Origin of the sequence: Exiguobacterium sp. TNDT2 (assembly GCF_003331145.1) — a bacterium.
GTDB lineage: Bacteria > Bacillota > Bacilli > Exiguobacteriales > Exiguobacteriaceae > Exiguobacterium.
Genome location: NZ_QLVE01000009.1, coordinates 1 through 56,993 on the forward strand (window position 1 = coordinate 1; position 56,993 = coordinate 56,993).

Below are 56,993 nucleotides of genomic sequence, written 5' to 3' on the forward strand. Positions count from 1 at the left end.
GTTCATACCCGTGAGGTCGTGGGTTCGACTCCCTCCGCCGCTACCAATTAGGACCCTTAGCTCAGCTGGTTAGAGCAGACGGCTCATAACCGTCCGGTCGTAGGTTCAAGTCCTACAGGGTCCATTTGTGAACAGCTTTCAGATGAAAGCTGTTTTTTGTTTTCATTTTTAGTTTTCAAATCCGGAGTCATGGGTAAATATCCGTTAGCATTTTGTTTTTCGAAAAATATGAAATGAGGCGAAGCGAGATGGAACGAAATCATACGATGATGCAATTTTTTGAATGGCATGTCCCGGCTGACCAGAAGCATTGGAAGCGATTAAAAGAACGGGCTTCCGAGTTGAAAGAAGCTGGAATCACCGCACTCTGGTTGCCCCCGGTCACGAAAGGACAGAGCGACGAGGATACGGGGTATGGCGTGTATGACTTGTATGATTTAGGCGAGTTTGATCAAAAAGGGACGGTCGCGACCAAATACGGGACGAAACAAGAATTGCTCGAGGCGACGAAACACGCGCAAGAGCTCGGAATGCAGGTTTATATGGACGTCGTATTGAACCATAAAGCCGGTGCCGATGCGACCGAGAAGTTCGACGTGCTCGAAGTGGACCCGGAAGACCGTACGAACGTACTATCGGAAGAGCCGTTCGAAATCGAGGGATGGACAAAATTCGATTTTGAAGGACGTAAAGATAAATATTCTTCATTTAAATGGAACTTCCATCATTTCAACGGGACGGATTATGACGCTGCGAACGACAAGAGCGGCATCTTCTTCATTCTAGGCGAGAACAAAAAATGGAACGATAATGTCGACGACGAGTTCGGTGTCTATGACTATTTGATGTTCGCCAACATCGACTATCATCACCCGGAAGTACAGGAAGAAGTGCTCAGCTGGGGCAAATGGTTCATCGAAGAGACGAAGTGTGACGGGTTCCGACTCGATGCGATTAAACACATCAACTATGATTTCGTAAAAGAGTTCAGTCAGACGATGAAAGCCGAAAAAGGCGAGAACTTCTACTTGGTCGGTGAGTTTTGGAAGTCAGAACTCGATGCGTGCCGTGAGTTCCTAGACAACATTGACTATCAAGTCGATTTGTTCGACGTACCGCTCCACTATAATTTGCAGCGGGCCTCGACTGAAGGGGAGTCGTTCGATATGCGGACGATCTTTGACGATACGCTCGTCCAATCCCACCCGCTTCACTCCGTGACGTTCGTCGATAACCATGATTCACAACCGGAAGAAGCGCTCGAGTCATGGGTCGAGGATTGGTTCAAACAAATCGCCTACGGCTTAATCTTGCTTCGCCAAGACGGATACCCATGTGTGTTTTATGGTGACTATTACGGCATCAACGGACCGCACCCGGCCGAAGGCAAAAAGCCGGCAATCGACCCGCTCCTCTACGCCCGTCGTGAAAAAGCGTACGGTCAACAAGACGACTATTTCGATGACGAGCATGTCATCGGTTGGGTCCGTCACGGCAGCGAAGACATCGAGCGTTCAGGTTGTGCCGTCATCATCTCGAACAGTGAAGCAGCTAAGAAAACAATGTTCGTCGGCGAACAACGAGCCGGTGAGAAATGGGTCGACTTGACGCAGAACGTCGATGAAATCGTTGAGATTGACGAAGGCGGAAACGGGGTATTTAAAGTGGCGGCCGGGTCAATTTCGGTTTGGGCGTTGCCGGAACAAGACGTCGAGTGAGGCATTACAATTGAGTCAGCCGTCACAAATCTGTTACATTAAAAACGAACGTTGTTCAAACCAATTTTAAGGGGGATTTTAGTTATGGCTAAATTTGAATTACCACAGCTTGATTATGCATACGATGCACTCGAACCACACATTGACGCACGCACGATGGAAATCCACCACACGAAACACCACAACACTTACGTCACGAACGTGAACAATGCACTCGAAGGAAAAGACGTGGACTACTCTTCACTTGAAGACTTGCTCCAAAAAATCGATTCGCTTCCTGCTGACATTCAGACAGCGGTTCGTAACAACGGTGGCGGTCACTGGAACCACTCCTTCTTCTGGAAATTGTTGAAGAAGAACGAGAACGGAGCACCGACAGGCGAACTCGCTTCTGCCATCGACGAAGCGTTCGGTAGCTTTGACGCTTTCAAAGATGAGTTCACGAAAGCAGCGACAACTCGCTTCGGCTCTGGTTGGGCTTGGCTCGTCGTGAAAAACGGCAAACTCGAAGTCACATCGACTCCAAACCAAGATTCACCGATCATGGAAGGCGTTCAGCCAATCCTCGGTCTCGATGTTTGGGAGCATGCGTACTACTTGAACTACCAAAACCGTCGTCCGGATTACATTCAAGCGTTCTTCCATGTCATCGACTGGGATTACGTCGCGAAGCTCTACGCAGACGCAAAATAATGACACTGTCCCGGGATTCGATTGAATCTCGGGATTTTTTCTACATTTCATTATTTTGTAAACAAATTATGATATAGTGAAAATCGAGTCGAAAAATAGAAATAACACTGACATATACGTTACCTATACTTATAGAAGGAATTGAATCAGAAAGGAGATAACTGAATTGGCCAGAAACCGTGTGAAAGTGCCGAAGAAACGGCGCAACCACCTTCCGTTGCGATTGAACTTATTGTTCTTTATCGTCTTCATCTTATTCGCGACACTCATTTTCCGTTTAGGCGTCGTCCAAATCGTCAACGGTGAGTTGATTGCCCGTGAAGTTCAGAAGACCGAATCAAGCAAAATCAAGTACGAGGTACCGCGCGGTAAAATCTATGACCGCAACGGCCAAGTGCTCGCCGACACCATCTCGAACTACTCGGTCATGTATCGCCGGTCGCAAGTGACGAAGACGGAAGAGCGGCTCGAAGTCGCCATCAAGCTCGCGGAAATCGTCGACGTACCGGAGAAGGACCGTAAAGTGACGGAGCGGGACCGCAAGGATTATTGGATTGCCATCGATCCGGAGCGCTCGCAAGAACGGGTCCAAAACCTGTTGGCTGATTTATCGGAAGAAGAACGGGCCGCCTTGTCGAACCAAGACGTCGACCAGTTGTTGCTCGATTCCATCACGGACGCGGAAATCACGTTTGATGATGCGACCGAAGAAATCATCGCTATCAAACATAACATGGAGTCAGGCTATGCGCTCGACCCACAAGTCATTAAAATCGGGGCGTCTCCAAAAGAAATGGCACTGATTGAAGAAAACTTGGAACTGCTCCCTGGCGTCAGTGTCGAACCATATTATCAGCGGGATTATCCGTTCGGTGAGACGTTCCAAAGCTTCCTCGGAAGTTATCGTCAAATCCCAGCCGAGCAGCGCGCTTCGTATCAAGCAAAAGGGTACGGCTTGAATGATCGGGTCGGAACGTCTTATCTCGAACAACAGTATGAGGACGTGCTACGCGGGACCCCGGCCTATGACGTCTTCACGACGTATAAAGGGGAACCTGTCGGAGAACCGACTCGCGTCAGCGGGAACCCAGGGAAAGATATCATCTTGTCGACGGACATCGAATTCCAAAAAGAAATCGATGAGATTTTGAAGAAAGCGATTCGAGCCGGCCGCTCGGGCAGCCCGCACTTTGACCGTGCCTTCGCCGTCGTCATGAACCCGCAAACGGGTGAATTGCTCGCCCTCTCGGGACAAGAACTCGACTATGAAACGAACGAATTCAAAGACGTCTCGACCGGGACGGTCCTGCGGGCGAGTCAAATCGGCTCGACAATCAAGGGAGCGACGGTCGCGTTCGGACTTGAAGAAGAAGTCATCCAACCGGGTGAATATATTTATGACACGCCGATTCGTATCGGTTCGTCACTCAAGTCGTCGTACCGGAACATGGGGAACATCAACGACCTTGATGCCCTCGCGTTATCATCGAACATTTATATGTTCCAAATTGCCCTGCGGCTCGCCGATTACTACTCGACCGGCCAAATCGTCGGAGAGAACGTGACCGAGGCATTCAATACGATGGAACATTACTATAAGCAGTTCGGACTCGGGATTGAGACAGGGATCGACCTCCCATATGAATCAATCGGATTCCGTAGCGTACCGGACCGTGTTACGCTCCTCATGGATATGTCGATCGGTCAGTTCATCTCATACACGCCGATTCAATTGGCGCAGTATACGTCGACGCTTGCGAACGGCGGATACCGGATTCAACCGCATCTCTTGAAAGAAATCATCGAACCTGGCTCGCTCGACGAAGCGAACAAGCAAGTCGTCAGCACGTTCCAACCGAACGCGCTCAATAAAGTCGATATTCGTGATGAATTTCTTCAACGGGCGCGCCAAGGATTCCGGCAAGGGGTCGAGAGCGGAACGTCTCGTATCTTGCAACAGACAGGAATCACGGCGGCCGGTAAGACCGGTACCGCTCAAGCGATCGCGGAAGGGCCAGATGGTCAAGCGAAGCGAAACGCGAACGGTGAACCGATTAAGACACTCAACTCGAACCACGTCGGCTGGGCGCCATATGATGACCCGGAAATCGCTTGGGCCATCATCATGCCAGGCCTCGAGGCGGAAGGGATCAACACCCGTGTCGCGCACGACATCATGAAGGCGTATTTTGACTTAGAAGACGTCCAAGCACAGATTCAATAAAGAAGTCACTTCGGTGGCTTCTTTTTTTCGTCTTTACAATTCTTTTACGTTCCGTTTATTTCTCGTTAATAGTAGTTTATTAGGATGTTAATTGTAGGACAGAACAACGAAGCCACAACACAAATCAAAGCAAACTCAAGGAGGACGTCAGAAATGTCTTGGATGAAAAAATCAGCTTTAGTCGCTTCAATTACTTCGGTGGCCATCATCGGTGCCGCGTGTGGGAACAATGAAGAAGGTGGCGCAGCCGACGGTGAAGGACTTTCAGGTAAAGTCGTCATGGATGGTTCGTCTACCGTATTCCCAATCATGGAAGCTGTAGCTGAAGAGTATTCAGCAGAACAGCCAGAAGTCGAAGTGACGGTTGGTGTCTCAGGTACGGGCGGCGGATTCAAACGCTTCGTGACAGGCGAAACAGACTTCTCAAACGCATCACGTGAAATCAAAGAAGAAGAAGCGGCTGAAGCTGAGAAGAACGGTGTCGAGTACACGCAACTCGCAGTAGCACTTGACGGTCTCTCGCTCGTCGTCAACCCAGAGAACGATTGGGCACAAGACATTACGATTGAAGAGCTCAATAAAATGTGGACTGACCCGAACGTGAAAACATGGAAAGATGTTCGTGCGGACTGGCCGGAAGAAGAAATCTCATTCTTCTCACCTGGTAAAGATTCAGGAACGTACGACTTCTTCAACGAAGCAGTACTTGACGATACAGATATCCGTGAAGACACACAGTTGTCAGAAGATGATAACGTCCTCGTAACTGGTGTTGCTGGTACAAAAGGCGCGATTGGGTTCTTCGGTTACGCGTACTATATCGAAAACAAAGATACGCTCCGCGCATTGAACGTCGAAGGCATCGAGCCGACGACGGAAACAATCAACGATCTTTCATACCCGCTCTCACGTGAAATTTACACGTACGTGAACAACGCGTCATTAAAAGATAAGCCGCAAGTCGCTGACTACACACGCTTCTTGAATGAAAATGCAGCAGCCCTTTCAGAAGAAGTTGGTTATGTCGGAATGGAACAAGCACGATATGATGAAAACGCTAAAGTGATTGACGAAATCGCTGGCGAGTAAATAGCGCAGGAGGCAGAAGGTGAGAGTCGCTCTCACCTTCTCGCCGTGCTTTCTAGTATGAAGAGGTAGGGAGCGATACACGAGATGAATCAACCAAACAACGGGTTTTCGATTCGAGAGATGATTGAAGCCAACAAGCAAAAAAAATATAGTTCAACGAACGTGTTTGATAAAGTCATGCCGTTCTTATTATTCTTGAGCGCATTCGTTTCGGTCGTCACCACGGTCGGGATCGCGTTCACACTCGGTTTTGAACTGTTCAAGTTTTTCGAGCGCGTACCAGTCGCTGAGTTTTTAGGCTCGACCGAATGGTATCCGCTTAGCGCCGATCAACGTTTCGGTGTCTGGGCACTCGTCATGGGGACGTTGCAAATCACCGTCATTGCCATGATTGTCGCCGTTCCACTCGGATTGGCATCAGCGATTTATTTGAGCGAGTATGCGTCTGAACGCGCTCGTACGATTTTGAAGCCAATCCTGGAAGTACTCGCAGGCGTACCGACGATCGTTTTCGGTTTCTTCGCCCTATCGTTCGTCACACCGATCTTGCAGGCATTGATTCCGGGACTTCAAATCTATAACGCCCTCAGCCCAGGAATCGTTGTCGGGATTATGATCATCCCGATGATTGCTTCTATTTCGGAAGACTCGATGAGCGCCGTGCCGAAAAAAATTCGTGACGGGGCCCTTGGTCTCGGTGCGACACGTCTAGAAGTCGCCATCAAAGTCGTCATGCCGGCCGCGCTCTCAGGGATTATCGCGTCGATCGTCCTCGGGATGAGCCGGGCCATTGGGGAAACGATGATCGTGACGATTGCCGGCGGGTCACAACCGAACTTCGAGTTCAACCCGCTCAACGCGATTCAAACGATGACGGCGTATATTGTTCAGATCGCCAAAGGCGATGCCGGGTACGGGACAATCGAATATTACAGTATCTATGCGGTCGGTGCGCTATTGTTCGTATTCACTCTCGTGATGAACCTATTCGCCAACTGGGTGACGCGCCGCTTCAGAGAGGAGTACTAATATGGCTTTACCGAACAGTGAGTTCAAGAATACGAAGAACTTGATGGATCGTGATTCCGTTTCACAACGAATCAAACGCCGTCTTCAATTAAACGAGATTTTTAAATATATCTTTTTGGCAGGGCTCGTCTTTGCCCTGCTCGTCTTATCGACGTTGATTTATGACGTCATCTCAAAAGGGGGCGGATGGGTCAATCTCGATTTCTTGCGGAACTTCCCGTCACGCCGTCCTGAACAAGCCGGTTTGTATCCTGCCTTAATTGGAACATTCTGGTTGATGCTTCTGATCGTCCCGATGGTGTTCATCGTCGGTGTCGGTGCAGCGATTTATATTGAAGAGTATGCGCCGAAAAACCGTATCACGTCATTTATCGAAGTGAACATTTCGAACTTGGCCGGTGTCCCGTCAATCGTATTCGGATTGCTCGGATTGACGATCTTTGTACGAGTCATGGAACTCGGTAACTCGATCATGGCCGGTGCCCTGACACTCGGACTGATGAGTTTGCCAATCGTCATCGTCGCGTCACAAGAAGCATTACGGTCTGTCAAGATGGAGTTGCGCCACGCGTCGCTCGCGCTTGGTGCCTCGAAATGGCAGACGACCTTCAACGTCGTCTTGCCGTCCGCGATTCCAGGAATTATTACAGGAATCATCTTGGCCGTATCTCGTGCGATCGGAGAGACAGCCCCACTGATTATGGTCGGGGCCGCGACGTTCATTTCCACGACGCCAAGCAGCGTGTTCTCAGACTTCACGGCGCTCCCGATTCAAATCTATAACTGGACGAGCCGTCCGCAAGCAGAATTCCAAAACTTGGCCGCAGCCGGTATCATCGTTTTGATGACGATGTTGATTATCATGAACTCGGCAGCCATCTATATCCGTAACAAATACACGAATCGACATTAAGTCGTAGCAGTAAACGAGGAGGACTCTCGAGATGATGAAACAAAAAGAACTCAAAGGAGATCATGAAGTGAATACAACGACGACCCAACCGAATGATACCGTGATGCAAAAAGACAGCGCCTATGTCGTGAACAACTTGAACTTATGGTATGGCGACGATCAGGCGTTGATCGACGTCAACCTCGACATCAAGAAAAACGAAGTGACGGCTATCATCGGTCCGTCAGGTTGCGGGAAGTCGACGTTCATCAAAACGTTGAATCGGATGGTCGAACTTGTACCATCAGTTCGTACAAACGGTGAAATCTTGTATCATGGACGCAACATCTTCAATCGCGACTATCGGGTCGAAGATCTCCGCACGTCGGTCGGTATGGTGTTCCAGCAGCCGAACCCGTTCCCGAAATCGGTGTATGACAACGTCGCTTACGGCCCGCGTACACACGGGATCAAAAATAAGAAAGTGCTCGATGAGATCGTCGAACGCTCACTCCGTGGCGCCGCGATTTGGGATGAAGTGAAAGATCGTTTGAACGAGAATGCCTACGGCCTCTCAGGCGGTCAACAGCAACGCCTCTGTATCGCTCGGACACTCGCCATCGAGCCGGACGTCATTCTCATGGATGAGCCGACATCAGCGCTCGACCCGATCTCGACACTTAAAGTCGAGGAGCTCGTTCAAGAGTTGAAAGAGCAGTACTCGATCATCATCGTCACACATAACATGCAACAAGCGGCTCGTGTATCGGATAAGACGGCGTTCTTCTTAAACGGAGAAGTCGTTGAATTCGATGCGACCGATAAAATCTTCTCGAATCCAACTGATAAACGGACTGAAGATTATATTTCTGGCCGGTTCGGTTAAAAAGGGGAGACAATGATGGCACAAAATCGCACATTCTTTGATATGAAGTTGAACGAATTAGAAGATAAGGTTGTCCGCTTGGCGAACTTGACGATGCGTCAAACAGCAACGGCAATCGAGGTTCTTGAAAAACGGGATCTCGAACTTGCTCAGACCGTCATCCTTAACGACAATGAACTTGACAACCTCGAGCTCGAAATCAATGATGAGGCAATCCTTTTAATTGCAAAACAACAACCAGTCGCGACCGACCTTCGTCGTTTGATCGTGACGATGAAGTCGGCGACGGACCTTGAGCGCATCGCGGACTATGCGACGAACATCGCTAAAGCCGTCGGCCGTATCGAACACGTCCCGTATGTGCTAGACATCCAACCGCTTAAACAGATGGCTGAGCAGTTAATCGACATGCTTGAACTTGCGACACGTGCATACCGAAAAGGCGAGGTCAGTCGAGTCCGTGAGTTAAATGAGATGGACAAAGTCATCGATGACTTGAACTTGCGGGCAATCAAGCAATATATGGGCTCTGTTCCGGCGATGACTGTCGGGACGAACGATGTGTATGAGTTTGCGAACATCGCTCGCTACTTAGAACGGATGGGTGATCACGTGACCAACTTCGGAGAACACCTCATTTTTCTCGAAAAAGGGAAACATTATGATTTAAATCAGTAACAAGAGTGGTAAAGAACAACAGACCAGTTGTTCTTTACTTTTTTTGTGCAGGAATTCACGGATAAGGAGCGAATAGTAGAACATATGGATTTTTTTTAGGAAGGGAGCCACATATATATGGAAGAGAAAATCGTTTCCTTGAAACAACAAGGACTGACGTTAAAACAGATTGCAGAACAATTAGATATGCCAATCGGGAAAGTTCAATACGCTTGGCGGAAATGGCGTTCCCGACAAGGTGAACCGGTTAAACCGATAGCCGTCAAAACCCGAAAGACCGAGGGGGAACAATCAATGGGATCAAAACCGAAACAAGTACCCGCCTCGTCTGTGAAGCAGGTCGCTTCGACACTGCAACACGAGGAGCCTGACCAATCACCGCTTCTTGACAAAGGTCCAGAAGGGTTCTGGCAGCTCCCTGACCGCTATAATCAAGATTTGATGCATGCGGTCGTCCAATCACCGAACGCCGTCTACGTCTTCTGGGAAGTGTCGGACAGCGTCAAAGAGACGCTTTCGATGCAATTCATGCGCCCATGGGAAGACTTGCCGAAGGCGTTCCGCATCCTCGACATCACGTTGCTCGACTACGCGAGCGGGCATGCGAACCGGTCGTATACGTTCGAATTGCCGGAGATGACGAACAGTTGGTTCGTCCGACCGCTCGATCCGAATACGACGTATGTGTTCGAGTTTGGGATTCGGACGATGGAAGGAGAGTTTCTTCCTCTACTCGCCTCAGCCCCGATTGACACACCACGGGCAGAGCCAGCCGGCCACGGGCGCTTCGCCGAACCGGTGCGACGTTGGCAATACGGGGAAGTCGAGTCTCCTGAACTACTTGACACGTTACCGAAATATTCCGCATACCGATTCGTGCGCTGAGGAGGATTTTTAGATGAAACCAGGTTATTTTTCACTCGTCCTTCATGCCCATCTTCCATACGTACGCCATGAAGAGAAACATCGCTTAGAAGAGAGATGGGTGTATGAAGCCATCTCCGAGACATATATCCCGATTCTGTGGCAAGTCGACCGTCTGCGAAAGCCGCTTCATTGGACGGTCAGCATTTCGCCGCCTGTCGTTGAGATGCTCGCTGACCCGCTCGTCCAGGACCGCTATTTAGAACACTTAGATGAGATGCTCGAGTTGATTCAAATCGAGCTGTCAGAGGAGCGGAGCGAGCAAGAAGTCGATGCACTCTATTTTTACCGTCAGCGTTACAATGATTTGAAAAACACGTTCCTTCATTGGGAGAAGAACTTGAACCACGCCTTCCGTACATATCGGGAGCAGGGCTTCATCGATATGGTCACGTGTACGGCGACGCACGGCTTCAACCCTCATTTGTTCACCGAGCAGGCGGCCCGCGCTGAAATCCGGACGGGACTGAACTGTTTCGAACGTCATTACGGGTTCCGTCCGACCGGGATTTGGTTGCCCGAGTGCGCCTACACGCCAGGTGTCGACCGCATTTTGTATGAAGAAGGCATCCGCTATACATTTGTCGACGAACACGCTTTGCTCGATGCCGACCCGACACCGGATAAAGGCATCGGCGCCCCGGTCTACTCGCCGCATGGCGTCGCCTTGTTCCCGCGTGACCAAATCATCTCTGGGAAAATTTGGAGCTCGATGATCGGGTATCCGGGCCATCCGGACTATCGCGAATTTTATCGCGACCTTGCCTACGACCGTGACTGGGAATATATCCAGGCGTTCATGCATCCGGAAGGAATTCGCTTCGATACGGGCTTGAAGATGCATCGTATCACTGGTGACACGGATCAAAAAGATTTTTATGTCCGTGCTTGGGCCGAGCATCAAATCGACAACCATGCCCTTGATTTCGCACAGACGCTCGAAGGACACCTCGAGGCCCATGGTGGGCAGACGTTCCCGCCGTTCCTGGTCACTGCGCCGTTCGATGCCGAACTGTTCGGGCATTGGTGGTTTGAAGGACCTGAGTTCCTCGGAAAAGTCGCCGAGCGGCTCGAGGAGTTTGGCATCGAGACAATCACCCCGGCCTTGTTTCTCGAACGCCATTTCCAAGACCTCGAGACGGTCCATGTCTCGATGAACACATGGGGACGGAAAGGCTATGGCGACGTCTGGATTAACGAACGCAACGAATGGATGCTTCGTCACTTGCACATGATGGAGACACAACTCGTCAAAGATGTGGCCGATTATCGTCACAAGTCGCCACTCGTCGACCGGGCGCTCATCCAACTTGTTCGCCATTATGTGCTCGCCGTATCGAGTGACTGGGCGTTTATCCTCGACGGCCAGACGACGGCCCAATATGCGGCGGAACGGTTCCGCGAACATACACGCCTGTTTGCCGAGCTCGAGACGGCCCTTTACCAAGACAAGCTATCGGACGAGTTGCTCGCAGATCATTATCGCGCGTATCCGTTCCTTGATGATGTGGATATTGATATCGACACGTTCTTGTCGCCACACGATTATTATGTGACTACAGAGCGGGTCCAAGAGGACGAGGCCATTCTCGTCTTGACACCAGAATATACAGGCAACGTCGTCGGAGACCTCGGGCGCCGCGTCATCGACGAAGTCGAAGCAAGAGCGGCGGACGGAGAGACGGTGTACGTCTTGACACCGTTCAAGGAAGGGTTGCCAGAATATGAACGCCACAACCGAATTCACGTCTACCGCGTCCGTTTGACGAGCCCTTTCTTGGAGCACGTGATGAACCAAGTCGCGGCTCAAAACGTGGCCTATGTCAAACTCGTACATGAACTCGTATCGAAAGTAACGTTCAAAGCGATCCATCAATTCGATTGGATGACGATCACAGCGGCACGTTCACTTGCGAAAGCACTACAAGTTCCGTTATACTCGACTATGTTGTCGTTTGAAACGACCCGCAATCCGCATGGACATGGCGGACTGTTCGACGCAATCCATCGAATCGAGAGCAGTATCCTCGCTGAAGCCGATACAGTCTTCATTAGCGAACAACTGTCGGCCGAGGAAGTCGGGATGCGCTATCCGCTTGGCGATAATGTGAAAACCTGCCTGCCGCTCGACGCTTCGCCTTACGGACAGGAACGTTTGAAAAAGAACACGAAATAACCTTGCTTTTTTAAATAAAACTTGGTAGGATAATTGAGTATGCTTAGACTGTAAAGCAAAAGCACTTGATACAACACTAGTAAGATGGGAGTGAAAGAAATGCGCGTTAAAATCACACTAGCTTGCACAGAGACAGGCGATCGCACGTACATCACGAAGAAAAACAAACGTAACAACCCAGAGCGCCTCGAATTGCGTAAATACAACCCACGTCTCCGTCGTCACACGCTTTACCGCGAAGTGAAGTAATGAGACTGGCCGTCACTCATGTGGCGGCCTTTTTTTTCGATAGGAGGAATAAACGATGATAGCTAAACAAGAACTCCGTAAAGAGGTTCATGCGAACATTCGCGCGCTCGCCGATCGTGGCGCTCGCGACGAAACGATCATCCATACCGTACTGTCGCTCCCAATTTGGCAACAAGCGCATACAGTCGCACTCACATTGTCGCTCGACCTTGAAGTGAGTACACGCCCGCTCATCGAGGCGGCTTTAGAAGCAGGAAAATCGGTGCTCGTGCCGAAAGTAACGAAACAAGGGCTTACATTCCACCAAATCAAGACGTTCAGTGACCTTGAGCCGGGGGTGATGGGCATACTTGAGCCGATGACCATGGAATCGGACCTCGGCATCGACGTATGCATTGTCCCGGGACGTGTCTTTAACCGGTCCGGGTATCGGATCGGCTGGGGCGGGGGCTATTATGATCGCTTTTTAGCAACGTATGAAGGTGTCACCATCTCGCTGGCCTATGACGTCCAACTGCTCGATGACATTCCGGTCGAACCACACGACATTCCTGTCGAATTTATCGTAACGGAAAGGGAAACGATTCTATGCTCGCCATCTTTCTCGTAACTTGCTTGGTCGCTTTTGCCGGCTATCGTCTGCGCTCATTGACCATTTCCGGTGCCATCTTGACGGTCGTGACGGGAACGGTGATCGGATACGGCTTTGGTTGGTTCGGGCTCTATTTGCTCGGTGTCTTCTTTTCGACGTCATCGCTCGCCTCGAAATACCGTTCTCGTGACAAAGAACCCGTCGATGAGATCGTTGAGAAATCGGGACCTCGTGACTTCGTCCAAGTGCTCGCAAACGGTGGCGTCGGGATGGCGACGGCGCTCGGTATGATTCTCGCGCCGAACGATGCCTGGTTGTTCGCCTACATCGCTTCGATTGCGGCGGCGACGAGCGACACGTGGGGCTCCGAGTTCGGAGTGCTTGCCAAACAAAAACCGCGATCCATTTTGACGTTCCGCGAAGTGGAACCGGGGACGAGCGGCGGGGTGTCACCGTTCGGGACGTTCATGTCGGTCGCGGGGGCAACGGTTATTATAATCGCCTCACTGCCGTTTATCGATATCAGCTTGGCGTTCGCGGGATTGTTGATTGCACTCGGTCTCGCCGGGAGCGTCGTCGACACACTTCTCGGAGCAACGGTCCAACGCAAGTTTCGGTGTTGCGTATGCGGCAAGTTGACCGAGAAGCGCGCCCATCATGACGAGCCGACGACCTACGTTTCAGGCTGGCGCTTTCTCGGCAACGATGCCGTCAACTTTCTGGCGATCGCCTCAGCGGCGGCGATTAGTTTCCTCCTGTTGCAATGAGGGTAGTACAGTCAGTGAAGATGTTTCAAATGAATGTGAATTTTGTCACAATATTGCCAAAGTGAAAACGTTTTCCGTTGTAGTGAGTATTTGTGAACAATGTTACAATCTTTATGTAACAGACAAAACAAAAACATGAAACAGATTGTTCGAAGGGTGGAGAATCAATATGGAAACATTAAATCATGCTAAAGTAACACGCGTCGCGCTCGTCGGTGCCGGAGCGGTCGGTGCCAGCTTTGCATACCAATTGACGACAGCTAGCCTCTGTGAGGAACTTGTTATCATCGATATCAACAAATCAAAAGCTGAAGGGGAAGCGATGGACTTGAATCACGGTGTCTCGTTCGCCTCTTCACCGATGCGCGTCTGGGCAGGGGACTACACAGACTGTGGTGCAGCAGATATCGTCGTCATCACTGCCGGTGCTCCGCAAAAACCGGGTGAAACGCGTCTTGACCTCGTCGAGAAGAACGCTAAAATCATGAAATCGATGATTGGGGACATCATGGCGTCTGGTTTTGACGGCATCATCATCATCGCATCGAACCCGGTCGACATCATGACCCATTTGGCATGGAAATACTCGGGTCTTCCGAAACACCGTGTTTTCGGTTCGGGGACGGTACTCGATACGTCACGTCTTCGTTACATGCTCGGAGATTACTTCAACGTCGATCCACGTAACTGCCACGCCTACATCATGGGCGAGCACGGCGACACAGAGTTCGCGGCATGGAGCAACGCCCGTATTTACGGAAAATCGGTCGAACAGCTGCTTGAAGAAAATGACGAGTACACGTGGGAAGACCTCGAAGATATTTACGTCAACGTCCGTGACGCGGCCTACCATATCATCGAACGCAAAGGGGCGACGTACTACGCCATCGGTCTCGGCCTGCTCCGTCTCGTCAAAGCGGTGCTTCGCAACGAGAACACTTTGTTGACGGTCGGTGCGCATCTTGATGGTGAATACGGCCTGAACGATATCCACATCGGCGTACCGGCGATCATCAACCGCCAAGGGGTTCGTCAAGTCGTGGAAATCGAATTGTCGGAAGAAGAAAAACGAAAGATGCATCATTCGGCAGAAGTGTTGTTGAAAACGATGGAACCTGTCTTATAAGAACGAAACTTTTGTTCGTCCATGACCGTAGCCGGCTCACGCCGCTACGGTTTTTTTGTCGTCAGCTCTTCTTGACACGTCGCACAGAGGCTTCTTTTTGTCGTCAGCCATTATTTCCTCTAAAATAAAAGTAAACAAGGAGGTGACCATCAATGACAGAGCCAGCTTGCTTTTGGGAAGACGTATATCGCGCGGTCGAATCGGGAGGGCGCATCGAGGGCATCTTAGAACCGTCACGCGCGCTCTTGTTGTTCGATACGAAAGCCGGTGACGTCTATCACCTCTATATACGAACGGATAAAGCCTGGGCGAACCATGTCGCCATGGATATCGAGGCGGTCATGAATTCATTTCGGTTGGCCCGCATCGGTCGTGAAAAGCTAAACGTCCACATTTACGGCGACCCGCTCGTCGATGAAGAGCGGCTGTCGTCGCTCACGTTCCCGATTGCGGCGAAAGTGAAGCTCGGTATGAGACCGTGTGGACAAACAGAAGAATCGTACCGCCCACGCGCCGTCGCGCTCGACCAAGAACGGAAGAACGAATTGAAGCAACGGTTCTCGTTTGGGAAACCCCAACTCGTCTATGGCCTCATGTTCGTGACGTTCCTCGTCATGTGGTTCGCCGAATCGATCGGTTCGACGCTCGATCCGAACACGCTCATTCGCTTCGGGGCGAAAGTGAATCCACTCATCGATGAAGGAGAATGGTGGCGTCTTATCACACCGATGTTCCTTCATATCGGTTGGTTCCATTTCGCGATCAACATGTTCGCGCTCTGGTCACTCGGCCCACTCGTGGAACGGATGTATGGATCGACGCGTTTTGCCATCATTTATCTATTGGCTGGTGTCATCGCCACGGTCGCTTCGTATGCGTTCAGCGAAGCTATCTCGGCCGGAGCATCGGGGGCATTGTTCGGTCTTGTCGGTGCGCTTCTCTATTTCGGCCTTCGTGACCGTTCCTTATTTATGAAGACGCTCGGTCCTCCGCTGTTTCTTATGTTAGGATTAAACGTAGGACTCGCTTTTGTCCTTGGCGCTAGTTTAGACCATTCCGCACACGCGGGTGGACTCGTCGGGGGCTTTCTGATGGCGGGAGTGGTCGGGTTACCGGATGAACACGTGAAGAAGCGTCGCCTGCTATTTGCGGGGCTCGTGCTCGTGGCGTCCGGCGCATTATTTTGGCTCGGCTACAATCGATGACAAAGGAGCAACACTATGATTGAAACGTTGAAGCAACTGGTTGAAATTCCAAGTCCGTCCGGGATGACGGACGAGGCGATCGGATTCGTCGAACAAGAACTGACGTCGCTCGGGATCCCTACGAAACGCTTGAAGAAAGGGGCGCTTCTAGCGACGTTTGAGGGGAAGTCGTCTGACGCGCGTCTGTTAACGGCTCACGTCGACACGCTCGGGGCGATGGTGAAAGAGATTTTGCCGAGCGGACGCTTGCGATTAACGCAAGTCGGAGGCTACGCCTGGACCGCGATCGAAGGAGAGAATTGTTTGGTCCATGCCGAGGTCGGGGAACCGATTGAAGGGACGATTTTAATCCATCAATCGAGCGTCCACGTATATAAAGACACGAACAGCGCCGAACGGGCGGCATCAAACATCGAGGTACGACTGGATGCTGACGTGCACTCGGCTGAAGACGTGCGTGCCCTTGGCATCGAGGTCGGAGACTTTGTCTCGTTCGATCCACGCTTTCGCCAGACGGGCGCGGGCTATATCAAATCACGCCACCTCGACGACAAAGCTTCGGTCGCCATTTTGCTCGACTTGGCGAAAGACCTCGTCGGCGCCGATTTGCCACATCCGGTTCATTACTTGATCTCCAACTATGAAGAGGTCGGTTTCGGCGGCAACGCCGGAATCCCGGAGGCGGTGACCGAATATATCGCCGTCGACATGGGGGCGCTCGGGGACGGCCAACATTCGGACGAGTACACGGTATCGATTTGTGCCAAAGACTCGTCTGGCCCATACGACCTCGGACTACGCCGTCAGTTTACTGCGTTGTGCCGGGAACATGGTATCGCTCATAAGGTCGACATTTATCCGTATTATGGATCCGACGCCTCGGCAGCAGTCGGAGCCGGCTACGACGTGCGCCACGCGCTCATCGGGCCAGGTATCGAGTCGAGCCATAGTTATGAACGGACACATATTAAATCGCTGGTAGCGACCCGAGAACTGCTTTATCGTTACGTGCTCACGGTGATGGAGGATGAACGATGAAAAACTTTTATGACGTTCAGCAATTTTTGAAGTCATTTGGTACGATTATTTATATTGGGGAACGTGATGCCGAAATCGGGCTCATGATGATGGAACTCGATGAGTTGCATGCAGGCGGAATGATTGAACAACGGGAATATGATACGGCCAAAATCATTTTGACACATGAATTGAAAAATTCAAGAGATTGACAGAAAAACCCTTAGTGCAAAGGGTTGCACTAAGGGTTTAATAGTGTAAACTATGGGATGGAAGCGATTTAATCGAGACGAGGAGTGGATTGAATGAAGTGGTTATTAGGGATTGACATCGGTGGAACAACGGTAAAAATGGCCGTCCTCGATATGAACGGGATCATTTCTGATAAGTGGGAGATTACGACGGACATCCGTGAGAATGGGGTACATATTCCTACCGATATCGCGGCTTCATTTGACGCTTACTTAGAAAAATCGGGTAAAGCGAAAGAAGAGTTTGCTGGTGCCGGTATTGGCGCGCCGGGTTTCATCAACTTTTCAGAAGGTGTCGTCGAATACTCGCCGAACATTGGTTGGAAAAACTTCGCACTTGTCAGTGAGTTCGAAAAAGCCGTCGGGTTGCCAGCCGTTTTAGAAAATGACGCGAACGCTGCCGCACTCGGTGAAATGTGGAAAGGTGCCGGTGAAGGGGCTTCAGAACTCCTCGCCATCACGCTCGGAACGGGTGTCGGCGGAGGTGTCATTACGAACGGGAACATTGTCCACGGGGTAGCTGGGATGGCTGGAGAAATTGGTCATATCACTGTTGAGCGTGACGAGTCGAAAGCCGTCATGTGCGGTTGCGGGCGTAAAGGTTGTATCGAGACAATCGCCTCGGCGACCGGAGTGGCCCGCCTTGCTCTTCAAAAACGCAAAAATCGAACAACAACGTTGAACGACTTGAAAGAAGTGACGGCACGCGATGTGTTTGAAGCGTTTAAGGCGAAAGATGTGGTTGCGACAGAGGTCGTGAACGAAATGACTGAATATCTTGGATTGACGATTTCGAATATCGCCAACACATTGAATCCAAAGATGATTGTCATCGGAGGCGGCGTCTCGAAAGCGCGTGAAGCTCTCCTAGAGCCGCTCGACGAACAGTTCAAACGGTTCGCTCTCGAACGGGTCTACGCGTCAACCACGTTCAAAATCGCTGAACTCGAGAACGATGCAGGTGTCATCGGATGTGCTTGGCTCGCTCGCAAACATTTCTTGCCGACACGTTTATAAGGATTGTCTACGCACGCCTGTGTTTTGATACAGGCGTGCTTTTTCTTTGGAACGGGTATGGAATAATGTAAAGTTTGTAATGACAGAGTTGATTTTTTGTTAAAAAAGGGGTAAGATTTGGACTTGATACTGACCTATAATCTTACGTGAAATGTATAACAAGCTTATTGAATTAATAAATAATATGGCGGACGCAGTGTGTAAAATATTGTGTCCCATGAATAGAGGAGGAGACCGTCAGATGAAGTCTTTACAGGGCTTTTCGAAGCTTACTAACCGACTGAATGACACGGTCCGCGCTTCGTTTCAAGAATATCGGTTATTTTGGATTTTTACGTTATTACTCTGGACGAAGACGTACGTAGTTTACCAATTTTTCTTTAACATCCCGATTGAAAACACGGCTCAGGCCTTCATTTTGCTGATTAGCCCGATCAGCTCGACCTTATTCCTATTTGCTTTCAGTTTCTTCTTCAAAGGAAATAAGCAGAAATGGGTCTTGTACATGCTTTATGCCGCGGCGTCATTCATCTTGTTCGCAGATGCCGTCTATTACCGAGAGTTTACCGACTATTTGACGATGCCGGTCATTTTGCAGCCGTCGAACATGGAGACATTATCGACGTCGTTCACGTCGCTGTTGGAATGGAAAGATGTGATTATTCTTGGAGATGTTCTCGTCTTGCCATTCATCTTATGGCGGATCAACGCGACAGCAACGGCAGCTTCACATCGCAGAGCGCTCGTGACGTTCGTGACGGCGGTCGTCGTCTTCTTGTTCAACTTGTCGCTCGCCGAAACGGAACGTCCTGAACTGTTGACGCGGTCGTTCGACCGGGAGCTGTTGGTCAAGAATATCGGAACGTTCAACTTTCACGTCTATGACGCGATGCTTCAAACGAAGACATCGGCTCAGAAGGCGATGGCAGATGAATCAGAACTGTCTAAGATTGAACAGTACACCCGCCAACACTACGCGGCACCGCATCCGGATTATTTCGGAAAATATAAAGGTAAAAATGTCATCGTTGTCTCGTTCGAGTCAGCCCAAAATTTCACTCATAACATGAAAGCCTCAAACGGCGAGTACATTACGCCGAACTTAAACAAATTAATCGAAGGATCACATTACTGGCCGAACTATTACCATACGGTCGGACAAGGGAAGACGTCCGATGCCGAGTTCGCACTTGATCACTCGCTCTATGGGCTTCCGCGCGGCGCCGTTTACTTCACGAACGCCGACAACGAGTTCCAAGCGCTTCCTGAATTGATTAAGGAAGACAATTATTATTCGGCCGTATTTCATGCCAATAATAAATCGTTCTGGAACCGAGATTTGATGTATCAAAACATTGGTGTCGATCAATTCTTCGACGAGAAGAGCTATGATCTCGGGAACCCTGAGAACATGACGGAGTGGGGGTTGCTCGACGATAGCTTCTTCGAACAGTCGATTCCGATGCTTGAGGAATTACCAGAACCGTTCTATGCAAAGTTCATCACGCTGACGAATCACTTCCCGTATACGATGCCGAGTGAAGAGTATGAGCTCGTACCGAAGTTCGAGACGAGTTCGACGACGCTTAACAATTTCCCTCAGGCGCTTGCTTATCAAGACTACGCGCTCGGGTTGTTCATCGATGAGTTAAAGGCGAACGGCATGTGGGACGACACAATCTTCGTCGTCTACGGTGACCATTACGGCATCTCGACGAACCATAACGACGCCATGGCCGAACTTCTTGGAAAAGACGAATTGACGCCATTTGACGTGGCTAAACTTCAGCAAGTCCCATTCGCGGTCCACTTGCCAGGACAAGTCAAGGGCGAAGTGCACGAGACGATCGGCAGTCACGTTGACATGAAACCGACGATTCTTCACTTGCTTGGAATCGACACGTCGGACACGATCGGATTCGGTAGTGACTTGTTATCTGAAGATCGTACAAGTCGTGCCATCTTCCGTGACGGCACTGTCATCACTGACGAGTATGTCTGGACGCAGTCGACTTGCTATGAGGCCTCGAGTGGTGAAGTCGTGGAGGACGTCTCACTCTGTGGACCGGATAGTGAAGAAGCAGAGAAGATTCTCCAAATGAATGATGACTTGATTTACTCGGATTTGCTTCGTTTTAAAGAACAGTCCGACGAGTAAGCAACAGCGCCGCCCTGCTCAGCTGGGACGGCGCTGTTTGTTATACCAAAAAAGACGACCGAGGTCGTCTTCAGGCTGGGATTCATTAGCTCGGTATTCCGCCGTAAATCAAAGTCGCGACACCGAAGAATCCAAATACAAGGACAGTAATAGCGGCGAAAGCAAGTGGGAAGAATTGGCGTTTCTTAAACGAACGAGCCATTCCCCAAATTGCAACGAGTGCTACGATGAGCGACATCCAACCAAATGGTTCATACAAATGCATGACGAGTTCCCCCTTTATTGTACGTCATGAAATTCATAAAAATTTCACTGAAATATCATTATTATTTTATCCGATAATACAGACGGTGTCGAGCAAAGAAAGCCTCGGCTACAATTTTGCCACAATATCGATTAGAATGATGAAGGAGGTGTTTCATATGAACATAGTAAGAATTACGTCGGGTCTAGCCCAAGAGAACGGTTATGTGCTTGAAAAAGAAGGGACCGTCATCATTGTTGACCCAGGGACGGACGACCCGAAATTTTTTGAAGCGGTCGAACGTTTCGGCGGCTTGAGCGCCATTTTATTGACGCATGCTCATTTTGACCATATTGGGGGAATTGATGCCCTGCGTGACCGTTACAATGTTCCTGTTTACGTTCATGAAGCGGAACGGACATGGCTGATGGACGGTGAGAAAAACGGGGCGTCGAAGTTTCATCTGCCACATCCAGCAATGCGGCCGGCTGAACGGGTCTATCAAGGCAAAACGCTTCAAATTGGCACGTTCACCATTGAGCTTCATCACACACCAGGCCATTCACCGGGCAGTGTGACGCTTTATTTTCCAATCGAGCGCATCGCATTCTGTGGAGACTTGATTTTTAAACAGTCGGTAGGACGAACTGATTTATACGGTGGTGACCAAGCAACTTTGCTCGGGTCAATTGACCGTATGCGCCAACTATTGCCAGGCGAGACAATCCTCTATTCGGGCCATGGGCCAAAGACGACACTCGAGGCTGAGATACGGACGAATCCGTTTTTTAGCAGATAAGCAAAAAAAGATTGTCTCACGAGGAGACAATCTTTTTTACATTTGGAAGTTACTCCAATACGTGAAGACGACGAAAAAGACAGTCAAGTAAGCGCCGAACACGTATACATACGTTTTTTCAGTAAGTTTTAAGTAGCCGAGTGCAACGAAGAAAATAGTTTGAGCTAAAAAGACAAGACCCATTACGACGAAGTCACCACTATGTTCGCTACTGCTTTGATCTCCACCGAGTGCGCCTACGAAAGCAAGCGCCGCGATCAACCCAGTCCAAAAGCCTAGGACACGGAACATTCTCGCCATGTTAATCCCCCCATACGTGCATTATTCCATTCTCATTCACTATTTTACCAACACATTCAGAAAAATGCTATGAAAACGTGTGAATTGAGCAAAATAATCGTGAAAAATATGTGAAATAATCGGGTTGGACAAAGTTGTACAAAAAAATAAAAAAACTTGTACAAACTATGTACAACACATCGACGAAGTTGTATAATCAACTTACACACATTGAACGATTTGATTTTCAATCTTAAAAGGAGGTATTAACATGGCTAATGAACTGATGTTTTATACGTACCCGAGTTGTACATCATGTCGTAAAACGAAAGCGTTTTTACAAGAGCAACATCTCGAGGTGAGCGAGCGTCATATCTTCCGCAATGCCCCTAGCGTAGACGAATTAAAGACTCTCTTGGCGCTCAGTGAAAATGGGGTTGATTCGCTTCTCGCCACAAGAAGCCAAGCCTTCAAACAGTTAGACATTGACGTGGATGACTTAAAGCTGAGTGAATTGCTCAAATTGATGAGCGACAATCCCAAACTATTGAAACGCCCGATTTTGACGGACGGCAACGAAGTCATTGTTGGCTACGATAAAGCGACAATCGAAGCGTATGCCCGCAGGTACGAATCAACAACTTCAAACGTTTCATGAGACAAGTCCACTTTTCAATGAGTGGGCTTTTTTTTATGCTTTCAATTGAGGTGGTGAAAGTGAAACGAATGATTGAGCATGTCGTGGGAAAGGCAAAAGATTTGAACGCAAGCGATGTTCACTTTATGCCTGTTGAAGACGAGGTGATGATTCAGGTTCGTCATGGTATGCGCCTGCGGCAACTTGAATCGATGTCACGGTTTGACTATGAACGGTTGACGCTACATATGAGATATTGGTGCTCGTTGACGGAGACGGATCATCGTGTGCCCCAGTCCGGCATGTATATCAGCGCCAATGATGCGATTCGGGTTACGTTTTTACCGTCTTTCGACCATACGCTCATGTCATGGCGTCTCCCGAATGCCTCGTTACAATTATCCGAACTGCTGAATGACGTGGATGTCGGTCACTTTTTAAACATAACCGAGCTTCGGCAAGGGCTGGTATTACTCGGGGGAGCGACAGGGGCGGGCAAGACGACGGTCCTCTATGCTTTTTTGCAGACTTTGACGGGACGCCGTATCGTCACGATTGAGAACCCGCCGGAGAAACAAGTGCCAGGAGTGATTCAACTTGAAGTCAACTTGAAAGCGGGTCTTGACCATCGTAGTTTGTTAAAAGAGATCCTGCGGGCTGACCCCGACGTTATCGTCATCGGAGAAATCCGGACAAGTGAGGAATTACGTGTAGCCCATGACGCGGCACTAAGCGGACACTTGACGATTGCGACGTTCCATACGGCAAATGTTGAGGATGGCGAACACAGGATCGAACAACTTGTCGGTAAGATGGAAATTCCTCGCTATTGGTGCATCCTGCACCGGGAAGAGGAGGTGACATGTTCATGGTCCGAAATCAGATGAATCAAGACTTGTTCACAATTCAGCGTTTTCTGAGACTACAAAAACGCGGGGTCGGATTGAAGAAAACGTTTGAAACACTTGAACTTCACGAAAGAGGTAAGGCTAAACAAGTGGTGCGTGACATGCGGCTTAAACTTGAACAAGGTGGTTCGCTCGCGGAAGTGTTCTCGGTACTCGTCATCGACCCAAGAATGCGCGAAATGCTCGTCACGGCTGAACGTGGCCATCACTTTATGGAAGGTCTCGAGCAAGTTCTCGTTTTGTCGACGATGCGTCGCAATCTACAGCAAGAGCTTAAGCAATTGACACGTTACCCACTCGTGATTTTAACGATGCTCCTTGGGCTCGGGGCAATCTATGCACTCTATATTTTTCCGAAACTGCTGTCGATGGTGGACATTGAGGCGCTAGACGGATTGAATGCGATTCTGTTGTCCCGGTGGTTCTTTCCAGGTTTCTTTGTCGGTTTACTCGTGACAGCAGCCGGCTTCTATTGGAATGGGAAGCGAGGCCGACTCGTTCCGTTGCGCTTCATTGAACGTGGTAGACGGTTATACGTCACGTATTTGTTTGTCAGCGAGCTCTCACTTTTGAATGAAGGGCAAGGTTCAATCCGCCAGATTATTGAACGACTGTCTCTAGGTGATGGAGAGGTTGCGGCCATTGCGAAACGAATGCATGAGCGTATGTCGGAGGGGCTCGAACTCGAAGAGGCGGCCCGAAAAGAGCGATTGCTCGAGCATGAAGTCGTCAGTCTGTTTGGTGTCGGTACAGTGAGTGGCGAACTCGGATCGATCATGGTGCTCCATCGAGATCTCGTGTTTGAGGAGATGGAGTTGTACTGGAAGCAATTGATCACGAAGATGGAACCGGCACTATACGGTTTTTTGACAATGATGGTCACGATGATTTTCTACACGATTTATTTACCTGTCAAGTTGATTATGGCCCAACTATAACAAGGAGGAAATGAACATGACACGATTTGAATCTGAACAAGGGTTTACCCTTGTCGAAATGGCAGCCGTTCTACTCATTATCTCGATATTGCTACTACTACTCGTCCCATCGATGTCAGACGGGAAATCAAGGGCAGATAGTGTCAGTTGTGAGGGTAGTGTCCGCATTGTCGAGGCAGAGATTAACTTATACTATGCAGAACATAAGGCTTATCCCGAGACGTTGGCAGTAATCGAGCGTGCTGACACCGAAACGCCGCTCGAGTACAGCTGTCAGTCGCTGACTTACACTTATGCCCCGACGACCGGTACGCTAATCAAACAATGAAACAAGAAGGACATACATTGGTCGAGATGGCGTCTGTGCTCGTTATGTTGTCGTTCCTACTCCTCATGACTACCCCGGTTGTTCGATCAATGGATCGATTGGCCCTGTTTGATTTCACCGAGGCACTTATCGACGATATAGCCGAGTCTGGACAACATCCATACGTCGCCGCCGATGAAGCTTGTGTGCCGCGTCTACGGTGGTATGTAAAAGAGCGTCGCTATCAGATTGTTTGTGGTACGACGCAAATCGCATCACGCGTTGTTCCGGAAGGGGTAGAAATGATTCTCCCTTCGACGAATGAGATTATTTTCTCGCGTACTGCAGCGACGTATGCAGGGCAGTGGAAGTTTTATACGGGATCGACGGTAGTGACGTTGAAGTTTAGGATGGGGACGTATGAGCCGGAGGTACTTCGCATTGAAGAACAATGAACAAGGGATCACGTTTTGGGAAATTTGTTTGAGCTTGGCACTTCTCCTAACATGGGTAGGGGTCATCGCACCTTTTGTCGAAGCTACGACGGAACAAATCGACCGTCTTGAAACGACTGTTCGGCGATACGAGCGCTTGCAAGGGGAGGTGTTGCGCGATGCTGCTGAACCGAGCGGACGTTCAGAAGTATGCGACGAGGAACTTTGTCTACCGACGCTTTGAGCGGGGATTCACGTTACTTGAAGTGAGTTTTACGTTACTTCTAATCCCGTTGTTCATCGGGTTGACGGTTCACTTGTTAGCGCTTGGCCAACAATTTTACGAACAACCAAACGATTCGATGTCGCCGACACCTCAACTGATCGTCCGAAAGCTATTCGATAGCCGGGATTGCAATGTCGAATCTGGGCGTCTCATCGGTACATATGTACGGCCGGACGATACGACATGGGCTTGGAAGCTTAAGCAGATTAATCAAAACTTGGTGATGGTCGGAGACAATGGAGGGAATTTGTTATTCTTAAGAGGAATCGAAACATATCGAGTCGAACAGGTAGGGGAAGGTTTTCGGATTCAATGGACCGATACGACAGGTCCCCGCGAGAAGAATGTGATGTGCATGCGCGCGGATACTTTGTGATGTCAACGCTACTTGTGTTGACGTGGTTACTCGGCGGTGCGATGTTTTGGTATACTAGTCAGGAACGCATTTCTGAGCGGCTAACGCTCGACATTTTGGCAATTCGCTTCGAGTCACACATCATGGTCGCCAAAAATTCCTGTGGCCTGACCGCGGTCACAATATCGAAACCGACTGGAACAATCGGCTGTCGGCCCCAAGGAAACGGTACAATCGAGGTCGACATTCGTCTTACTACTGGAGAACGACATAAAGAGGTGATTTATTTCGATGATTAAACCGTTTTACATCATCGGGTTTATGGGTACAGGTAAATCTAGCTTAAAACGATATCTTGAAATATCGGATCACGCCATCGATTTAGATGAAATGTTCGAAGCTCATGTAAAGATGGATATCTCGACGTATTTTGAGCATTACGGGGAAGATGCATTCCGTCTGCAAGAAAGTAAACTCTTGCAACAAGCAAACGCCGCGTATATCGTGACAGGCGGGGGAATCGTCGAACGGGACGACAATTTTGATTTGATGCGAGAGCGTGGCGTCATCATCGCGCTCGACTTACCGTATGAGATGTGTTGGGATCGAATCAAAGACTCGGACCGGCCTCTCGTCCGCCGCGGAAAAACAACTGTCGAAGCGTTATACGCGCGTCGCCGGCCGCTATACGCGCGTGCCGACTACGTGCTTGACGCCTCACTCAGCACCGAAGTGATTGCACAAACTTTATATCAAATAAGGGAGGAAGATACATGATTTGGATCAATCTAGGCATCATCGTACTCGCATTAGTGGGTCTCGGCTTGTATGGGTTCTTACTATACCGGAACCATATGAAAACGGATATCCGTCGCGTCACCCGGTTGACGGAACGCTTTAAGATTCGTGCGAATGTCATTCAGGGTCTCGTTAATGAAATCAAGCAACACGTGGATACGGTCAATTCGTCTGTGAAACAGATGAAGTCGTACTCCGTTAAAGTGAAAGACGAGGCGATGGAGTTGAAGCAGGCGACCGTCGGCTTGACGAAAGAAATTAAACGGACCGCTGGAATCGAACGCCAAGACGTTTCCACTGAGACCAAAATATGAAATAATGGGGATGAAAACGTTTTCGTTTTTCATCCTCTTTATTTTTGTCCAATTTAGCTGGGCAACGCCGTGAAAAATTGATAGAGTAGAATGGAAAACGAAATATTTCGTGAAATACATTACTTACGTTCGGGATTGGGGGATAATATGGAGAAAGTATCGTTAAAACGTACGCCTTTATATGATTTAATTTCCGTAAAGGCGAAGATGGTGGATTTTGCGGGGTTTGAGATGCCAATCATGTTCTCGTCGATTAAAGAAGAGCATCAAGCTGTTCGCAACCATGTTGGCATGTTCGACGTGTCGCATATGGGAGAGATTCGCATCGAAGGGCCGGATGCGCTCGAGAACGTGCAACGTCTCGTCACGAATGACGTCACGAAATTACAAATCGGCCAGGCACAATATAATTTGTTCTGTCTGCCGAACGGTGGTGTCGTCGACGATTTACTCGTCTATCGACTCGATGAAGACGCATTTTGGCTCGTCGTCAACGCTTCGAATATCGAGAAAGACGTGGCGCACGTCCGTGATTATGTCACAGGTGACGTCACGGTGACGGATGAGTCGGATGCCTATGGTCAAATCGCCATCCAAGGACCGATGGCTGAACAAGTGCTCAGCCGTTTGACGGATTTGCCGTTAACCGACATCAAGTTTTTCCGATTCATGACCGGCGACGTGGCGGGCGTGTCGACCATCGTCTCACGCAGTGGCTATACGGGGGAAGACGGGTTTGAACTTTATGCCCGGGCCGAAGACGTAGCCGCGATCTGGTCGGCGTTAGAAGCCGAAGGCGTCACGCCATGCGGGCTCGGGGCCCGCGATACGCTCCGTTTCGAGGCATGCTTGCCATTATACGGGCACGAGCTCGATGAGACGGTCACGCCGTTCGAGGCGAACTTGAACTTTGCCGTCAAACTCGACACTGATTTCATCGGCAAGGATGCCCTCGTGAAGCAAAAAGAAGACATCCCGCGTCGTTTAATCGGTTTGCGCTTGCTCGGGCGCGGCATCGCCCGTCAAGGGGCGACGGTCGAAGTCGACGGGGAAACGGTCGGTGTTGTCACGACCGGTACGATGCCACCGACGGTTAACGAATCAATCGCCTGGGCGCGCGTCGACCGCCGTTTCGCGGAAGCGACACACTTTATCGTTGAAGTTCGGGGTAAAAAAATAGAAGCCGAACGTGTGCCGACACCGTTTTACAAACGTAAATGATACAGGGGGATTCAGAATGAACAGAATGGAGTTTCGTTATTTACCGATGACAGAGCAAGATGAGCGTGACATGTTGCAGACGATCGGCGTCGAGTCGATTGAGAACTTACTCGAGGATATTCCGGCATCGCTTCGGGAGACGGCTTCATTGGCGGCCATCGGTGCCCCGCTCCCGGAAGTCGACCTCGTTCGTCACATGACGAAGCTTGCCGAGAAAAATGTGCATACGAAATCGACGCCAAGTTTTCTCGGAGCGGGTATGTACGATCATCTTTCACCGAGCGTCATGAACCATATGCTTCTTCGTTCTGAGTTTTATACCGCCTACACGCCGTACCAACCGGAAATCTCGCAAGGTGAACTTCAAGCGATGTTCGAGTTCCAAACGATGATTTGTGAGTTGACGGGCATGGACGTGGCCAACTCGTCGATGTACGACGGGATCACCGCACTTGCCGAAGCGACGTATCTTGCGAGTGCCCATACGAAGAAAAAACGGATTGTCGTCTCGGGCGCGGTCCATCCGGAAGCGAAAGATGTCATCCGCACGTACGCTGGTGGGCCTGGGCTCACGGTCGAATATACGGACGTGAACGCTGGAGTGACTGACATGTCTGACATCGACTTGACGGACGCATCGTGTCTTGTCGTCCAATATCCGAACTTTTATGGCCGCGTCGAAGATTTGACGGCCCTCGCAAAAGCGGCGCACGACGCCGGTGCCTTGTTCGTCGTCTCGAGCAACCCGCTCGCACTCGGGATTTTAGAGTCGCCGGGTGCACTCGGCGCCGACATCACGGTCGGTGACGCCCAACCGTTCGGGATTCCGCAAAGCTTCGGCGGTCCGTCATGCGGGTACTTTGCCGTCAAGAAAGCGCTCATGCGCAAACTGCCGGGTCGCCTCGTCGGACAGACGGTCGATGAGGACGGGAAGCGCGGTTTCGTCTTGACGCTCCAAGCCCGGGAACAGCACATCCGTCGTGATAAGGCGACGTCGAACATCTGCTCGAACCAGGCGCTCAATGCGCTCGCTGCATCGATCACAATGTCGGCCCTCGGGAAGTACGGGATTCGTGACATGGCCGTGCGTAACATTCAAACGGCCCATTACATGAAGGAAGCGCTCAAGAAGGCTGGTTATACGGTGGTCGGTGAAGGTCCGATGTTCAACGAGTTCGTTGTCGACTTCGGAATTGATGCGGAGCAAGTATCCCGTCATCTGCTTGACCATGGCATCATCGGCGGTTTGCTGCTCGGGACATATGAAACGGACCGCCAGACGCAAATGTTGCTTTGTGCGACGGAGCTTCGGACGAAAGAAGAAATCGATCAATTTGTTGAAGTGGTAGGGGGGATGAAGTGATGCAACACGAACAAACGTTAATTTTCGAAGTGTCACGTGCTGGACGGACCGGTTACAACTTGCCGACGCCGACCGTGCCGGAAGTTGATTTGGAGACGCTCTTGCCGGCGACGATGATCCGTCAGGAAGCGGCCGAACTGCCAGAAGTGTCGGAGCTTGATGTCGTACGTCATTACACGTCTCTCTCGACCCGCAACCACGGCGTTGACTCAGGTTTTTATCCGCTCGGTTCGTGCACGATGAAATATAACCCGAAAGTGAATGAAGACATGGCCCGACTCCCTGGTTTTGCCCATATTCACCCGCTGCAGCCGGTCGAGTCGATTCAAGGGGCGCTCGAGCTTATGGTCGACCTGCAAGAACAACTTGCTGAGATCACCGGCATGGATGAAGTGACACTTCAACCGGCAGCAGGGGCCCATGGGGAATGGACCGGTCTCATGCTCATCAAGACGTTCCACCATCACAACGGTGATATGGAACGGACGAAAGTACTCGTGCCTGATTCGGCACACGGGACGAACCCCGCCTCGGCCGTCGTCGCTGGTTTCGAGACGGTGACCGTCAAGTCGGATGAGCGCGGGCTCGTCGACTTGGAAGATTTGAAGTCAAAAGTCGGGGCCGATACGGCGGCGCTCATGCTGACGAACCCGAACACGCTCGGTTTGTTCGAGGCTGATATTTTAGAGATCGCCAAAGTCGTCCACAAGGCCGGCGGCAAACTCTATTATGACGGTGCCAACTCGAATGCGATTTTAGGGATCGCCCGTCCTGGGGATATGGGCTTTGACGTCGTACACTTGAACTTGCATAAAACGTTCACAGGGCCGCACGGTGGTGGCGGTCCGGGTTCTGGGCCGGTCGGAGTGAAGCGCGACTTGATCCCGTATTTGCCGACGCCGATCGCGCGCCGTGCCGAATCGGGCTTCACGCTCGACTATGACCGTCCGCAGTCGATCGGCCGCATCAAACCGTTCTACGGCAACTTCGGGATTAACGTCCGGGCTTATAGCTACATCAAGACGATGGGTGCGGAAGGGTTGACGCGCGTCTCACGTGAAGCGGTGTTGAACGCCAACTATATGTTCGCGCGTTTGAAAGACGCCTTTGACGTCCCGTATGACACGTTCTGCAAGCATGAGTTCGTCTTGTCTGGAAAACGCCAGAAAGCACTTGGCGTGCGGACGCTCGATATCGCCAAACGCTTGCTCGATTTCGGTTACCACCCACCGACAATCTACTTCCCGCTCAACGTCGAGGAGTGCATCATGGTCGAACCGACGGAAACGGAGTCGAAAGAGACGCTCGATGCATTTTGCGACGCGATGCTCCAAATCGTCAAAGAGGCAGAAGAGAATCCGGAAATCGTGCAGACGGCCCCGCATACGACGGTCGTCAAACGGTTGGACGAGACGCTTGCGGCTCGGAAACCGGTGCTCAAATACGAACGACGCCAACCGTCGTCCATCAATTGAATCCGACCGCTCACCTTCTGTGGGCGGTTTTTTTGCGTAAAAAAACGTCCATCTCCGCTAAAAGGAGAGGACGCAGTGAACAGGTCAGTCTTTTTTGATTTTCCCTTTCCAGTTTTTGAAACCGCCATCGAGCATGTAAATGTCGGTATAACCATTTTTCATAAGCAGCTTGGCCGCCTGGTTCGTACGTGACTTGCCTTGGCAATACATGAGGATCGGCTGATCTTTGCGAAGTTCTTTCATGCGCAGTTTCATTTGTCCGACCGGGATGTTACGGGCGCCGACGATGTGGCCTCCCTTATACTCGTTCGGTTCACGGACGTCGATCAATTGTCCTTTACGGAGCGACGCACGAAACTCTTCTTGTTTCATTTTCTTCAAACCGCGTGCCGGTAAAAAACGCCAGACGATGTATGCGATGAGCGCAGCCCATAGGATGATGACGAGGATCGTTTCGATTCCCATTGATGATCTCCCTTTCTCTATTAAGTTTCACCAACATCCATTATAAAGAATTTAAGGTCATGAGACAATGATTGACTGATGGATTTACCCGTTCTGCTTTCGGTTTCCAAGTGGTTGCGTTAAAATAGAGGTTGCAGAACGGAACATAAGGGGAGGCTACGCCCATGCCGACACCGAGTATGGAAGATTACTTAGAACGAATTTATTTGCTGATGGTCGAGAAAGGATACGCTCGCGTGTCCGATATCGCCGAATATTTAGGGGTGCATCCCTCCTCTGTCACGAAAATGGTGCAAAAGCTTGACCGCGAAGACTATTTGATTTACGAGAAATATAGAGGACTGATGTTGACGAAAAAAGGTCAAAAAATCGGAAAACGACTCGTCGAGCGTCATGCGATGCTCGAATCATTTTTGCGTTTGATTGGTGTCGACGAGGCACATGTCTACGAAGACGTCGAAGGCATCGAGCACCATTTGAGCTCGAATACGCTCGACTGCATGACTCAATTCGTCGAATTTTTTGAAGACAAACCTGAACTAATGGCCCAGTTTCGTGCGTTTCAAGAGGTGAACCGTACTGAAGACGAGTGAATGTAAACGACCGCGACCGATGAATCGAATCGGAAGCGGTCTTTTTTTAAATGTAACTGAAAACCGAACAATGACTTAAGATTTATAAAGTAAAGTCTATTTTTGAGATTATTTTATGATAGAATGGGTGCTGTTAAGAAAGATAAGGGGGTGACGGCGAACAATCGCCGATATTATGGATATTCAAATCAAAGGGAAACTGTTTGACGAAGCGCAAATCAAACAACGTGTGGCGGAACTCGCTGAACAAATCGAACGCGATGCGGCCGGGACGCCGATCGTCCTCGTGGCAGTCTTGAAAGGGTCGCTCGTCTTCGCAGCTGATTTGATGAGACAGATGACGGGCAGTGTCCAACTCGACACGGTGGCGACGTCGTCGTACGGGAAAAAATCGGTCTCGAGCGGGAACGTCCAACTCCGGAAAGATTTAGACCTCGATGTTGAAGGAAAGTATGTCGTCATCATCGAAGACATCATTGATACGGGGCAGACGCTCAAATTCTTGTGTCAGCATATGACGTTACATCAACCCGGACAACTGAAGATTTGTACACTGCTCGACAAGCCGGCCCGCCGACTCGTCACGCTCGACGCTGATTACGTCGGCTTCGAGATACCGGATGAATTCGTCATCGGCTACGGTATCGACTACGCCGAGCAGTATCGCAATCTGCCGTATATCGGTTTCGTCGAGACGAATTGATTTTCGAATCACGACAAAAAACGAACCGGATCGCCCGTAGCGACCTGGTTCGTTTTCACATATTTGCTTTCTTTTTCTTCTTGCCTTTTTTCCCTTCGATGACGGTGAGGTGAGGCGCGTCGCTTCGATGCGTCGAACGTACCGGACGTTTCGAGAGTCTCGTCACGTTCGAGCCAGGTTTCGCTTTCTTTTTCGTCGTAGCGGACGGCTTCACTTTAGGGTTCGCACCGGGACGTCGCATCCGTTTTTTGGAAGCTTGGGCCGTCTTCCGGTACCGCATATCCTCGGCCGAGATTTTGGGCGCCATGAACACACGGTAAATCACATAGAAGATTAACCCGAAAATACCGATGAAGAGCAACTGTCTGAATAATCGACCGGGATCGGTCGCGAGCATATGTCCAACTCCGATGAAGCCTAAGATGAACACGATCGTGGCAGCGGTCGTACCGATTCTTTGTCTGATCATGGTGCTTTCCTCCTCTTTATCCCTCTCTTTGCGCGACCGGTTGACCTAGTTCTGAACGTTCCCATGTTTTAAAAGCCTCGATGGCGACGCGGATTTGCTCATCGTTTGGTTCACGCGTCGTCAACAGCTGTAATGATAGTCCCGGCTTGCCGAGGACGGACAGGAAGCGATGCTCACGAAAACGGTTAGTGAATTGAAGCACCTCGAACGAGATGCCGATGACCACAGGTAACAAGGCGATGCGGCTGACGAGTCGAACCCAGAGCGGATCGATTGGGACGACCATATAAACGCCGATGCCGACGAAAACGGTGAATAGGATGAAGCTTGACCCACAACGATAGTGGAGGCGTGAGCTTGAACGGACGTTATCGACGGTGATCGGTCGTCCGGACTCATAACAGTTGATGACCTTGTGTTCTGCGCCGTGATATTGAAACACGCGGCGAATGAGTGGTGTCAAGGAAATCAAATAAAGGTAACTGAGCAGCAATACTAATTTTATTCCCCCTTCGAGGAGGTTTTGAATCACGTGACCGGACAATGCGGGCACGTTTTGGAACATGGCGGCGAGCAGGGCCGGCGTGACGTTGAAAATGAGCTTGCCGAACACGTATGAGATGACCCCGACGATGGCGATCATGACGACCATCAAGATGTTCTGTTTCTTCTCATCCGGTTTCGTCGCCTCGTCCTCGCTCGGGTCGACGTCATAACGGTCACTAGCGAAGTTCATGTGGGCGGAACCGTTTTTGAGCGATTCGTATAAGGCGACCACGCCGCGCAGGAACGGGACTTTCTTTAACGATTGGACCCACGGGACGAGGATGCGGGGTTGCTCGAACGTCTCGATAGATCCGTCCTTCCGGCGGATTGCCGAGGCACTCTCGGCGCGTCCTTGAAACATGACGCCTTCCACAAGCGCTTGGCCTCCCACAGGGATCGGTGGTTTAGTTTTCATGGCATTTCCTCGATTCCTACAGTTATATAGTTGAATTATAACGTGATTCACCTAAAAAACGAAACCACATGAACGTCAATTGTCGCTACAACCATTAAATTTGTTACAATAGAGGCGACTTGATGAACAGGGGGGAGACTTGTGCATATACTCGTCTTGAATGGACCGAATTTGAATCTACTCGGGAGACGTGAACCGGACGTATACGGTGACGTCTCGTTGAAGGGACTGACGGCGGAGCTGTTGCTCGCTGCGCCAGATGACGTCGAGTTGACGTTCGTCCAATCCAACCATGAAGGCGAGCTGATCGATGCGCTGCACGAAGCGTATGATTACGCGGGGGTCATCTTCAACGCCGGGGCGTATACGCATACGTCAATCGCGCTCCGAGATGCCATCGCCGCCATCAACGCCCCGGTCGTCGAAGTACATATCTCGAACGTGCATGCACGGGAGTCGTTTCGTCACGAATCGAAACTTGCCGCCGTCTGTCTCGGCGTCATCAGCGGCTTCGGCTTGACGAGTTACACGCTCGCGTTGCAGGCATTGCTCGTACATTGGAGGAATCGACATGATTGAACGGGTCAACAAACTGCAAGCTCAGCTAGAAGCGAACGGAATTGACGGATTGCTCGTGACGAAACGGGAGAACATCCGCTACTTGTCGGGATTCACCGGGTCGAGTGGCGTCCTCGTCATCACAGCAAAGTCGGCGAGCTTCATCACCGACTTCCGGTACACGGAACAGGCCGCGAGCCAAGTGAAAGGTTTTGACATCATCGAACACAAGACGTCGCTAATCAAGTCGGTCGCAGAAGTCGTGACGGAGCAAGCGGTCGCGCGCCTCGGCATCGAGCAAGATGACATGACGGTCGGTCAATTCCGGACGTATGAAAAAGACGTCAACGCCGAGCTCGTCGAGACGTCAGGTATCGTCGAAAAGCTACGCTTGATTAAGGATGAGTCAGAGATTAAGATTATGAAGGAAGCTGCGGCGATTGCGGACGCGGCGTTCACCCATATCCAGTCGTTTATCCGTCCAGGTCGGACCGAAAAAGAAGTCGCCAACGAACTCGAGATGTTCATGCGGGCTCAAGGTGCTGACTCGTCATCGTTTGATATGATCGTTGCATCGGGCCATCGTTCGGCATTGCCGCACGGTGTGGCCAGCGACAAGGTCATCGAGACAGGCGAACTTGTGACACTCGATTTTGGTGCTTACTATCAAGGATACTGCTCGGACATCACGCGCACGCTCGCCGTTGGAGAGATATCAGACGAGTTGCGCAACATTTATGAGACGGTGCTCCGCGCTCAACTAGCGGGCGTCGAAGGCACAAAAGCCGGGATGACGGGAATCGAGGCGGACGCGTTGACGCGTGACGTGATCAAAGAAGCCGGCTACGGTGAATACTTCGGACATTCGACAGGTCACGGTCTCGGCATGGAAGTGCATGAGGCGCCAGGGTTGTCATTCCGTTCGGAGACGGTCCTCGAGCCGGGGATGGTCGTCACGGTCGAACCGGGGATCTACATCGCCGGAATCGGCGGATGCCGCATCGAGGACGACATCGTCATCACCGAGACTGGAAACTTCCGTCTCACGCAGTCGCCAAAAGAGTTAATTACGATTGAGGCTTGAGTCTCAGCTCATCTTAGGAGGAAATCAACATGGTATCAGTTAACGATTTAAAAACAGGTTTAACGGTCAAAACATCGGACGGTTCGATTTGGCAAGTCATCGAGTTCCAACACGTCAAACCTGGTAAAGGCGCGGCCTTCGTCCGTACGAAAATGCGTAACTTGCGCACAGGTGCGATTCAAGAGACGACGTTCCGTGGCGGCGAGCGCATCGAGCGCGCGCACATCGAGCGGAAACGCATGCAGTACCTCTATCCGATGGGCGACACATATGTGTTCATGGACACAGAGTCGTATGAGCAGCTCGAACTCACGGGCGAGCAAGTGAAAGCGGCGCTTCCATACATGCTCGAGAACATGGAAGTGAGCATCGCTGATTACGATGGCGAGATTCTCGGGATCGAGCTCCCGACGACGGTCGTCTTGACGATTGTCGAAGCCGATCCAGGCGTCAAAGGCGACACGGCGTCGAACGTGAAGAAAAACGCGACGGTCGAGACAGGCCATGTCATTCAAGTGCCGCTCTTCATCGAGCCAGGCGAAAAAGTAACGGTCGACACGCGCACAGGCGAGTTCACAGGCCGCTATAACGGGTAAACCACAGGTGTCCATTCTTCGGAATGGGCCCTTTTTTTGTCATTGCATTCACTGGTCTGACCAGTTATAGTAGAGTAGAGATTAGTACCAGGTATAAACAGGGGGTTATTTCATGCAAATCGAACATATTAAAGAGCTGATCACATTGCTCGATCAGACGTCCGTCCACGAGATGGAGCTCGAGACGTCCGAGTTTAAACTATCCTTGAAAAAAGAAGCGGCCCCACAACTTGTCGCTCAGCATACACCGGTCATTCAAACGGCCCCGATCGCAGCACCTAAACCTGTCGGTGAAACAGAACAAGAGGCGGCTCTAACACCAATGCCGACCAACTTGCGGACGATCACGTCGCCGATGGTCGGGACGTTCTATTCACGTCCGGCACCAGACAAGGACGCTTACGTCCAAGTCGGCGACCGTGTCGAGGCCGGTCAAATCGTCTGTATTTTAGAAGCGATGAAGCTGTTCAATGACGTCGAAACGGAAATCAGCGGAGAAATCGTCGAGATTCTCGTCGCTGACGGTGATTTAGTCGAATACGGTCAAGCGCTCTTCAGCGTGAAGTGAGGTGTCTATGAAACTACTCATTGCAAACCGTGGAGAAATTGCGGTCCGGATCATCCGGGCCGCGAAAGAGTTGAATATTCCGACGGTCGCCGTCTTCTCTGAGGCCGACCGTGAGGCGCTACACGTCCGTCTCGCCGATGAGGCGTATTGCATCGGACCGAACCCGTCGAAAGACTCGTATTTGAATATCCCGAACATCTTGTCGGTCGCGTGCGGGGTCGATGCGACGATGATTCATCCGGGTTATGGCTTCTTGGCCGAGAACGCCGAGTTCGCCGAGATGTGCGAGGCGTGCGGTATCCAGTTCGTCGGACCGAGCAGTTATGCGATTCGGAAGATGGGCATTAAAGACGAGGCGAAGCGGACGATGATCGAGTCGGGCGTCCCGGTCGTCCCGGGGTCGAGCGGTGTCGTCACCGACGAGGAAGCGGTCGAACTCGCCCGAGAAATCGGATATCCGGTCATCATTAAAGCGACGGCCGGAGGCGGCGGACGTGGAATCCGTGTCGCTTTCGATGAGACGAAACTCGTCAAAGGGCTCGCAGATACGCGTAAAGAAGCAAAGCAGGCGTTCGGCAACGGGGATGTCTATCTCGAGAAATACATCGAGTCGTTCCGTCACGTCGAGGTGCAAGTGCTCGCCGACCAATACGGCAACGTCATCCATCTCGGAGAACGTGACTGTACGATTCAGCGCCGGATGCAGAAGTTGATCGAGGAAGCACCGTCTCCGGCAATCGATGAGGCGACGCGTCAAGCGATGGGCGATGCGGCCGTGAAAGCGGCGAAGGCGATCCGGTATTCGGGTGCCGGTACGATCGAGTTCATCTACGTCCCGGAGTCGAACGAGTTCTATTTCATGGAAATGAACACGCGAATCCAAGTCGAGCATCCGGTCACCGAGATGATCACCGGCTTCGACCTCGTGCAAGCGCAACTCGAAGTCGCGCTCGGTCATCCGCTCGCCATCAGTCAAGCTGACATCACGTTCAGCGGACACTCGATCGAGTGCCGCATCAACGCCGAGGACCCGTTTGCCGACTTCCGTCCGATGGCTGGGAAAATTGATCAGTACATCGTGCCGGGCGGTATGGGTGTCCGGGTCGACAGCGGTCTGTTCGCAGGCGCTACCATCCCGCCGTTCTATGATTCGATGGTGGCGAAGTTGATTGTCCATGCCCCGACGCGGGAAGAGGCGATTGCGAAGATGCTTCGCGCGCTCGATGAGTTCACGGTGTCGGGCATTCATACGACGATTCCATTCCATCAACAAGTCATGGCGCACGAACGTTTCCGAGCGGGCGCGTTCGACACGAAATTTGTCGAAAAAGAAATGACGCTCACAAAATGAACCGTACCAGGAAGCCCGAACATTATTTGGGCTTCCTGGTTTTTTGTACTGAATTTATGGATGCGTTATGCTAAACTATCAAAATGAAAGCATGCAAAAGGAGAGTATCTGAATGAAACGTCATGAAGCACGGGAAAAAGCGATTCAAACGCTTTTTCAAATCGAAGTATCAAAACTTGAGGTGGACGAGGCCATCGAATTCGCTCTCGATGGCATGGATTCGGATCCATTCTATGAACAACTCGTCGTCGAGACGTTAGAAAAGAAAGACGAGATCGATGAATTGCTCGTCGAAAACTTGAAAAACTGGAGACTCGATCGCCTCGGTAACGTCGAGCGCACGATTCTCCGCATGGCGACATACGAATTGCTGTACGTCGAGACGATTCCGGACAAAGTGACGATCAACGAGGCGGTCGAACTTGCCAAGTCGTTCGCCGACGAAGAAGCGGCAAAACTCGTCAACGGCGTCCTCGGCAATATCATCAAAGCCTAAAACAAAGAGAGAAACGCATCGGGCAAGCGGAGAAGACACCACACCAACTACAGAGAAACCTAAAACAACGGGGGATGAGAGAGATGGCAGTAGTGATCGACGGGAAACAAATCGCAGCATCGTATCGGGAAACGTTGACAAAACGGGTCAGTGCGCTTCGTGCGCAGGGCATCGTACCGAAACTGAAAGTCATTTTAATCGGGGATGACCCGGCAAGCCACAGCTACGTCCGGGGGAAAGAACGGGCAGCGGCTGACATCGGCATCGATTCGCAAGTGATTCGTTTTAATGACACGATCTCGGAACGAGAAGTGCTCGAACTGATTGATTCGATGAACGAGGACGACGAGCTCCATGGCATCCTCGTTCAATTGCCGCTACCAAAGCAGATCGATGAGAATCGCGTCATCATGCGCATTTCGCCAGACAAAGATGTGGACGGATTCCATCCGATGAACGTCGGGAAGATGATGCTCGGTCTCGACACACTATTGCCATGCACGCCGCACGGGATTCTCCACCTCGTCAAGACACAGACGGACCTCGTCGGCAAACACGTCGTCGTCGTCGGCCGCAGCCAAATCGTCGGGAAACCGGTCGGGATGTTGTTCTTGAATGAATCCGCCACGGTGACCTACTGCCACTCAAAGACAAATGATCTCGGGGCAATGACGCGTCAAGCCGACATTTTGATTGTCGCCGTCGGTCGGGCAGGTCTCGTCACAGCTGACATGGTAAAACCGGGAGCAATCGTCATTGACGTCGGGGTCAACCGTGTCGACAATCGTCTCGTCGGGGATGTCGACTTTGAAGGCGTCGGTGACGTCGCGAGCGCCATCACCCCGGTTCCAGGTGGTGTCGGCCCTATGACGATCACGATGCTCATGCACAACACCGTCGAGGTCGCCTCACGTGGCTAATCCGATTCAAGTCTCTGAAGTCGTCCGCTATGTGAAACGTCAACTTGACGGTGACCCGGTGTTGCAACAAGTCGCCGTCATCGGCGAAATCTCGAACTTCAAACGGTACGCCTCAGGGCACTGCTATTTCACACTGAAAGACGAATCGTCCCGCATGAAGGCGGTCATGTTCTCACGAGATGCCCGTACGCTTAAGTTTGAACCTACGGACGGGATGAACGTGGTCGTCGTCGCTCGAGTGACGATGTATGAGTCGACCGGTGATGTTCAATTGTACGTCGAGCTCATGCGGCAAGACGGCATCGGCATCTTGTTCGAACGGTATGAGGCAAGGAAACGTGAGCTCGAGGCGAAGGGATGGTTCGCGGTGGAACGGAAACGACTGTTACCTGCCTTCCCTGAACGCATCGGCATCATCACCTCGCCGAAAGGTGCGGCTCTCCACGATATCGCGACGACGCTCAGGCGACGGGCACCACACGTGGCCATCACGTTCGCGCCTGTCGCCGTCCAAGGAGATCAATCCGCTCCACAAGTGGCGAGTGCGATTCGCTGGATGAACGAACGCACCGACTGCGACGTGTTAATCGTCGGCCGCGGCGGCGGTTCGATTGAGGAACTGTGGGCGTTCAACGAGGATGTCGTCGTTGAGGCGATTTACCATTCCGAGATTCCTGTCATCTCGGCCGTCGGTCATGAGACCGATTTTACGTTGGCTGATTTTGTCGCCGACGTACGGGCTGCCACGCCGACTGCGGCGGCGGAGCTCGCGACAGCGACAATCGAAGCGCAACGGAAAGACGTGGAACGATTAAGCCGCACACTCACGCGGGTCGTGACGACGCAAATGGCTTCGTTTCGCGAACGGGTCGAGCGCATGAAAAACAGTTACGGGCTCAAGTCACCCCGTTATACGATCATGCAAAAGCGAGAGCGGTTCGCCCAGGCCGAGATTCGACTCGAACAGAGCGCCACGAAACAATTGATGCACGCGCGGCACCGTTTCGCAGCGTCGTCCCAACGCCTCGACGTCCGTAATCTGATGCAAGTGTTCCGAACGCAAGACGACCGCTTCCGTCAATACGAGGGACGGTTGGAACGCATTCGACCGCTCGAGAGACCGACGGATCAATTCGCACAGTTGGCAGGTCGATTGCAATCCGTCAGCCCGCTCGCCGTACTCGCGAGAGGTTATACGTTCGTCGAACAGGACGGGACGTACGTGAAAAATGTCAAACAACTACATGACGGTCTGGTGACAATCCGATTTCGGGATGGCCATGCCGTCGCGGAAGTGAAGGAGAGACATGATGGCGAAGAAACAAGAAGAACTGACGTTTGAAGCGGCGCTCGCCCGGCTCGAGGAAATCGTGACACAACTCGAGACAGGAGAAGTCGCCCTTGAAGAAGCGATGACCCTTTACGAGGAAGGTGTCCGGTTGTCGGCCCTCTGTCAGACGAAATTGACGGCGGCCGAGCAGAAGATGGACGAGATTCTTGAGCTCGACGGGACGCTCCGTGAAAAAGGAGGTACCGTATGAGCGTGCAGGTCCATTTACAGGCATGGAAAGACGAGGTCGAACAGGCGACGCGTCGCTTGCTCGATCCGTCATCGATGCCGGAACGTTTGTTTCAATCGATGACGTACTCCCTCGAGGCGGGTGGGAAACGGATTCGTCCGGCCCTTCTCTACGCTGTCCTCGATACATACGGCCGTCCGCGGGCACTCGGCCATGAAGCGGCCGTCGCCCTCGAGATGGTCCACACGTATTCCCTCATCCACGACGACCTTCCGGCGATGGATGACGATGACGTCCGTCGCGGGCGTCCGACGAACCATCGTCAGTTCGATGAGGCGACCGCAATTCTCGCAGGTGACGCCCTGCTGACGGATGCGTTTCATCTCATCGCACGGGCCGATTTGGAAGCGACGAAAATTGTCGCCCTCATGACACGGTTCAGTGAAGCGGCAGGCAGCGCCGGCATGGTCGGTGGTCAGCTCGATGATATGCTTGCCGAAAAACGAAGCGGCGTGACATTATCGACCTTGCAATCGATTCATGAGCGGAAGACGGGGGCACTCCTCGTGTATGCACTTGAAGCGGGGGCGATTCTTGCGGACGCTTCCGAGACGGATCGTCAAGCGCTCGCTCGGTTCGGGAAACATCTCGGCGTCGCCTTCCAAATACAAGACGATATTTTAGACGTCGAAGGAGACGAGGCGCTGATCGGCAAGCGAGTCGGTTCGGACGAAGGCAACGATAAAGCGACGTATCCGAAGCTGCTCGGCCTTGATGGCGCAAAAGAAGCGCTCGAGCGGGAAGTCTCGGAGAGTAAGGCCGCACTGGCCGAACTTTCGGTCGAGGCCCCGCTTCTACGGGAGCTTCTCGACTTCGTCGTTCGACGCAATCATTAATTTCGGTGACACGATGAGCACATCGTGTCACCTTTGTTTTTGTGAATGTATAGCATCTATGGACACATTCTTGTAAAATGTAAGGTACGAATCAGTAATAAGACAGGAGAAAGGATGGTCATCATGGACTTGACATCCATTCAAGACCCGTCATTTTTAAAAAGGATGTCGGTACCCGAGTTAGAAGCACTCGGCGCGGACATCAGACGGTTCTTGATTGAAAAATTGGCTGAAACGGGGGGGCACTTGGGGCCAAACCTAGGGGTTGTCGAATTGACGCTTGCCTTGCACCGTGTATTCGACAGTCCGAAAGACCAACTCGTATGGGACGTGGGACATCAAGCCTACGTCCACAAAATCTTGACAGGACGGACGAGCCAGTTTGACACGCTCCGTCAATATAACGGTCTATGCGGCTTCCCGAAGCGTTGTGAGAGTGATCACGACGTCTGGGAGACGGGGCACAGCTCGACGTCCTTATCGGCCGCGATGGGAATCGCCATCGCGAACGAGTTGAAAGGGCGCGCGAACGACCGGGCCATCGCCATCATCGGGGACGGGGCGCTCACAGGGGGCATGGCGCTCGAAGCACTGAACCATATCGGTGCCGAGAAACAAAATGTGATCGTCATCTTGAACGACAATGAGATGTCGATCGCCCCGAACGTCGGGGCGATGCACAACATGCTCGGCCGGATGCGGTCGTCACGTAAACTGAAGCACGCCCGTGAAGAAGTCGAGACGCTCATCAAACATATCCCGATCGTCGGCAACTCGCTTGAACGGAGCGGGGAACGGGTGAAGGATATGCTGAAATCAGCGCTCATCCCAGGAACGTTCTTCGAAGAGCTCGGATTCACGTATTTCGGACCGACGGACGGTCACGATTTACGCGACCTGCTCGAGACGCTCGAGTACGCCAAGAAAATCGATGGACCGGTCATCGTCCACGTCATCACGAAAAAAGGCAAGGGCTATCGTCCGGCCGAACTCGATGGTGTCGGCACGTGGCACGGTCTCGGACCGTATAAAATCGAGTCGGGAGAAGTCATCAAAGGCAAGGTCAAAGGACCGAGCTATTCGAAGGTCGTCGCCGAGACGATCACGAAAGTCGCCGAGACGGACGAACGCGTGACACTCATCACACCAGCGATGAGCGTCGGCTCGAAACTCGATTGCTTCAACAAGCAATTCCCGGAGCGCATGTTTGACGTCGGCATCGCCGAGCAACATGCGGTCACATTGGCCGGAGGACAAGCGACGCAAGGCTTGAAGCCGGTCGTCTCGATTTACTCGACGTTCTTCCAACGCGCCTACGACCAACTCGTGCACGACATTTGCCGTCAAAACTTGAACGTCGTCTTCACAATTGATCGTTCGGGTCTTGTCGGGGCAGACGGGGAGACGCATCAAGGTGTATTTGACATCGCATTTATGCGCCATGTGCCGAACATTCGCATCTTGATGGCGAAAGACGAGGACGAATTGCAACATCTCGTCTATTCGGCGCTGAAGTATGATGACGGTCCAATCGCCGTCCGTTTCCCGCGCGGCGAAGGAATCGGCACGCCGATGAGCGAGACGCTCCGCGAATTGCCGCTCGATGTCTGGGAGACGGTCGCGGACGGGACGGACGTCGCCATCTTGACGTTCGGTCCGCAAGTGCAAGACGCGCTCGAAGTGCGCGCGCTCTTAGAAGGACAAGTGAGCGTCCGCGTCATCAACGCCCGGACGATCAAACCGCTCGATGACTCCATGCTCGCCGCTCTTTATGCGGAAGGTATTCCGCTCGTCACGTTAGAAGAGGCAGCGCTCGCAGGAGGTTTCGGTAGCAGTGTGCTCGAACATGCAAGCGACGCCGGACAGTTCCCGCGTGTGCTCCGCCTCGGCATCCCGGACCGCTATATCGAACATGGCGGCGTCAATCAGTTGCTCGAAGAGATTGGGCTCCGTCCGACGCAAATCGCTGACTCGGTTCAGCAGTTCGTTCAAGTGACAAATCGACAGAATGTGTGAGGAACTATGGAAAAACGAAAGAAAACTAGATTAGATGTGCTCCTCGTCGACCGCGGTTTAGCGGAGACGAGAGAGAAGGCGAAACGGTCCGTCATGGCCGGACTCGTCTATAGCGGGACCGAACGGCTCGATAAGGCCGGCGATAAAGTGTTCGACGATATCCCGCTCGAAGTGAAAGGGCAAGTGTTGCCTTATGTCGGGCGTGGCGGACTGAAGCTTGAAAAAGCGCTCCACGTCTTCCCGTTCGATGTGGACGGCAAAATCGGTATCGATATTGGCTCCTCGACAGGCGGGTTCACCGACTGTGCGCTCCAAAACGGAGCCATGCAGATGTATGCTGTCGATGTCGGCTATAACCAATTGGCGTGGAAGCTCCGGAGCGACGATCGTGTCGTCGTCATGGAACGGATGAACTTCCGTCATGCGACCGCAGATCAATTCCCGGTAGCGCCGGACTTTGCGACGATCGACGTCTCGTTCATCTCGCTTCGGCTCATGATTCCGCCGTTGAAGACGATTTTGAAGCCGGAAGGAATCGTCATGGCGCTCGTCAAACCACAATTTGAGGCCGGGAAGGCCGATGTTGGCAAGAAAGGTATCGTCCGGGACCGCGCCATTCACGAACGCGTCGTCGACGACATGGTCCGCTATTTCGCCTCGGAAGGGTTCCATGTGGCGGGTCTCGACTTCTCGCCGATCACTGGTGGGGACGGGAACATCGAGTTCTTACTGTTCGCCCGTTTTACCGGCGTCGGCGGAATCGATCCCGGACTCGACGTGAGGGCGGTCATCGACGCGGCCCACGCCCAACTGAAGAAGAACGCTTGAGCTGCAGACGACTTGTCTGCAGCTTTTTTTTTGGTCGTTCGTCCATCTAGGGAATTCGCCCCGCGAAAGCTAGACCTTTTTTCGACAATACTTTAGAATGATACTGAGTATGTGAAACAACAAATGAGGTGTCAGCGAGTATGAATAAAGGACAGCGCTTGATTAAGATTCGAGAAATCGTGACCAATCGTGAAATCGAGACACAAGACGAGCTCGTCGACGAGCTCCATCGTTCCGGGTATCCGGTGACGCAAGCGACGGTGTCACGAGACATCAAAGAGCTTCATCTCGTGAAAGTACCGCTCAATGACGGCCGCTATAAGTATAGTCTGCCGGCCGACCAACGCTTTAATCCGTACGGTAAGATGAAACGGATTCTCGGAGACAGTTTCGTCTCAGTCGACTCGGCTCAAAATTTGGTCGTCATGAAAGTATTGCCGGGCAATGCGGATGCAATCGGCGTCTTGATCGATCATTTGTCGTGGGACGAGCTGATCGGAACAGTATGTGGAGACGACACGATCTTGATGATCGCCCGTGACGAAGACCAGGCGAAACGAATCATCGAACGACTACTCGGAATGTTATGAGGTGAACTATCGTATGTTAGCAGAACTATCGATCAAACAATTTGCGATCATCGATGAACTGAATATCACGTTCAACCGCGGGATGACCGTATTGACAGGGGAGACCGGGGCCGGGAAGTCAATCTTGCTCGACGCGATCGGTTTGCTCGTCGGGGGACGCGGCTCAAGCGAGTTCGTCCGCTATGGCCAAGACAAGGCGGAGATCGAAGGGCTGTTCAACGTCGAATCGGACCATCCAATCATCGAGGCGGCAATCCAGTACGGCATCGAGATTGAAGAAGGGACCGTCATTTTGCGCCGTGACTTACATAGCAGCGGGAAAAGCGTCTGCCGGGTCAACGGGAAAATGATGCCGCTATCGACGCTGCGCGAGCTTGGCCGATTGCTCGTCGATATCCACGGCCAGCATGAGCACCAACACTTGATGGATGCCGAGTACCATCTCGGTATTTTGGACAGCTTTGCGGAAGCCGAACTCGCCCCGCTCCTCGACCGTTATCGCAATGCTTATGTCGACTGGAAGAACGTCGCAGATGAGTTGAAACGATTGAGTCAAAGTGAACAAGAGTTGGCCCAGCGCATGGACTTGCTCGCGTTCCAGACGAACGAGATTGAAGCGGCCGAGTTAAAAGTCGGTGAGGAACAGGCACTCACCGAGGAACGGAACGAGCTCGCCAACTTCGAGCGGATTCATCAGCATGTGCGGTTATCGTATGAAGCCGTGGCGGACGAGGCGAAAGGACTCGACCAAATTGGCGTCGCGATGCGAGAAATGGAGGAGGCGTCGGCGCTATCGACATCGCTTGCGCCGATGGCCGAGACGATTTCGAACGCTTTCTTTCTCCTCGAGGACGCGAAATTCCAGTTACGTGACCAGCTCGACTCGCTCGAATTCGACCCGGTTCGGCTTGATGAGATTGAGACGAGGCTTGCCTTGTTCCAACAGTTGAAGCGGAAATACGGCGCCACGATTGACGAGGTCATCACGTATGGAGAGAAAATTTCCGACGAGTTAAAGTCGATGACGAATCGGGAAGAACATCTGCAAGAACTATCGGACCGGCTCGCTCGTCTCGAACAAAAAGTGCGTACGACCGGACTGGCCTTATCGGAAGCCCGCAAACAAGCTGCGACCGAGCTTGAGATGGCGATTCAACGCGAATTAAAAGAGTTGTACATGGAAAAGACCCAGTTCGAGGTCCGCTTCAAAGAAGGACCGTTCAAGGCAGACGGGCTTGACCAAGTCGAGTTCTATATGATGACGAATGTCGGTGAGCCGTTCAAACCGCTCGCGAAAGTCGCCTCGGGCGGAGAACTGTCCCGCGTCATGCTCGCCTTGAAGTCGATTTTCTCCCGAACAGTCGGTGTCGCGTCGATTATTTTCGATGAAGTGGACACAGGCGTTTCAGGACGGGTCGCCCAAGCGATGGGAGAGAAAATCTTCCGCTTATCGGTCGGCTCGCAAGTGCTCTGTATCACTCATTTAGCTCAAGTGGCAGCGATGGCGGATCAGCACTTGTATATTACGAAAACGGAGACAGATGATCGAACGAAGACCAACGTCTCGTTGCTTGGTCATTCTGAACGGGTCGATGAGCTCGGACGTATGATCGCCGGGGCACAGATGACGGATTTGACGAAACAACATGTGGAGGAACTGCTCACTATGTCCCTCCAATTAAAACGGAAGTTTATCGAAGGAGTGTCTTAATTGATCACATTATGCATCGCGGACGACAATCGTGAAATTGTCGATTTGTTGACCCGCCATCTCGAGTCCAAGGACGATATCAAAATTGTTGGGACCGCCTATGACGGCGAGGCATGCTTAGACATCGTCAAGACACACCAACCAGACGTGCTCCTGCTCGACATTATCATGCCGCACCTAGACGGCATCGGCGTCCTTGAACGATTACAAACTGAACTTGTGGACGTTAAACCAGAGGTAATTATGCTCAGTGCGTTCGGGAAAGATGAAGTCACGAAACGGGCGGTCCAACTCGGAGCATCCTATTTTTTGGTCAAGCCGTTCAATGTTCAGCAGTTGCTGACGAAAATTCGTGAGCTCGCTGCTGGGTCGAGCCGAGAGTTCGAAGCAATGTCACCAGAAGAGCTTGATATCTCGCTGTTATTGCAACAGCTCGGGATTTCACCGCGCATTAAAGGGTTCAAATACATTCGCCAAGCCGTCGTCTACGTCCGGGAGCGTCAAGAACTGCTCGGATTGATCACGAAGGAGCTTTATCCGATGATCGCAAAAGAACATGAGACGACAGCCTCCCGGGTCGAGCGGGCCATGCGTCATGCAATCAAGACAGCGTGGGAGAATGGGATGCATAACCATGAAATGTTTGAAGGCCGACCGGAACGTGAGCGTAGTCCGAAAAACTCCGAATTCATTTCTTACTTTGTCACGTACCAATCATTCAAGCAGCAGTGACCGATCAGGGGGAATTCTCCCTGATTTTCTTTCACTTTATTAAAGAAAGCGCTTGCAAAAAGAGGAGGACTTGTTATAATAAAGGTGTACCAAGTTACTTGGACGAGCGTCAGATGAACGCTTTCTAACATGTTCCGGAACACGTTAGAGCAAGAAATCATCTCGGACCGCTATCCGTTAATAGCTCAGAGGTGAGAACGACATCTCAAATCGTCATCGTCCCGACGAGAGGTCGCGGCGTACGCTCATTCGCGAGGCGATTCCAACATCGGTTCGAAGCTAGGGACCATGTTCGGGGAAAACGAATCGTTCAGTTGACCAAAAGGAGTGTTGTCAACCGTTGAACAGTTTATGGCAAGCGTTCGACTTCACGATGGATGGTTCGACATGACCCGATGAATAATCGTTAGTAACTCGAATGGATACGTTTCCGTTCACGCAAGACGGCAGTTACTAATTTCTTTCAAACTTCTTCATTAAGAAGACCATTGGATTTCATGTCACAAGATTGTAGCAAGTAGGAGAGGAGATCATCCGTAGTGATCACAATTCAATATGAATAAAAAGGTTCCGCACTTGAAATGAACTCAAGTTTGGGAACCTTTTTTTGTGTTCAAGAATCTATTCGCGGGACTTTGCCTGTTTTCTTGTCACGATTGAAGATATAACCTGCCACGAAACCAATCCCACCCATCGCGATTAACAGCCCGAACGTTCCTTGAAGCATCGAGGCGGCTGCCACCGACTCGATCCAAGAGAATGGGACGCTCGTTTTGAGGAAGAAACTGTCGCGAAGCAATTTGATGCCATAGACACCAAGTAGGCCAGGAATGATCAAGATCAGCAGTGCGATGATGCGCATAGGATCTCCTCCTTAACACTCATTATTTTAACAGAAAATATATACGTCCACACGGCCTTTTTTGTGAGGTTGCGAAATTGGTCAAGCTCAAGTAGCATGAATGCAGAACGGTAAAATGGGGGATGTTAGAATGAATAAACGATTGATGATTGTCGGTGCGGGAAAAGGCGGGACCGAGGTATTGAAGATGTTGCTCGATTCGCCGCTCGTCACCATCGTCGCCGTCATCGACCCGGATGCAACGGCCGAAGGCGTGCGGCTCGCCCGGAACCATGGAATCATGACGGCAGGGGATTGGCGGGTATGTGCCGACAAGCGCCTTGATTTTGTGATTGAGACGACCGGACGCTCCGAGACGTTTGATGAGTTAAAAGAACATTTCGCAGACGCAGTCGTCTTACCTGGCGAATTCATTCGCATCGTCGTCGAACGGCTGAAACAGAACCAACAGATGCTCGAGGCAATCATCGACTGTACGAGCGAGGCAATCTCCGTCGCCGACCATAACGGGAATACGATTTTAATCAACCCGTCCTATACCCGACTAACCGGATTCAAAAAAGAAGACGTCGTCGACAAGCCGGCGACGGCCGACATCGGCATGCAGGAGAGCGTCCACTTGAAAGTGCTCTCGACCGGGCAAGGTGTCCGCGATATCCGGATGCAAATCGGGGCGACACGACGCGACATTCTCGTCAACGCTGAACCGATCATCGTCGAAGGGAAACTGCGCGGCTCGGTCGGCGTCATTCGCGACGTGTCCCAAATCCGGGCGCTCCGGGATGAGCTACAAGAAGCAAAGACACGGATTCGCAACCTCGAGGCGAAATATCAGTTCGCCGATATCATCGCGACGAGCGACACGATGCGCTTCGTCATCGAACAAGCCCGGCTCGCTGCCGTGACACCTGTCACCGTGCTCATTCGCGGCGAGTCGGGGACAGGCAAGGAATTGTTCGCTCATGCCATCCATGGGGAGTCTCCGCGGAAATATAAAAAGTTCGTCCGTGTCAACTGCGCTGCCATCTCACCGACGCTCCTCGAGAGCGAACTGTTCGGTTACGAGGATGGCGCCTTCAGTGGGGCGAAACGGGGCGGCAAGGTCGGCTATTTCGAAGAGGCCGATGGCGGCTCACTCTTCCTCGATGAAATCGGCGAGTTGCCGGTCGACGTTCAGGTCAAACTGCTCCGTGTCCTTCAGGAACATGAGATTGTCCGGGTCGGTGGCACGAGAGCAATCCCGGTCGATGTTCGCATCATCGCGGCGACGAACGCTGACCTCGAATTAAAAGTGGCCGATGGGACATTCCGCGAAGACCTTTATTACCGAATCAATCGGATGCCGATCCATATCCCGCCGCTCCGGGACCGGCTTGAGGAAATCGAACCGCTCTGTGAACGCATCGTCCGTAAGTTGAACCAAGAATATGGCCGTAGCGTGCGCGGTGTGAACCTAGAGGCGACCGAACTGTTAAAAAGCCAGTATTGGAAAGGCAATGTCCGTGAACTCGAGAACGTGCTCGGCCGGGCTATGATTTATATGGCGAGCACGGAACAATGGATCGCCCCGCACCATCTCCAACTTTCTCCCCGCGTCACATCGACACGAACGACGGAAGCGCCCTCTTTACAAGATGCCGTCGCGCGCTATGAACGGGATTTGATTGAACGAGCAATCGAAGAGGCGGGTGGAAACAAGTCGGAAGCGGCGCGTCGCTTACATATTTCAATTCGTACACTCTATAATAAACTTGAACGTCTGCAATAAATTGCCTGCATATTTTTTCTCACTATGCAAACAAATGCATAGTGGAACGTTTATTAAAGCGCTTTCAAAAGTGGAAACAAAATTGCATAATAACAAGTGAAGACAGGCAAGGGGGGACATGCATGAATTTTGAACGGATGCTCGAACAAGCGAAACAGTTGGACGGGCGCACGGTCTCGATTGCTGGGGCGGCCGACGTAGAAGTCATCCGCGCCGTCAGACTCGCGACCGATCACGGATTATCTCGGTTCAAACTGATGGGGGATGCCCGAGAGATTAAACGATTATGTGATGAACATAGCATTGACGAGGACGCCGTCGACATCATTCACGTCAAGGGCGACAAAGAGATTGCCAAACGGGCGACACTTGCCGTTAAAACCGGAGAAGCCGACGTTCTCATGAAAGGGATGGTGGCGACATCGACGTTTATGAAAGCCGTCCTCAGCCGAGAGACGGGGCTGAGGACGAACCGAACGCTCAGCCACATCGCCTTGTTCCAAATCCCGAATCGGGAACGGCTGATCGGGGTGACCGATGCGGCGATTCATATCGCGCCGACACTCGAGGAGAAAGTCGAGATTATCCACAACGCCGTCGCGGCGATGCATGACATCGGTTACGCGTCGCCGAAAGTGGCCGCGATTGGGGCGGTCGAGGTCGTCAACCCGCAGATGACGGCCACACTCGACGCTGCGCTACTCAGTCAGATGAACCGGCGCGGACAAATCAAAGGCTGTGTCGTCGATGGGCCGCTCGCACTCGATAACGCCGTCGATATGGTCGCGGCCAAGCAAAAAGGCATCGCTAGCGATGTTGCCGGACAAGCCGATCTGTTGCTCGTCCCGTACATAGAGGTCGGTAACGTCCTTTATAAGTCAATCATGTATTTTGCTGAAGCGAGCGTGGCGGCCATCGTCGTCGGAGCGGCCGCACCGGTCGTCTTGACGAGCCGGGCCGACACGGCCGAGGCCAAACTGTACTCACTCGCGTTCGCATTACTGCACGCCAAAAAATAAACACATGGAGGAATCATCAATGATGGAAACAAACATGGAACCACGCTTTCGTATTTTCGACGTCTTACAGGCTGAGGACTATGAGCAAATCGTCTTCTGTCAAGACCAGGCGTCAGGATTGAAGGCGATTATCGCGATTCATGATACGACACTCGGACCGGCTCTCGGGGGGCTGCGCATGTGGAACTATGCGTCGGAAGAAGAAGCGCTCACGGACGTCCTTCGTCTCGCCAAAGGGATGACGTATAAAAACGCGGCGGCGGGACTCAACCTCGGCGGCGGCAAAGCCGTCATCATCGGTAACGCGAAGACGGACAAATCAGAGGCGCTGTTCCGTGCGTTCGGCCGTTACGTGCAATCGCTCAGCGGGCGTTACATCACGGCCGAGGACGTCAACACGACGGTCGCCGATATGGACTTCATCCATATGGAGACCGATTATGTGACCGGTGTCAGCCCGGCGTTCGGATCGAGCGGCAACCCGTCCCCGGTGACGGCGTATGGCGTATACCGCGGCATGAAGGCCGCGGCCAAATGGAAGTTCGGCTCGGACTCGCTTGCCGGTAAAACGGTCGCCGTCCAAGGAGTCGGGAACGTCGCCTATAACTTATGCCGTCATTTGCATGAAGAAGGGGCCCACTTGGTCGTCACCGACATCAACGAAGAAGCGCTCAAGCGGGCCGAGACGGACTTCGGCGCGACGGTCGTCAAGCCGGACGAGATTTATGCGGTCGATTGTGACATCTTCGCCCCGTGTGCGCTCGGAGCGGTCATCAATGACAAGACGATCCCGATGCTCAAAGCCCAAATCGTCGCTGGTGCGGCCAACAATCAACTCGCCGAGGATCGTCATGGGGACGAGTTAGAAGAGCGCGGCATCCTATACGCGCCAGACTTCGTCATCAACGCGGGCGGTGTCATCAACGTGGCCGACGAACTCGAAGGCTATAACCGCGAGCGAGCGATGAAGAAAGTCGAGCTCATTTACGACAACATGCAGCGCGTCTTCGAGATCGCCGAGCGCGATGGTGTCCCGACGCATGTTGCCGCCGAGAAGATGGCGGAGGAACGGATTCAGATGATGGCACGGTCGCGCAGCCAGTTCTTGAAAGTCGAAAAGAGTCTGTTAGGTGGTCGTTAAAATGACAAGACAGCTCATTCTCGCCATCAACCCGGGTTCGACGTCGACAAAGGTCGGTTTGTTTGACGGAGCGGACGAGATTTTATCTCGGACCGTCCGTCATGGGGCCGACGTCACAGGATTGTCAATTCCGGAGCAATTGCCGCATCGGGAACGGGAAGTACGCGACCTATTGGCCGAGTCGAATATCGCGGGCGAGGAGTTGTCCGCGATTGTCGGTCGCGGTGGTTTGCTCGCCCCGATGACGTCGGGGACGTACGCCGTCAATCTGCTCATGCGTGAGGACTTAGCGAGCGGACGTTTCGGCATGCACGCCTCGAACTTGGGCGGTTTGCTCGCCCACAAGCTCGGTGAATTATTTCAAGTACCGAATTTTATCGTCGATCCAGTCGTCGTTGACGAGCTCGGACCGCTCGCGCGAAAGACGGGAATGCCTGAAATCAATCGGCGTAGCATCTTCCACGCCTTGAACCAAAAGGCAGTCGCGAAGCGTTTCGCCGCCGAAAATGGAAGCGATTACAAACAGCTTAACTTGATTATCGCCCATCTCGGAGGCGGTATTACGGTCGGCGCCCACGCCAAAGGAAAAGTCATCGACGTGAACAATGGACTCGATGGCGACGGACCGCTCGCCCCGGAGCGAGCAGGCTCGATTCCTGTTGGACAGGTAGTAGAACTATGTTATAGTACCAGGTATAAAGAAATGGAAATGAAACAGAAAATTGTCGGACGCGGCGGGTTGTTTGCCCACCTCGGGACGTTCGACGCGATCGAAATCGAACAACGCATGGCAGATGGCGATGAACAGGCCGCTCTTCTATACGAGACGATGGCATACCGCGTCGCCCAAGAGATCGCCAAGCATGGCGCCACACTACGTGGCGACGTCGACGCGATTCTGTTGACGGGTGGCATCGCCTACTCGACTTGGCTGACCGAGCAAATCAGTACCCGTGTCGGCTATTTGGCGCCGGTCCACATCTATCCGGGTGAGGATGAGCTGAAGGCACTCGCCGAAGGCGCACTCCGGGCCATCCGACGTGAAGAAGCGGTTCGAGAATATGAGGGGGATACACATGGCACGAGAATTTGAGATTGTCGTCATCGGCGGCGGTCCTGGCGGATATGTCGCGGCTATAAAGGCAGCCCAAGCCGGCAAAACTGTCGCAATCGTAGAGGCCGAGAAACTCGGGGGAACATGTCTACATAAAGGCTGCATCCCGACAAAAGCGCTCCTAAAGGCGGCACACGTCTATCAGACGGCGAAACACGGGAGCACGTACGGGGTCGAGACGGGGGCCGTCACGTTCAACATGGAACGCGCCCAGTCGTTCAAGCGCGACTTGGTCGCAGGACTTGAGAAAGGCATTGAGCATTTGATGAAGCAAGGCAAAATCGAGGTGTTCCGCGGCAAGGCGTCCATCTTAGGACCGAGCATCTTCTCACCACAGCCGGGAACGGTCGCGGTCGAAGACGCCTCAGGCGAGTCCGAGCTCATCTTGCCGAACCAGCTCATCATCGCGACAGGGTCGATTCCGCGCGAACTGCCTGGTCTGCCGTTTGACCATACACGGATTTTGAACTCGGATGACCTGCTCCAATTCGAACAGTTGCCGGCATCGATTGCAATCGTCGGCGGTGGGGTCATTGGTGTCGAATGGGCCTCGATGCTCATCGACCTAGACGTTGACGTCACCTTGATCGAAGTCGGGGAGCGACTGTTGCCGCTCGAAGACAAGGCGGTGTCACGGGAAGTCGAACGGCTCTTGAAAAAACGGGGCGTCCGTGTGTTGAAAAACGTCACCGTTGACCCGGAGCGCACAGAAATAGCAACCGATGCCGTCGCGCTCGCGGTCGGCGAAGAGGTGATTTCGGTCGAGTGTGTGCTCGTCTCGGTCGGACGGGTCGCCAATACGGAACATCTCGGCCTGCAGAACACTTCGATAGCCGTCGAAAACGGTGTCATCCAAGTCGACGAGCAGTATCGGACGAAAGAACGTCACATCTTCGCCATCGGGGACTGCATCGGTAAGCTCCAGCTCGCCCATGTCGCCTCGGCGGAAGGTGTCAAGGCGGTCGAGACGATTCTCGGTCACGAGCCGACTCCGCTCGATTATGCGTTGATTCCGCGTTGCGTGTATGGGGTGCCGGAAGTCGCATCGGTCGGCATGACCGAGGAAGCGGCCAAAGCGGCCGGTCATGAAGTGAAGACGGGCACGTATCGTTTTAACGGCCTCGGCAAGGCCCGCATCGAAGGACAAGCGGACGGATTCGTCAAACTCGTGTCGGACAAGTCGACCGACGACCTGCTCGGGGTGCACATCGTCGGACCAAAAGCGACAGAATTAATCACAGAAGGCGGACTCGCTCTCGTCTTGAACGCCACGGCATGGGAAATGGGCCAACTCGTCCATCCTCACCCGGCGCTGAGCGAAGCGTTTCAAGAGGCGGCGCTCGCCGTCGACGGATTACCGATTCACGCCTAAGGAGGAAACAGAATGGAACAGATGACTGTGAATTCATATGAGGAACTAGGATTGACGAAACAAGACCTCGGTGCGATGTACGAGACGATGGTCCGCGCCCGTAAAATCGATGAGCGCATGTGGAAATTGAACCGTGCCGGAAAAATCCCGTTCGTCGTCTCGTGTCAAGGACAAGAGGCGGCCCAAGTCGGGGCGGCGTTCGCGCTTGAGAAAGGGACAGACTATATTCTTCCGTATTACCGGGACGTCGCCGTTGTCCTCCACTTCGGACAGACGGCTCGCGACTTGATGTTGTCGGCGTTCGCCAAAGCGGAAGACCCGAACTCGGGCGGTCGTCAGATGCCAGGGCATTTCGGTTCAAAACAGCACCGTATCGTGACGGGTTCGTCTCCGGTGACGACGCAAGTACCGCATGCGGTCGGTGTGGCGCTCGCCGCCAAACTGAAAAAAGAAGAGCTCGTCACATTCGTGTCGTTCGGAGAAGGCTCATCGAACCAAGGCGACTTCCACGAAGGTGCCAACTTCGCCGGTGTCCATAAGCTGCCGGTCATCTTGTTCTGTGAGAACAACAAATATGCCATCTCGGTACCGCTCTCGAAGCAACTCGCTTGCGAGCGCGTATCGGACCGCGCCAAAGGTTACGGAATGCCGGGCGTCACAGTCGATGGGACAGATCCGATCGCCGTCTATGTCGCCGTGAAAGAAGCCCGCGCCCGCGCTCTTCGCGGCGAAGGCCCGACGCTCATCGAAGCCGAGGTCGAACGTCTCGTACCGCACTCGTCGGATGACGATGACAAAGCGTACCGCTCGGTCGAAGAGTTGGCTGACTTGAAACATCGTGACGGGAATCAATTGTTCCGCAAGCGTTTGATCGAGGACGGCGTCATGACCGAGGATGAACTCGCAGAAATCGAGGCGAACGTCGATCGTGAAGTCAACGAGGCGACGGCATACGCAGACAAGGCACCATATGCGTCTCCTGAATCGACGATGGACCATGTGTACGAGGGGGAAATGTGATGAAAACGTTTATTGAAGCGATCAATGAAGCGATCCATGAAGAGATGGAACGCGATGAGAACGTCTTCGTGCTCGGGGAAGATGTCGGCGTCCGAGGCGGTGTGTTCCGCGCGACCCAAGGCTTGATTGAGAAGTACGGCGAGGACCGCGTCATCGATGCGCCGCTCGCCGAGAGCGCGATCGCAGGTGTCGGAATCGGGGCGGCCATGTATGGCATGCGTCCGATTGCCGAGATGCAATTCGCCGACTTCATCATGCCGGCGGTCAACCAAATCGTCTCGGAAGCGGCGAAAATCCGTTATCGTTCAAATAACGATTGGACGTGTCCGATGGTCATTCGTGCACCGTTCGGCGGCGGAATCCATGGTGCACTCTATCACTCTCAATCGGTCGAGGCGATGTTCAACTCGACGCCTGGACTCAAAGTCGTCATCCCGTCCGATCCGGTCGATGCGAAAGGATTGCTCAAGGCAGCCATCCGTTCGAACGACCCGGTCCTCTTCTTTGAGCACAAACGGGCGTATCGTCTATTGAAGTCGGAACTCCCGAACGAAGAGTATACGGTCGAGATCGGCAAGGCCGCCGTCAAGC

At 52.1% G+C, this 56,993-nt stretch carries 63 protein-coding genes and 1 tRNA gene (1 of these 64 running past the window's edge); 58 read left to right on the forward strand and 6 right to left on the reverse strand.

The window, feature by feature from the left end; genetic code table 11:
- The first annotated feature begins 50 nt into the window (after positions 1–50).
- From DPV68_RS06375 to DPV68_RS06470, 20 genes are all read left to right on the forward strand, one after another.
- Positions 51–124, forward strand: a tRNA-Ile gene (locus tag DPV68_RS06375).
- 124 nt (positions 125–248) lie between these two features.
- Entirely contained in the window at positions 249–1,718 is a 1,470-nt protein-coding gene (locus DPV68_RS06380; protein WP_114165956.1) for an alpha-amylase, read from the forward strand.
- 84 nt (positions 1,719–1,802) lie between these two features.
- The gene (locus tag DPV68_RS06385) at positions 1,803–2,411 is read left to right on the forward strand and encodes a superoxide dismutase (protein ID WP_114165957.1); all 609 of its coding nucleotides are present in this window, start codon (positions 1,803–1,805) and stop codon (positions 2,409–2,411) included.
- 166 nt (positions 2,412–2,577) lie between these two features.
- Positions 2,578–4,635: a peptidoglycan D,D-transpeptidase FtsI family protein gene (locus DPV68_RS06390; protein ID WP_198662263.1), complete on the forward strand. Its 2,058-nt coding sequence runs from the start codon at positions 2,578–2,580 to the stop codon at positions 4,633–4,635.
- 153 nt (positions 4,636–4,788) lie between these two features.
- Complete coding sequence (locus DPV68_RS06395) at positions 4,789–5,724, forward strand: PstS family phosphate ABC transporter substrate-binding protein (RefSeq protein WP_114165958.1); 936 nt, start codon at positions 4,789–4,791, stop codon at positions 5,722–5,724.
- 84 nt (positions 5,725–5,808) lie between these two features.
- Complete coding sequence (gene pstC / locus DPV68_RS06400) at positions 5,809–6,753, forward strand: phosphate ABC transporter permease subunit PstC (protein ID WP_114165959.1); 945 nt, start codon at positions 5,809–5,811, stop codon at positions 6,751–6,753.
- Position 6,754: 1 nt separating this feature from the next.
- Positions 6,755–7,666, forward strand: coding sequence for a phosphate ABC transporter permease PstA (gene pstA / locus DPV68_RS06405; protein ID WP_114165960.1), 912 nt, complete (start codon positions 6,755–6,757; stop codon positions 7,664–7,666).
- A gap of 103 nt (positions 7,667–7,769) precedes the next feature.
- On the forward strand, positions 7,770–8,531 hold the full coding sequence (gene pstB, locus DPV68_RS06410; protein WP_232819542.1) for a phosphate ABC transporter ATP-binding protein PstB: 762 nt from the start codon (positions 7,770–7,772) through the stop codon (positions 8,529–8,531).
- A gap of 15 nt (positions 8,532–8,546) precedes the next feature.
- Positions 8,547–9,209: a phosphate signaling complex protein PhoU gene (gene phoU, locus DPV68_RS06415; protein ID WP_114165962.1), complete on the forward strand. Its 663-nt coding sequence runs from the start codon at positions 8,547–8,549 to the stop codon at positions 9,207–9,209.
- A gap of 117 nt (positions 9,210–9,326) precedes the next feature.
- Positions 9,327–10,094, forward strand: a complete 768-nt coding sequence (locus tag DPV68_RS06420; RefSeq protein WP_114165963.1) for a DUF4912 domain-containing protein — start codon at positions 9,327–9,329, stop codon at positions 10,092–10,094.
- A 13-nt stretch (positions 10,095–10,107) separates the two neighbouring features.
- Positions 10,108–12,309 carry a 1,4-alpha-glucan branching protein domain-containing protein gene (locus DPV68_RS06425; protein WP_114165964.1) on the forward strand — a complete coding sequence of 734 codons (2,202 nt, stop codon included), beginning with the start codon at positions 10,108–10,110 and terminating at the stop codon, positions 12,307–12,309.
- Positions 12,310–12,393: 84 nt separating this feature from the next.
- Positions 12,394–12,558, forward strand: coding sequence for a 50S ribosomal protein L33 (gene rpmG / locus DPV68_RS06430; protein WP_255313299.1), 165 nt, complete (start codon positions 12,394–12,396; stop codon positions 12,556–12,558).
- A gap of 55 nt (positions 12,559–12,613) precedes the next feature.
- Positions 12,614–13,168, forward strand: coding sequence for a 5-formyltetrahydrofolate cyclo-ligase (locus DPV68_RS06435; protein WP_114165965.1), 555 nt, complete (start codon positions 12,614–12,616; stop codon positions 13,166–13,168).
- Positions 13,147–13,917, forward strand: coding sequence for a DUF92 domain-containing protein (locus DPV68_RS06440; protein WP_114165966.1), 771 nt, complete (start codon positions 13,147–13,149; stop codon positions 13,915–13,917). Before DPV68_RS06435 ends, DPV68_RS06440 begins: the two co-directional genes overlap by 22 nt.
- Before the next feature lie 169 nt (positions 13,918–14,086).
- On the forward strand, positions 14,087–15,043 hold the full coding sequence (locus DPV68_RS06445; RefSeq protein ID WP_114165967.1) for an L-lactate dehydrogenase: 957 nt from the start codon (positions 14,087–14,089) through the stop codon (positions 15,041–15,043).
- A gap of 152 nt (positions 15,044–15,195) precedes the next feature.
- Positions 15,196–16,248, forward strand: a complete 1,053-nt coding sequence (locus DPV68_RS06450) for a rhomboid family intramembrane serine protease (protein WP_114165968.1) — start codon at positions 15,196–15,198, stop codon at positions 16,246–16,248.
- 15 nt (positions 16,249–16,263) lie between these two features.
- The gene (locus DPV68_RS06455) at positions 16,264–17,286 is read left to right on the forward strand and encodes a M42 family metallopeptidase (RefSeq protein WP_114165969.1); all 1,023 of its coding nucleotides are present in this window, start codon (positions 16,264–16,266) and stop codon (positions 17,284–17,286) included.
- Positions 17,283–17,477, forward strand: a complete 195-nt coding sequence (locus tag DPV68_RS06460; RefSeq protein WP_021065735.1) for a YqgQ family protein — start codon at positions 17,283–17,285, stop codon at positions 17,475–17,477. Before DPV68_RS06455 ends, DPV68_RS06460 begins: the two co-directional genes overlap by 4 nt.
- A gap of 93 nt (positions 17,478–17,570) precedes the next feature.
- Positions 17,571–18,533, forward strand: a complete 963-nt coding sequence (locus DPV68_RS06465) for an ROK family glucokinase (protein WP_114165970.1) — start codon at positions 17,571–17,573, stop codon at positions 18,531–18,533.
- Between the two features lie 241 nt (positions 18,534–18,774).
- Entirely contained in the window at positions 18,775–20,691 is a 1,917-nt protein-coding gene (locus tag DPV68_RS06470; protein ID WP_114165971.1) for an LTA synthase family protein, read from the forward strand.
- An 85-nt stretch (positions 20,692–20,776) separates the two neighbouring features.
- Here DPV68_RS06470 and DPV68_RS06475 read toward each other — a convergent pair whose 3' ends face one another.
- Positions 20,777–20,956: a DUF2759 domain-containing protein gene (locus tag DPV68_RS06475; RefSeq protein WP_114165972.1), complete on the reverse strand. Its 180-nt coding sequence runs from the start codon at positions 20,954–20,956 to the stop codon at positions 20,777–20,779.
- Between the two features lie 157 nt (positions 20,957–21,113).
- On the opposite strand from DPV68_RS06475, the gene DPV68_RS06480 reads away from it, so the two are divergent.
- Complete coding sequence (locus DPV68_RS06480) at positions 21,114–21,734, forward strand: MBL fold metallo-hydrolase (protein ID WP_114165973.1); 621 nt, start codon at positions 21,114–21,116, stop codon at positions 21,732–21,734.
- 36 nt (positions 21,735–21,770) lie between these two features.
- Here DPV68_RS06480 and DPV68_RS06485 read toward each other — a convergent pair whose 3' ends face one another.
- Entirely contained in the window at positions 21,771–22,034 is a 264-nt protein-coding gene (locus tag DPV68_RS06485) for a DUF2626 domain-containing protein (RefSeq protein ID WP_021067727.1), read from the reverse strand.
- Positions 22,035–22,284: 250 nt separating this feature from the next.
- On the opposite strand from DPV68_RS06485, the gene DPV68_RS06490 reads away from it, so the two are divergent.
- From DPV68_RS06490 to gcvPB, 13 genes are all read left to right on the forward strand, one after another.
- A complete protein-coding gene (locus tag DPV68_RS06490) occupies positions 22,285–22,671 on the forward strand; it encodes a Spx/MgsR family RNA polymerase-binding regulatory protein (protein WP_114165974.1) in 387 nt (128 codons plus the stop codon).
- A gap of 68 nt (positions 22,672–22,739) precedes the next feature.
- Entirely contained in the window at positions 22,740–23,537 is a 798-nt protein-coding gene (locus DPV68_RS06495; protein WP_232819543.1) for an ATPase, T2SS/T4P/T4SS family, read from the forward strand.
- Complete coding sequence (locus DPV68_RS06500; RefSeq protein WP_114165976.1) at positions 23,519–24,496, forward strand: type II secretion system F family protein; 978 nt, start codon at positions 23,519–23,521, stop codon at positions 24,494–24,496. Before DPV68_RS06495 ends, DPV68_RS06500 begins: the two co-directional genes overlap by 19 nt.
- A gap of 16 nt (positions 24,497–24,512) precedes the next feature.
- On the forward strand, positions 24,513–24,824 hold the full coding sequence (locus DPV68_RS06505) for a competence type IV pilus major pilin ComGC (RefSeq protein ID WP_232819529.1): 312 nt from the start codon (positions 24,513–24,515) through the stop codon (positions 24,822–24,824).
- 89 nt (positions 24,825–24,913) lie between these two features.
- Positions 24,914–25,258: a prepilin-type cleavage/methylation domain-containing protein gene (locus DPV68_RS06510; RefSeq protein WP_232819530.1), complete on the forward strand. Its 345-nt coding sequence runs from the start codon at positions 24,914–24,916 to the stop codon at positions 25,256–25,258.
- 34 nt (positions 25,259–25,292) lie between these two features.
- Positions 25,293–25,481: a hypothetical protein gene (locus DPV68_RS06515; protein ID WP_232819531.1), complete on the forward strand. Its 189-nt coding sequence runs from the start codon at positions 25,293–25,295 to the stop codon at positions 25,479–25,481.
- Positions 25,417–25,899 (forward strand): prepilin-type N-terminal cleavage/methylation domain-containing protein, encoded by a 483-nt coding sequence (locus DPV68_RS06520; protein ID WP_157964148.1) that lies wholly within the window; start codon positions 25,417–25,419, stop codon positions 25,897–25,899. Before DPV68_RS06515 ends, DPV68_RS06520 begins: the two co-directional genes overlap by 65 nt.
- Positions 25,899–26,177, forward strand: coding sequence for a hypothetical protein (locus DPV68_RS06525; protein WP_114165981.1), 279 nt, complete (start codon positions 25,899–25,901; stop codon positions 26,175–26,177). The genes DPV68_RS06520 and DPV68_RS06525 overlap by 1 nt, the downstream gene beginning before the upstream one ends.
- A complete protein-coding gene (locus DPV68_RS06530) occupies positions 26,170–26,655 on the forward strand; it encodes a shikimate kinase (RefSeq protein ID WP_232819532.1) in 486 nt (161 codons plus the stop codon). Before DPV68_RS06525 ends, DPV68_RS06530 begins: the two co-directional genes overlap by 8 nt.
- Entirely contained in the window at positions 26,652–26,990 is a 339-nt protein-coding gene (locus DPV68_RS06535) for a hypothetical protein (RefSeq protein ID WP_114165982.1), read from the forward strand. The genes DPV68_RS06530 and DPV68_RS06535 overlap by 4 nt, the downstream gene beginning before the upstream one ends.
- A gap of 147 nt (positions 26,991–27,137) precedes the next feature.
- The gene (gcvT, locus tag DPV68_RS06540; RefSeq protein WP_114165983.1) at positions 27,138–28,211 is read left to right on the forward strand and encodes a glycine cleavage system aminomethyltransferase GcvT; all 1,074 of its coding nucleotides are present in this window, start codon (positions 27,138–27,140) and stop codon (positions 28,209–28,211) included.
- A 25-nt stretch (positions 28,212–28,236) separates the two neighbouring features.
- Entirely contained in the window at positions 28,237–29,574 is a 1,338-nt protein-coding gene (gene gcvPA, locus DPV68_RS06545; protein WP_114166076.1) for an aminomethyl-transferring glycine dehydrogenase subunit GcvPA, read from the forward strand.
- On the forward strand, positions 29,574–31,049 hold the full coding sequence (gene gcvPB / locus DPV68_RS06550; protein WP_114165984.1) for an aminomethyl-transferring glycine dehydrogenase subunit GcvPB: 1,476 nt from the start codon (positions 29,574–29,576) through the stop codon (positions 31,047–31,049). The genes gcvPA and gcvPB overlap by 1 nt, the downstream gene beginning before the upstream one ends.
- 84 nt (positions 31,050–31,133) lie before the next feature.
- Here gcvPB and DPV68_RS06555 read toward each other — a convergent pair whose 3' ends face one another.
- Positions 31,134–31,508, reverse strand: a complete 375-nt coding sequence (locus tag DPV68_RS06555; protein WP_114166077.1) for a rhodanese-like domain-containing protein — start codon at positions 31,506–31,508, stop codon at positions 31,134–31,136.
- Between the two features lie 170 nt (positions 31,509–31,678).
- On the opposite strand from DPV68_RS06555, the gene mntR reads away from it, so the two are divergent.
- Positions 31,679–32,107 carry a transcriptional regulator MntR gene (gene mntR, locus DPV68_RS06560; protein WP_114165985.1) on the forward strand — a complete coding sequence of 143 codons (429 nt, stop codon included), beginning with the start codon at positions 31,679–31,681 and terminating at the stop codon, positions 32,105–32,107.
- 175 nt (positions 32,108–32,282) lie between these two features.
- Entirely contained in the window at positions 32,283–32,810 is a 528-nt protein-coding gene (hpt, locus tag DPV68_RS06565) for a hypoxanthine phosphoribosyltransferase (protein WP_114165986.1), read from the forward strand.
- A gap of 55 nt (positions 32,811–32,865) precedes the next feature.
- Here the strand turns inward: hpt and DPV68_RS06570 are convergent, their stop codons facing one another.
- On the reverse strand, positions 32,866–33,279 hold the full coding sequence (locus tag DPV68_RS06570) for an SA1362 family protein (RefSeq protein WP_114165987.1): 414 nt from the start codon (positions 33,277–33,279) through the stop codon (positions 32,866–32,868).
- Between the two features lie 16 nt (positions 33,280–33,295).
- Positions 33,296–34,240 (reverse strand): DUF1385 domain-containing protein, encoded by a 945-nt coding sequence (locus DPV68_RS06575; RefSeq protein WP_114165988.1) that lies wholly within the window; start codon positions 34,238–34,240, stop codon positions 33,296–33,298.
- A 141-nt stretch (positions 34,241–34,381) separates the two neighbouring features.
- Here DPV68_RS06575 and aroQ point away from each other — a divergent pair, with 141 nt between their 5' ends.
- From aroQ to spo0A, 15 genes are all read left to right on the forward strand, one after another.
- Entirely contained in the window at positions 34,382–34,819 is a 438-nt protein-coding gene (gene aroQ / locus DPV68_RS06580) for a type II 3-dehydroquinate dehydratase (RefSeq protein WP_114165989.1), read from the forward strand.
- Entirely contained in the window at positions 34,815–35,882 is a 1,068-nt protein-coding gene (locus DPV68_RS06585; protein ID WP_114166078.1) for a M24 family metallopeptidase, read from the forward strand. Before aroQ ends, DPV68_RS06585 begins: the two co-directional genes overlap by 5 nt.
- A 29-nt stretch (positions 35,883–35,911) precedes the next feature.
- Entirely contained in the window at positions 35,912–36,478 is a 567-nt protein-coding gene (gene efp, locus DPV68_RS06590) for an elongation factor P (RefSeq protein WP_114165990.1), read from the forward strand.
- A gap of 112 nt (positions 36,479–36,590) precedes the next feature.
- The gene (gene accB / locus DPV68_RS06595) at positions 36,591–37,046 is read left to right on the forward strand and encodes an acetyl-CoA carboxylase biotin carboxyl carrier protein (RefSeq protein ID WP_114165991.1); all 456 of its coding nucleotides are present in this window, start codon (positions 36,591–36,593) and stop codon (positions 37,044–37,046) included.
- A 7-nt stretch (positions 37,047–37,053) separates the two neighbouring features.
- Positions 37,054–38,397, forward strand: coding sequence for an acetyl-CoA carboxylase biotin carboxylase subunit (accC, locus tag DPV68_RS06600; protein WP_370447068.1), 1,344 nt, complete (start codon positions 37,054–37,056; stop codon positions 38,395–38,397).
- Between the two features lie 112 nt (positions 38,398–38,509).
- The gene (gene nusB / locus DPV68_RS06605; protein WP_034777985.1) at positions 38,510–38,893 is read left to right on the forward strand and encodes a transcription antitermination factor NusB; all 384 of its coding nucleotides are present in this window, start codon (positions 38,510–38,512) and stop codon (positions 38,891–38,893) included.
- A gap of 83 nt (positions 38,894–38,976) precedes the next feature.
- Positions 38,977–39,813, forward strand: coding sequence for a bifunctional methylenetetrahydrofolate dehydrogenase/methenyltetrahydrofolate cyclohydrolase FolD (folD, locus tag DPV68_RS06610; protein ID WP_114165993.1), 837 nt, complete (start codon positions 38,977–38,979; stop codon positions 39,811–39,813).
- On the forward strand, positions 39,806–41,155 hold the full coding sequence (xseA, locus tag DPV68_RS06615; protein ID WP_114165994.1) for an exodeoxyribonuclease VII large subunit: 1,350 nt from the start codon (positions 39,806–39,808) through the stop codon (positions 41,153–41,155). Before folD ends, xseA begins: the two co-directional genes overlap by 8 nt.
- Positions 41,124–41,354 (forward strand): exodeoxyribonuclease VII small subunit, encoded by a 231-nt coding sequence (gene xseB, locus DPV68_RS06620; RefSeq protein ID WP_034777980.1) that lies wholly within the window; start codon positions 41,124–41,126, stop codon positions 41,352–41,354. The genes xseA and xseB overlap by 32 nt, the downstream gene beginning before the upstream one ends.
- On the forward strand, positions 41,351–42,229 hold the full coding sequence (locus DPV68_RS06625; RefSeq protein ID WP_114165995.1) for a polyprenyl synthetase family protein: 879 nt from the start codon (positions 41,351–41,353) through the stop codon (positions 42,227–42,229). Before xseB ends, DPV68_RS06625 begins: the two co-directional genes overlap by 4 nt.
- 123 nt (positions 42,230–42,352) lie before the next feature.
- Positions 42,353–44,245: a 1-deoxy-D-xylulose-5-phosphate synthase gene (gene dxs, locus DPV68_RS06630; protein ID WP_198662264.1), complete on the forward strand. Its 1,893-nt coding sequence runs from the start codon at positions 42,353–42,355 to the stop codon at positions 44,243–44,245.
- Positions 44,246–44,251: 6 nt separating this feature from the next.
- Complete coding sequence (locus tag DPV68_RS06635; RefSeq protein WP_114165997.1) at positions 44,252–45,073, forward strand: TlyA family RNA methyltransferase; 822 nt, start codon at positions 44,252–44,254, stop codon at positions 45,071–45,073.
- 140 nt (positions 45,074–45,213) lie between these two features.
- Positions 45,214–45,663, forward strand: coding sequence for a transcriptional regulator AhrC/ArgR (gene ahrC / locus DPV68_RS06640; RefSeq protein WP_021067696.1), 450 nt, complete (start codon positions 45,214–45,216; stop codon positions 45,661–45,663).
- A gap of 13 nt (positions 45,664–45,676) precedes the next feature.
- The gene (recN, locus tag DPV68_RS06645; protein WP_114165998.1) at positions 45,677–47,374 is read left to right on the forward strand and encodes a DNA repair protein RecN; all 1,698 of its coding nucleotides are present in this window, start codon (positions 45,677–45,679) and stop codon (positions 47,372–47,374) included.
- Positions 47,375–48,106, forward strand: a complete 732-nt coding sequence (gene spo0A / locus DPV68_RS06650; RefSeq protein ID WP_114165999.1) for a sporulation transcription factor Spo0A — start codon at positions 47,375–47,377, stop codon at positions 48,104–48,106.
- Positions 48,107–48,719: 613 nt separating this feature from the next.
- On the opposite strand, the gene DPV68_RS06655 is transcribed toward spo0A, so the two are convergent.
- Positions 48,720–48,968, reverse strand: a complete 249-nt coding sequence (locus DPV68_RS06655; protein WP_034777970.1) for a DUF2627 family protein — start codon at positions 48,966–48,968, stop codon at positions 48,720–48,722.
- A gap of 130 nt (positions 48,969–49,098) precedes the next feature.
- Here DPV68_RS06655 and DPV68_RS06660 point away from each other — a divergent pair, with 130 nt between their 5' ends.
- The 7 genes from DPV68_RS06660 to DPV68_RS06690 form a co-directional block, all read left to right on the forward strand.
- Entirely contained in the window at positions 49,099–50,736 is a 1,638-nt protein-coding gene (locus DPV68_RS06660) for a sigma 54-interacting transcriptional regulator (RefSeq protein ID WP_114166000.1), read from the forward strand.
- A gap of 122 nt (positions 50,737–50,858) precedes the next feature.
- Complete coding sequence (gene yqiS / locus DPV68_RS06665; RefSeq protein WP_114166001.1) at positions 50,859–51,755, forward strand: phosphate butyryltransferase; 897 nt, start codon at positions 50,859–50,861, stop codon at positions 51,753–51,755.
- A gap of 19 nt (positions 51,756–51,774) precedes the next feature.
- The gene (locus DPV68_RS06670; protein ID WP_114166002.1) at positions 51,775–52,896 is read left to right on the forward strand and encodes a Glu/Leu/Phe/Val family dehydrogenase; all 1,122 of its coding nucleotides are present in this window, start codon (positions 51,775–51,777) and stop codon (positions 52,894–52,896) included.
- Position 52,897: 1 nt separating this feature from the next.
- The gene (gene buk / locus DPV68_RS06675; RefSeq protein WP_114166003.1) at positions 52,898–53,989 is read left to right on the forward strand and encodes a butyrate kinase; all 1,092 of its coding nucleotides are present in this window, start codon (positions 52,898–52,900) and stop codon (positions 53,987–53,989) included.
- Positions 53,973–55,382, forward strand: a complete 1,410-nt coding sequence (gene lpdA, locus DPV68_RS06680; RefSeq protein ID WP_114166004.1) for a dihydrolipoyl dehydrogenase — start codon at positions 53,973–53,975, stop codon at positions 55,380–55,382. Before buk ends, lpdA begins: the two co-directional genes overlap by 17 nt.
- A gap of 21 nt (positions 55,383–55,403) precedes the next feature.
- On the forward strand, positions 55,404–56,402 hold the full coding sequence (locus DPV68_RS06685) for a thiamine pyrophosphate-dependent dehydrogenase E1 component subunit alpha (protein ID WP_114166079.1): 999 nt from the start codon (positions 55,404–55,406) through the stop codon (positions 56,400–56,402).
- Positions 56,402–56,993, forward strand: the 5' portion of a protein-coding gene (locus tag DPV68_RS06690) for an alpha-ketoacid dehydrogenase subunit beta (protein ID WP_114166005.1). Its footprint extends 386 nt past the window's final position; the window shows 592 of its 978 coding nt (coding positions 1–592); it begins with the start codon at positions 56,402–56,404; its stop codon lies off the right edge, out of view. Before DPV68_RS06685 ends, DPV68_RS06690 begins: the two co-directional genes overlap by 1 nt.

Bases quoted from the DNA above. Each gene is read 5' to 3' on its own strand.
- DPV68_RS06385 (WP_114165957.1), top strand. From the start codon at position 1,803: ATGGCTAAATTTGAATTACCACAGCTTGATTATGCATACGATGCACTC.
- DPV68_RS06520 (WP_157964148.1), top strand. From the start codon at position 25,417: ATGCTGCTGAACCGAGCGGACGTTCAGAAGTATGCGACGAGGAACTTT.
- DPV68_RS06535 (WP_114165982.1), top strand. From the start codon at position 26,652: ATGATTTGGATCAATCTAGGCATCATCGTACTCGCATTAGTGGGTCTC.
- ahrC (WP_021067696.1), top strand. From the start codon at position 45,214: ATGAATAAAGGACAGCGCTTGATTAAGATTCGAGAAATCGTGACCAAT.
- DPV68_RS06470 (WP_114165971.1), top strand. From the start codon at position 18,775: ATGAAGTCTTTACAGGGCTTTTCGAAGCTTACTAACCGACTGAATGAC.
- DPV68_RS06460 (WP_021065735.1), top strand. From the start codon at position 17,283: ATGAAAAACTTTTATGACGTTCAGCAATTTTTGAAGTCATTTGGTACG.
- DPV68_RS06380 (WP_114165956.1), top strand. From the start codon at position 249: ATGGAACGAAATCATACGATGATGCAATTTTTTGAATGGCATGTCCCG.
- DPV68_RS06525 (WP_114165981.1), top strand. From the start codon at position 25,899: ATGTCAACGCTACTTGTGTTGACGTGGTTACTCGGCGGTGCGATGTTT.
- DPV68_RS06500 (WP_114165976.1), top strand. From the start codon at position 23,519: ATGGTCCGAAATCAGATGAATCAAGACTTGTTCACAATTCAGCGTTTT.
- DPV68_RS06530 (WP_232819532.1), top strand. From the start codon at position 26,170: ATGATTAAACCGTTTTACATCATCGGGTTTATGGGTACAGGTAAATCT.
- DPV68_RS06445 (WP_114165967.1), top strand. From the start codon at position 14,087: ATGGAAACATTAAATCATGCTAAAGTAACACGCGTCGCGCTCGTCGGT.
- DPV68_RS06505 (WP_232819529.1), top strand. From the start codon at position 24,513: ATGACACGATTTGAATCTGAACAAGGGTTTACCCTTGTCGAAATGGCA.
- DPV68_RS06625 (WP_114165995.1), top strand. From the start codon at position 41,351: ATGAGCGTGCAGGTCCATTTACAGGCATGGAAAGACGAGGTCGAACAG.
- rpmG (WP_255313299.1), top strand. From the start codon at position 12,394: ATGGGAGTGAAAGAAATGCGCGTTAAAATCACACTAGCTTGCACAGAG.
- DPV68_RS06660 (WP_114166000.1), top strand. From the start codon at position 49,099: ATGAATAAACGATTGATGATTGTCGGTGCGGGAAAAGGCGGGACCGAG.
- mntR (WP_114165985.1), top strand. From the start codon at position 31,679: ATGCCGACACCGAGTATGGAAGATTACTTAGAACGAATTTATTTGCTG.
- pstA (WP_114165960.1), top strand. From the start codon at position 6,755: ATGGCTTTACCGAACAGTGAGTTCAAGAATACGAAGAACTTGATGGAT.
- yqiS (WP_114166001.1), top strand. From the start codon at position 50,859: ATGAATTTTGAACGGATGCTCGAACAAGCGAAACAGTTGGACGGGCGC.
- DPV68_RS06485 (WP_021067727.1), bottom strand. From the start codon at position 22,034: ATGGCGAGAATGTTCCGTGTCCTAGGCTTTTGGACTGGGTTGATCGCG.
- DPV68_RS06435 (WP_114165965.1), top strand. From the start codon at position 12,614: ATGATAGCTAAACAAGAACTCCGTAAAGAGGTTCATGCGAACATTCGC.
- DPV68_RS06570 (WP_114165987.1), bottom strand. From the start codon at position 33,279: ATGATCAGACAAAGAATCGGTACGACCGCTGCCACGATCGTGTTCATC.
- DPV68_RS06440 (WP_114165966.1), top strand. From the start codon at position 13,147: ATGCTCGCCATCTTTCTCGTAACTTGCTTGGTCGCTTTTGCCGGCTAT.
- efp (WP_114165990.1), top strand. From the start codon at position 35,912: ATGGTATCAGTTAACGATTTAAAAACAGGTTTAACGGTCAAAACATCG.
- DPV68_RS06450 (WP_114165968.1), top strand. From the start codon at position 15,196: ATGACAGAGCCAGCTTGCTTTTGGGAAGACGTATATCGCGCGGTCGAA.
- DPV68_RS06475 (WP_114165972.1), bottom strand. From the start codon at position 20,956: ATGCATTTGTATGAACCATTTGGTTGGATGTCGCTCATCGTAGCACTC.
- accC (WP_370447068.1), top strand. From the start codon at position 37,054: ATGAAACTACTCATTGCAAACCGTGGAGAAATTGCGGTCCGGATCATC.
- DPV68_RS06495 (WP_232819543.1), top strand. From the start codon at position 22,740: ATGATTGAGCATGTCGTGGGAAAGGCAAAAGATTTGAACGCAAGCGAT.
- DPV68_RS06425 (WP_114165964.1), top strand. From the start codon at position 10,108: ATGAAACCAGGTTATTTTTCACTCGTCCTTCATGCCCATCTTCCATAC.
- DPV68_RS06685 (WP_114166079.1), top strand. From the start codon at position 55,404: ATGACTGTGAATTCATATGAGGAACTAGGATTGACGAAACAAGACCTC.
- gcvT (WP_114165983.1), top strand. From the start codon at position 27,138: ATGGAGAAAGTATCGTTAAAACGTACGCCTTTATATGATTTAATTTCC.
- DPV68_RS06635 (WP_114165997.1), top strand. From the start codon at position 44,252: ATGGAAAAACGAAAGAAAACTAGATTAGATGTGCTCCTCGTCGACCGC.
- gcvPA (WP_114166076.1), top strand. From the start codon at position 28,237: ATGGAGTTTCGTTATTTACCGATGACAGAGCAAGATGAGCGTGACATG.
- DPV68_RS06510 (WP_232819530.1), top strand. From the start codon at position 24,914: ATGGATCGATTGGCCCTGTTTGATTTCACCGAGGCACTTATCGACGAT.
- DPV68_RS06670 (WP_114166002.1), top strand. From the start codon at position 51,775: ATGATGGAAACAAACATGGAACCACGCTTTCGTATTTTCGACGTCTTA.
- pstC (WP_114165959.1), top strand. From the start codon at position 5,809: ATGAATCAACCAAACAACGGGTTTTCGATTCGAGAGATGATTGAAGCC.
- DPV68_RS06480 (WP_114165973.1), top strand. From the start codon at position 21,114: ATGAACATAGTAAGAATTACGTCGGGTCTAGCCCAAGAGAACGGTTAT.
- gcvPB (WP_114165984.1), top strand. From the start codon at position 29,574: ATGCAACACGAACAAACGTTAATTTTCGAAGTGTCACGTGCTGGACGG.
- DPV68_RS06455 (WP_114165969.1), top strand. From the start codon at position 16,264: ATGATTGAAACGTTGAAGCAACTGGTTGAAATTCCAAGTCCGTCCGGG.
- DPV68_RS06655 (WP_034777970.1), bottom strand. From the start codon at position 48,968: ATGCGCATCATCGCACTGCTGATCTTGATCATTCCTGGCCTACTTGGT.
- DPV68_RS06395 (WP_114165958.1), top strand. From the start codon at position 4,789: ATGTCTTGGATGAAAAAATCAGCTTTAGTCGCTTCAATTACTTCGGTG.
- phoU (WP_114165962.1), top strand. From the start codon at position 8,547: ATGGCACAAAATCGCACATTCTTTGATATGAAGTTGAACGAATTAGAA.
- folD (WP_114165993.1), top strand. From the start codon at position 38,977: ATGGCAGTAGTGATCGACGGGAAACAAATCGCAGCATCGTATCGGGAA.
- DPV68_RS06575 (WP_114165988.1), bottom strand. From the start codon at position 34,240: ATGAAAACTAAACCACCGATCCCTGTGGGAGGCCAAGCGCTTGTGGAA.
- pstB (WP_232819542.1), top strand. From the start codon at position 7,770: ATGCAAAAAGACAGCGCCTATGTCGTGAACAACTTGAACTTATGGTAT.
- nusB (WP_034777985.1), top strand. From the start codon at position 38,510: ATGAAACGTCATGAAGCACGGGAAAAAGCGATTCAAACGCTTTTTCAA.
- hpt (WP_114165986.1), top strand. From the start codon at position 32,283: ATGGATATTCAAATCAAAGGGAAACTGTTTGACGAAGCGCAAATCAAA.
- DPV68_RS06465 (WP_114165970.1), top strand. From the start codon at position 17,571: ATGAAGTGGTTATTAGGGATTGACATCGGTGGAACAACGGTAAAAATG.
- recN (WP_114165998.1), top strand. From the start codon at position 45,677: ATGTTAGCAGAACTATCGATCAAACAATTTGCGATCATCGATGAACTG.
- buk (WP_114166003.1), top strand. From the start codon at position 52,898: ATGACAAGACAGCTCATTCTCGCCATCAACCCGGGTTCGACGTCGACA.
- DPV68_RS06420 (WP_114165963.1), top strand. From the start codon at position 9,327: ATGGAAGAGAAAATCGTTTCCTTGAAACAACAAGGACTGACGTTAAAA.
- xseB (WP_034777980.1), top strand. From the start codon at position 41,124: ATGGCGAAGAAACAAGAAGAACTGACGTTTGAAGCGGCGCTCGCCCGG.
- DPV68_RS06490 (WP_114165974.1), top strand. From the start codon at position 22,285: ATGGCTAATGAACTGATGTTTTATACGTACCCGAGTTGTACATCATGT.
- dxs (WP_198662264.1), top strand. From the start codon at position 42,353: ATGGACTTGACATCCATTCAAGACCCGTCATTTTTAAAAAGGATGTCG.
- accB (WP_114165991.1), top strand. From the start codon at position 36,591: ATGCAAATCGAACATATTAAAGAGCTGATCACATTGCTCGATCAGACG.
- lpdA (WP_114166004.1), top strand. From the start codon at position 53,973: ATGGCACGAGAATTTGAGATTGTCGTCATCGGCGGCGGTCCTGGCGGA.